This is a genomic window from Acinetobacter sp. ACNIH3, assembly GCF_002918965.1.
Lineage (GTDB): Bacteria > Pseudomonadota > Gammaproteobacteria > Pseudomonadales > Moraxellaceae > Acinetobacter > Acinetobacter schindleri.
In genome coordinates this window covers 1-57,671 of the sequence record NZ_PQLP01000010.1, presented here as the reverse complement: position 1 = coordinate 57,671, position 57,671 = coordinate 1, and the positions used below count along the sequence as shown (strand labels likewise).

General features: G+C 42.5%; 59 protein-coding genes, 3 tRNA genes and 1 pseudogene. 41 read left to right on the top strand and 22 right to left on the bottom strand.

The annotated features are described in order from the left end of the window. Positions 1–30 precede the first annotated feature (30 nt). Together C3420_RS17585 and C3420_RS06685 are read left to right on the top strand one after the other, a co-directional pair. Positions 31–315 (top strand): hypothetical protein, encoded by a 285-nt coding sequence (locus tag C3420_RS17585; RefSeq protein ID WP_228152944.1) that lies wholly within the window; start codon positions 31–33, stop codon positions 313–315. Continuing rightward, on the top strand, positions 312–1,457 hold the full coding sequence (locus tag C3420_RS06685; protein ID WP_228152943.1) for an aldehyde dehydrogenase family protein: 1,146 nt from the start codon (positions 312–314) through the stop codon (positions 1,455–1,457). Before C3420_RS17585 ends, C3420_RS06685 begins: the two co-directional genes overlap by 4 nt. Positions 1,458–1,623: 166 nt before the next feature. Here the strand turns inward: C3420_RS06685 and trmB are convergent, their stop codons facing one another. Both trmB and C3420_RS06675 read right to left on the bottom strand, forming a co-directional pair. Then, positions 1,624–2,340 carry a tRNA (guanosine(46)-N7)-methyltransferase TrmB gene (gene trmB / locus C3420_RS06680; RefSeq protein WP_103800050.1) on the bottom strand — a complete coding sequence of 239 codons (717 nt, stop codon included), beginning with the start codon at positions 2,338–2,340 and terminating at the stop codon, positions 1,624–1,626. A 158-nt stretch (positions 2,341–2,498) separates the two neighbouring features. Beyond that, positions 2,499–3,944 (bottom strand): SulP family inorganic anion transporter, encoded by a 1,446-nt coding sequence (locus tag C3420_RS06675; protein ID WP_103800051.1) that lies wholly within the window; start codon positions 3,942–3,944, stop codon positions 2,499–2,501. A gap of 218 nt (positions 3,945–4,162) precedes the next feature. On the opposite strand from C3420_RS06675, the gene C3420_RS06670 reads away from it, so the two are divergent. Next, positions 4,163–4,774, top strand: coding sequence for a glutathione binding-like protein (locus tag C3420_RS06670; RefSeq protein WP_004812313.1), 612 nt, complete (start codon positions 4,163–4,165; stop codon positions 4,772–4,774). A gap of 72 nt (positions 4,775–4,846) precedes the next feature. Here C3420_RS06670 and C3420_RS06665 read toward each other — a convergent pair whose 3' ends face one another. The 5 genes from C3420_RS06665 to C3420_RS06645 form a co-directional block, all read right to left on the bottom strand. Further along, the gene (locus tag C3420_RS06665) at positions 4,847–5,629 is read right to left on the bottom strand and encodes a thiazole synthase (protein ID WP_103800052.1); all 783 of its coding nucleotides are present in this window, start codon (positions 5,627–5,629) and stop codon (positions 4,847–4,849) included. Between the two features lie 14 nt (positions 5,630–5,643). Then, complete coding sequence (thiS, locus tag C3420_RS06660; protein ID WP_103800053.1) at positions 5,644–5,841, bottom strand: sulfur carrier protein ThiS; 198 nt, start codon at positions 5,839–5,841, stop codon at positions 5,644–5,646. A gap of 28 nt (positions 5,842–5,869) precedes the next feature. Next, positions 5,870–6,235, bottom strand: a complete 366-nt coding sequence (locus tag C3420_RS06655; RefSeq protein ID WP_004894164.1) for a DUF423 domain-containing protein — start codon at positions 6,233–6,235, stop codon at positions 5,870–5,872. A gap of 124 nt (positions 6,236–6,359) precedes the next feature. Continuing rightward, a complete protein-coding gene (gene rpoH / locus C3420_RS06650) occupies positions 6,360–7,229 on the bottom strand; it encodes an RNA polymerase sigma factor RpoH (RefSeq protein ID WP_004894167.1) in 870 nt (289 codons plus the stop codon). A 141-nt stretch (positions 7,230–7,370) separates the two neighbouring features. Then, entirely contained in the window at positions 7,371–7,604 is a 234-nt protein-coding gene (locus tag C3420_RS06645; protein WP_180184269.1) for a sulfurtransferase TusA family protein, read from the bottom strand. A 383-nt stretch (positions 7,605–7,987) separates the two neighbouring features. On the opposite strand from C3420_RS06645, the gene C3420_RS06640 reads away from it, so the two are divergent. Both C3420_RS06640 and rhlB read left to right on the top strand, forming a co-directional pair. Further along, positions 7,988–8,203 carry a cold-shock protein gene (locus C3420_RS06640; protein WP_004280099.1) on the top strand — a complete coding sequence of 72 codons (216 nt, stop codon included), beginning with the start codon at positions 7,988–7,990 and terminating at the stop codon, positions 8,201–8,203. A 98-nt stretch (positions 8,204–8,301) separates the two neighbouring features. Beyond that, positions 8,302–9,453 carry an ATP-dependent RNA helicase RhlB gene (gene rhlB / locus C3420_RS06635; RefSeq protein ID WP_103800055.1) on the top strand — a complete coding sequence of 384 codons (1,152 nt, stop codon included), beginning with the start codon at positions 8,302–8,304 and terminating at the stop codon, positions 9,451–9,453. 58 nt (positions 9,454–9,511) lie between these two features. On the opposite strand, the gene C3420_RS06630 is transcribed toward rhlB, so the two are convergent. After that, complete coding sequence (locus C3420_RS06630) at positions 9,512–9,892, bottom strand: hypothetical protein (RefSeq protein WP_103800056.1); 381 nt, start codon at positions 9,890–9,892, stop codon at positions 9,512–9,514. Between the two features lie 258 nt (positions 9,893–10,150). Here C3420_RS06630 and C3420_RS06625 point away from each other — a divergent pair, with 258 nt between their 5' ends. From C3420_RS06625 to C3420_RS06565, 13 genes are all read left to right on the top strand, one after another. Continuing rightward, a complete protein-coding gene (locus tag C3420_RS06625) occupies positions 10,151–10,732 on the top strand; it encodes a nitroreductase family protein (protein WP_048882061.1) in 582 nt (193 codons plus the stop codon). A 28-nt stretch (positions 10,733–10,760) separates the two neighbouring features. After that, positions 10,761–11,834 (top strand): NAD(P)H-dependent glycerol-3-phosphate dehydrogenase, encoded by a 1,074-nt coding sequence (locus tag C3420_RS06620; protein WP_004812326.1) that lies wholly within the window; start codon positions 10,761–10,763, stop codon positions 11,832–11,834. Between the two features lie 78 nt (positions 11,835–11,912). Continuing rightward, positions 11,913–12,368, top strand: coding sequence for a phosphoglycerate mutase family protein (locus C3420_RS06615; RefSeq protein ID WP_004894181.1), 456 nt, complete (start codon positions 11,913–11,915; stop codon positions 12,366–12,368). Positions 12,369–12,397: 29 nt separating this feature from the next. Beyond that, positions 12,398–13,537: a type II secretion system protein GspL gene (gene gspL / locus C3420_RS06610; protein ID WP_103800057.1), complete on the top strand. Its 1,140-nt coding sequence runs from the start codon at positions 12,398–12,400 to the stop codon at positions 13,535–13,537. Continuing rightward, entirely contained in the window at positions 13,537–14,016 is a 480-nt protein-coding gene (gspM, locus tag C3420_RS06605) for a type II secretion system protein GspM (protein ID WP_103800058.1), read from the top strand. Before gspL ends, gspM begins: the two co-directional genes overlap by 1 nt. Positions 14,017–14,106: 90 nt before the next feature. Next, the gene (locus C3420_RS06600) at positions 14,107–15,108 is read left to right on the top strand and encodes a quinone-dependent dihydroorotate dehydrogenase (protein WP_004812335.1); all 1,002 of its coding nucleotides are present in this window, start codon (positions 14,107–14,109) and stop codon (positions 15,106–15,108) included. Between the two features lie 5 nt (positions 15,109–15,113). After that, positions 15,114–15,695 (top strand): CvpA family protein, encoded by a 582-nt coding sequence (locus C3420_RS06595; protein ID WP_004812336.1) that lies wholly within the window; start codon positions 15,114–15,116, stop codon positions 15,693–15,695. A 24-nt stretch (positions 15,696–15,719) separates the two neighbouring features. After that, positions 15,720–17,255, top strand: a complete 1,536-nt coding sequence (gene purF / locus C3420_RS06590) for an amidophosphoribosyltransferase (RefSeq protein ID WP_004812339.1) — start codon at positions 15,720–15,722, stop codon at positions 17,253–17,255. A gap of 88 nt (positions 17,256–17,343) precedes the next feature. Further along, a complete protein-coding gene (locus C3420_RS06585; protein WP_171294448.1) occupies positions 17,344–19,233 on the top strand; it encodes a M48 family metalloprotease in 1,890 nt (629 codons plus the stop codon). Between the two features lie 200 nt (positions 19,234–19,433). Continuing rightward, positions 19,434–20,084, top strand: a complete 651-nt coding sequence (locus tag C3420_RS06580; protein ID WP_103800060.1) for a hypothetical protein — start codon at positions 19,434–19,436, stop codon at positions 20,082–20,084. Positions 20,085–20,090: 6 nt separating this feature from the next. Next, the gene (locus tag C3420_RS06575) at positions 20,091–21,056 is read left to right on the top strand and encodes a 2-hydroxyacid dehydrogenase (protein ID WP_103800061.1); all 966 of its coding nucleotides are present in this window, start codon (positions 20,091–20,093) and stop codon (positions 21,054–21,056) included. An 89-nt stretch (positions 21,057–21,145) separates the two neighbouring features. Beyond that, entirely contained in the window at positions 21,146–22,588 is a 1,443-nt protein-coding gene (locus C3420_RS06570; protein WP_213064670.1) for a M48 family metalloprotease, read from the top strand. A 114-nt stretch (positions 22,589–22,702) separates the two neighbouring features. Next, entirely contained in the window at positions 22,703–23,059 is a 357-nt protein-coding gene (locus C3420_RS06565) for a hypothetical protein (protein ID WP_004812348.1), read from the top strand. An 89-nt stretch (positions 23,060–23,148) separates the two neighbouring features. Here the strand turns inward: C3420_RS06565 and C3420_RS06560 are convergent, their stop codons facing one another. Both C3420_RS06560 and rpsU read right to left on the bottom strand, forming a co-directional pair. Continuing rightward, on the bottom strand, positions 23,149–23,598 hold the full coding sequence (locus C3420_RS06560; protein WP_103800063.1) for a GatB/YqeY domain-containing protein: 450 nt from the start codon (positions 23,596–23,598) through the stop codon (positions 23,149–23,151). A 30-nt stretch (positions 23,599–23,628) separates the two neighbouring features. Then, the gene (gene rpsU / locus C3420_RS06555; protein ID WP_001136722.1) at positions 23,629–23,844 is read right to left on the bottom strand and encodes a 30S ribosomal protein S21; all 216 of its coding nucleotides are present in this window, start codon (positions 23,842–23,844) and stop codon (positions 23,629–23,631) included. A gap of 146 nt (positions 23,845–23,990) precedes the next feature. Here rpsU and tsaD point away from each other — a divergent pair, with 146 nt between their 5' ends. From tsaD to C3420_RS06540, 3 genes are all read left to right on the top strand, one after another. Further along, the gene (gene tsaD / locus C3420_RS06550) at positions 23,991–25,007 is read left to right on the top strand and encodes a tRNA (adenosine(37)-N6)-threonylcarbamoyltransferase complex transferase subunit TsaD (RefSeq protein ID WP_076753366.1); all 1,017 of its coding nucleotides are present in this window, start codon (positions 23,991–23,993) and stop codon (positions 25,005–25,007) included. Between the two features lie 204 nt (positions 25,008–25,211). Then, complete coding sequence (locus C3420_RS06545; RefSeq protein WP_103800064.1) at positions 25,212–26,171, top strand: sensor domain-containing diguanylate cyclase; 960 nt, start codon at positions 25,212–25,214, stop codon at positions 26,169–26,171. A gap of 488 nt (positions 26,172–26,659) precedes the next feature. Beyond that, on the top strand, positions 26,660–27,706 hold the full coding sequence (locus C3420_RS06540) for a hypothetical protein (RefSeq protein ID WP_103800065.1): 1,047 nt from the start codon (positions 26,660–26,662) through the stop codon (positions 27,704–27,706). A 95-nt stretch (positions 27,707–27,801) separates the two neighbouring features. Here the strand turns inward: C3420_RS06540 and C3420_RS06535 are convergent, their stop codons facing one another. Together C3420_RS06535 and C3420_RS06530 are read right to left on the bottom strand one after the other, a co-directional pair. Then, positions 27,802–28,215 (bottom strand): DUF6176 family protein, encoded by a 414-nt coding sequence (locus C3420_RS06535; RefSeq protein ID WP_081409088.1) that lies wholly within the window; start codon positions 28,213–28,215, stop codon positions 27,802–27,804. Further along, positions 28,205–29,077: an ATP-binding protein gene (locus C3420_RS06530; protein ID WP_103800066.1), complete on the bottom strand. Its 873-nt coding sequence runs from the start codon at positions 29,075–29,077 to the stop codon at positions 28,205–28,207. The genes C3420_RS06535 and C3420_RS06530 overlap by 11 nt, the downstream gene beginning before the upstream one ends. 190 nt (positions 29,078–29,267) lie before the next feature. On the opposite strand from C3420_RS06530, the gene C3420_RS06525 reads away from it, so the two are divergent. The 5 genes from C3420_RS06525 (at position 29,268) to C3420_RS06505 (ending at position 32,003) form a co-directional block, all read left to right on the top strand. Then, positions 29,268–30,785 (top strand): DUF3336 domain-containing protein, encoded by a 1,518-nt coding sequence (locus tag C3420_RS06525; protein WP_076753369.1) that lies wholly within the window; start codon positions 29,268–29,270, stop codon positions 30,783–30,785. Beyond that, positions 30,775–31,578 (top strand): protein kinase domain-containing protein, encoded by an 804-nt coding sequence (locus C3420_RS06520; protein WP_228152942.1) that lies wholly within the window; start codon positions 30,775–30,777, stop codon positions 31,576–31,578. The genes C3420_RS06525 and C3420_RS06520 overlap by 11 nt, the downstream gene beginning before the upstream one ends. A 107-nt stretch (positions 31,579–31,685) precedes the next feature. Continuing rightward, positions 31,686–31,770: transfer RNA gene (locus tag C3420_RS06515), tRNA-Leu, on the top strand. A gap of 35 nt (positions 31,771–31,805) precedes the next feature. Next, positions 31,806–31,879 (top strand) — tRNA-Trp (locus tag C3420_RS06510). Between the two features lie 39 nt (positions 31,880–31,918). After that, positions 31,919–32,003: transfer RNA gene (locus C3420_RS06505), tRNA-Leu, on the top strand. Between the two features lie 137 nt (positions 32,004–32,140). Here C3420_RS06505 and C3420_RS06500 read toward each other — a convergent pair. Beyond that, the gene (locus C3420_RS06500; protein ID WP_004812366.1) at positions 32,141–32,344 is read right to left on the bottom strand and encodes a hypothetical protein; all 204 of its coding nucleotides are present in this window, start codon (positions 32,342–32,344) and stop codon (positions 32,141–32,143) included. A gap of 399 nt (positions 32,345–32,743) precedes the next feature. Between C3420_RS06500 and C3420_RS06495 the strand changes: the two genes are divergently transcribed. After that, entirely contained in the window at positions 32,744–33,016 is a 273-nt protein-coding gene (locus C3420_RS06495; RefSeq protein ID WP_048882074.1) for a hypothetical protein, read from the top strand. A gap of 9 nt (positions 33,017–33,025) precedes the next feature. Here the strand turns inward: C3420_RS06495 and gloB are convergent, their stop codons facing one another. Together gloB and C3420_RS06485 are read right to left on the bottom strand one after the other, a co-directional pair. Further along, positions 33,026–33,760, bottom strand: coding sequence for a hydroxyacylglutathione hydrolase (gene gloB / locus C3420_RS06490; protein ID WP_103800068.1), 735 nt, complete (start codon positions 33,758–33,760; stop codon positions 33,026–33,028). A gap of 121 nt (positions 33,761–33,881) precedes the next feature. After that, entirely contained in the window at positions 33,882–34,466 is a 585-nt protein-coding gene (locus tag C3420_RS06485; RefSeq protein WP_103800069.1) for a flavin reductase family protein, read from the bottom strand. 126 nt (positions 34,467–34,592) lie between these two features. Between C3420_RS06485 and C3420_RS06480 the strand changes: the two genes are divergently transcribed. Then, positions 34,593–35,414 carry a PhzF family phenazine biosynthesis protein gene (locus tag C3420_RS06480; protein ID WP_103800070.1) on the top strand — a complete coding sequence of 274 codons (822 nt, stop codon included), beginning with the start codon at positions 34,593–34,595 and terminating at the stop codon, positions 35,412–35,414. Positions 35,415–35,540: 126 nt separating this feature from the next. Continuing rightward, on the top strand, positions 35,541–38,327 hold the full coding sequence (locus C3420_RS06475; RefSeq protein WP_103800071.1) for a M16 family metallopeptidase: 2,787 nt from the start codon (positions 35,541–35,543) through the stop codon (positions 38,325–38,327). 154 nt (positions 38,328–38,481) lie between these two features. Here the strand turns inward: C3420_RS06475 and C3420_RS06470 are convergent, their stop codons facing one another. Further along, positions 38,482–39,543 carry an amidohydrolase family protein gene (locus tag C3420_RS06470; protein WP_103800072.1) on the bottom strand — a complete coding sequence of 354 codons (1,062 nt, stop codon included), beginning with the start codon at positions 39,541–39,543 and terminating at the stop codon, positions 38,482–38,484. A 122-nt stretch (positions 39,544–39,665) separates the two neighbouring features. After that, on the bottom strand, positions 39,666–40,067 hold the full coding sequence (locus tag C3420_RS06465) for a DUF3144 domain-containing protein (protein ID WP_004812380.1): 402 nt from the start codon (positions 40,065–40,067) through the stop codon (positions 39,666–39,668). 110 nt (positions 40,068–40,177) lie between these two features. On the opposite strand from C3420_RS06465, the gene C3420_RS06460 reads away from it, so the two are divergent. Next, positions 40,178–40,810: a hypothetical protein gene (locus C3420_RS06460; RefSeq protein WP_103800073.1), complete on the top strand. Its 633-nt coding sequence runs from the start codon at positions 40,178–40,180 to the stop codon at positions 40,808–40,810. A gap of 12 nt (positions 40,811–40,822) precedes the next feature. On the opposite strand, the gene C3420_RS06455 is transcribed toward C3420_RS06460, so the two are convergent. Both C3420_RS06455 and C3420_RS06450 read right to left on the bottom strand, forming a co-directional pair. Further along, complete coding sequence (locus C3420_RS06455; RefSeq protein WP_103800074.1) at positions 40,823–42,280, bottom strand: CYTH and CHAD domain-containing protein; 1,458 nt, start codon at positions 42,278–42,280, stop codon at positions 40,823–40,825. Between the two features lie 161 nt (positions 42,281–42,441). Continuing rightward, entirely contained in the window at positions 42,442–43,899 is a 1,458-nt protein-coding gene (locus C3420_RS06450; RefSeq protein ID WP_103800075.1) for an inorganic triphosphatase, read from the bottom strand. A gap of 334 nt (positions 43,900–44,233) precedes the next feature. Here C3420_RS06450 and C3420_RS06445 point away from each other — a divergent pair, with 334 nt between their 5' ends. The 4 genes from C3420_RS06445 (at position 44,234) to C3420_RS06425 (ending at position 47,617) form a co-directional block, all read left to right on the top strand. Next, on the top strand, positions 44,234–44,617 hold the full coding sequence (locus tag C3420_RS06445) for a DUF962 domain-containing protein (protein ID WP_005221671.1): 384 nt from the start codon (positions 44,234–44,236) through the stop codon (positions 44,615–44,617). Positions 44,618–45,108: 491 nt separating this feature from the next. After that, positions 45,109–45,729 (top strand): thiamine phosphate synthase, encoded by a 621-nt coding sequence (gene thiE, locus C3420_RS06435; RefSeq protein ID WP_048882083.1) that lies wholly within the window; start codon positions 45,109–45,111, stop codon positions 45,727–45,729. A 42-nt stretch (positions 45,730–45,771) separates the two neighbouring features. Then, positions 45,772–47,073 (top strand): glutamate-1-semialdehyde 2,1-aminomutase, encoded by a 1,302-nt coding sequence (gene hemL / locus C3420_RS06430; protein WP_103800076.1) that lies wholly within the window; start codon positions 45,772–45,774, stop codon positions 47,071–47,073. A 127-nt stretch (positions 47,074–47,200) separates the two neighbouring features. Further along, complete coding sequence (locus C3420_RS06425) at positions 47,201–47,617, top strand: GlcG/HbpS family heme-binding protein (RefSeq protein ID WP_048882085.1); 417 nt, start codon at positions 47,201–47,203, stop codon at positions 47,615–47,617. Between the two features lie 167 nt (positions 47,618–47,784). On the opposite strand, the gene C3420_RS06420 is transcribed toward C3420_RS06425, so the two are convergent. Beyond that, a complete protein-coding gene (locus tag C3420_RS06420; RefSeq protein ID WP_004812396.1) occupies positions 47,785–47,982 on the bottom strand; it encodes a hypothetical protein in 198 nt (65 codons plus the stop codon). A 280-nt stretch (positions 47,983–48,262) separates the two neighbouring features. Here C3420_RS06420 and C3420_RS06415 point away from each other — a divergent pair. From C3420_RS06415 to C3420_RS06395, 5 genes and pseudogenes are all read left to right on the top strand, one after another. After that, positions 48,263–48,973 (top strand): annotated as a pseudogene (locus tag C3420_RS06415) (phosphopantetheine-binding protein). A 130-nt stretch (positions 48,974–49,103) separates the two neighbouring features. Beyond that, positions 49,104–49,748 (top strand): RluA family pseudouridine synthase, encoded by a 645-nt coding sequence (locus C3420_RS06410; RefSeq protein ID WP_048882086.1) that lies wholly within the window; start codon positions 49,104–49,106, stop codon positions 49,746–49,748. Positions 49,749–49,890: 142 nt separating this feature from the next. Beyond that, the gene (gene rapA, locus C3420_RS06405) at positions 49,891–52,728 is read left to right on the top strand and encodes an RNA polymerase-associated protein RapA (protein ID WP_048882087.1); all 2,838 of its coding nucleotides are present in this window, start codon (positions 49,891–49,893) and stop codon (positions 52,726–52,728) included. Between the two features lie 211 nt (positions 52,729–52,939). Then, positions 52,940–53,206 (top strand): PAAR domain-containing protein, encoded by a 267-nt coding sequence (locus tag C3420_RS06400; RefSeq protein ID WP_048882088.1) that lies wholly within the window; start codon positions 52,940–52,942, stop codon positions 53,204–53,206. A 124-nt stretch (positions 53,207–53,330) separates the two neighbouring features. Beyond that, positions 53,331–54,134, top strand: a complete 804-nt coding sequence (locus C3420_RS06395) for an alpha/beta fold hydrolase (RefSeq protein WP_048882089.1) — start codon at positions 53,331–53,333, stop codon at positions 54,132–54,134. A gap of 57 nt (positions 54,135–54,191) precedes the next feature. Here C3420_RS06395 and fabR read toward each other — a convergent pair whose 3' ends face one another. Beyond that, the gene (gene fabR, locus C3420_RS06390) at positions 54,192–54,872 is read right to left on the bottom strand and encodes an HTH-type transcriptional repressor FabR (protein WP_004894263.1); all 681 of its coding nucleotides are present in this window, start codon (positions 54,870–54,872) and stop codon (positions 54,192–54,194) included. 149 nt (positions 54,873–55,021) lie between these two features. Between fabR and C3420_RS06385 the strand changes: the two genes are divergently transcribed. Both C3420_RS06385 and C3420_RS06380 read left to right on the top strand, forming a co-directional pair. Next, positions 55,022–56,089 (top strand): ferredoxin reductase, encoded by a 1,068-nt coding sequence (locus C3420_RS06385; RefSeq protein WP_171294449.1) that lies wholly within the window; start codon positions 55,022–55,024, stop codon positions 56,087–56,089. A 14-nt stretch (positions 56,090–56,103) separates the two neighbouring features. Continuing rightward, positions 56,104–57,198: a fatty acid desaturase family protein gene (locus C3420_RS06380; RefSeq protein WP_103800953.1), complete on the top strand. Its 1,095-nt coding sequence runs from the start codon at positions 56,104–56,106 to the stop codon at positions 57,196–57,198. A 261-nt stretch (positions 57,199–57,459) separates the two neighbouring features. Here the strand turns inward: C3420_RS06380 and C3420_RS17235 are convergent. After that, on the bottom strand, positions 57,460–57,671 hold a 212-nt coding region (locus tag C3420_RS17235), incomplete at its 5' end, for a transposase (RefSeq protein WP_146048148.1).

The following is a 57,671-nucleotide window of genomic DNA, read 5'->3' as shown; positions in this document are numbered from 1 at the left end:
TTCTTTTTACAGAATAAATAGGGACCGTATATGACGTCATGGGAACAAGGTGCAAATCTGGATAGTGCCAAATACATGCAGGATATTTTCCAGCAACAGCGTCAGGCATGTTTGCAAGCAGCATATCCAGACTATGAGCAGCGTCAACAGCGACTTAAAACATTATACCAAATGGTGGTGGAGCATCAGCATGAAATGGCAGCTGCTATTAGTCGGGATTTCTCGAACCGGAGTCTTGACGAAACCAAGCTGTTTGAAGTGCTGACCAGTTTAAATGGACTGAAACACAGCTTGAAACATCTGAAAAATGGATGAAGCCGAGTAAACGTCAGGTTGGTATTCTGTTTCAGCCAGCTACAGGTTATGTGATGTATCAGCCGGTAGGCGTGGTTGGTATTGTGGTGCCGTGGAATTATCCGCTTTTCCTCGCCATAGGTCCTTTGGGCCAGGCCTTGGCTGCGGGTAACCGGGTCATGCTGAAAATGAGTGAATATACCCCGGAATTTTCCAGTCTGTTTCAACAGCTGATTGCCCGTTATTTCTCTGCTGACCAGATTGCTGTAGTTACGGGGGATGCACAAGTCGCACAGCAATTTACTACTTTGCCATTTGATCATTTGCTCTTTACTGGCGCGACTTCAATTGCACGTCATGTGATGTATGCGGCGGCGGAGAATCTGACCCCAGTCACACTGGAGCTTGGTGGTAAGTCACCTGTTATCGTTGCGAAGGATGCAGATTTACAGGAAAGCGCACGCCGTCTAGCTTTTGGCAAAACCATGAATGCCGGGCAGACCTGTGTAGCACCAGATTATGCATTTGTGCATCAGTCACAAATCCAAGCTTTTATTGAAGCTTACTTCGATGCTATTCGACAATTTTATCCAAATAGTATTTTAAGCAATCCGGATTATACAACCATCATCAATGACCGGCAGCTTGCTCGATTACAGCAATATATTGAGGATGCTCAGGCCAAAGGTGCACAGTTGCATCAGATTGAACAGGGGGTAGATGGGCGCCGTTTGCCGCACCTGGTCTTGACCAATGTCCATGACAATATGCTGATCATGCAGAATGAAATCTTTGGTCCACTTCTGCCCGTCATTGGCTATGAGCAGATGGATGAAGTAATTAACTACATCAACCAGCATGACCGGCCATTGGCACTGTATTACTTTGGTTATAACAAAGCTGAGCAACAAAAAGTCCTGCATACGACACACAGTGGCGGGGTCTGTCTTAATGAAACTTTAATGACGGCTGGTATGGAGGATATGCCCTTTGGTGGGATTGGCCCATCTGGAATGGGGCATTATCACGGACATGAAGGCTTTAAGACCTTTAGTCATGCTAAGTCGGTATTTAGCCGTCCAAAATTCAGTTTGATGAAGCTGATTTATCCACCGTATGGCAGTTCGATTTTGAAACTAATTTATCGTATCTTCTTACGTTAAAGTGAATGATGCCTAGGAAAATTGCCAGGTATAAAGATGAACATCTGTTTTTCTTTCTAAAATTGATTTTAGGTATTCTGATCGCGATCATTCATTAATTCAAAGATAAATTCTTTTTATAAAAAAAGCGCTGAATCATCAGCGCTTTTTGGGGATTCATCTTGGATTAAGAGATTTTCTTAAAGATAAAGTCATTAATCTTATGGCCGGCTTCAATACCACGACGCTCGAATTTGGTTTGAGGACGCCAGTCAGGACGAGGGTAACTGTTGCCTTTACCTGCCAGGTTTTCCAAACGTGGACGCTCTTCAAGCACTTCCAGCATCCATTCAGCATACGGTTCCCAGTCAGTCGCAGCGTGGAATGTACCGCCAATCTCTAACTTTTGTTCAACCAATGGCATACGGTCGTGTGATACGAAACGGCGTTTGAAGTGACGTTTTTTCTGCCATGGATCAGGGAAGTACAACTGCACCGTGTTGATACTGTTATCCGGCATTTCACGCAGGACTTGAATTGCATCGGCATCCAGGACACGCAAGTTGGTTAAGCCTTCCATACCTGCTTCATATACACATTGTGCGATGCCGGGTACGTGCACTTCAATACCGACAAAATTACGTTCAGGATTGGCTTTGGCCATCAATACCAGTGAACGGCCCATACCGAAACCGATTTCTACAGTCAGTGGACGTTCAGGGTGCTCAAAATGCTGACGCAAATCACCCACTGGATATTCCAAAATTAAGTGACCATATTGTTCAAGCGCAGTACGTTGAGAGGTATTTAATGGCGCTGAGCGGCGCATAAACGTCACAATTTCACGGTGCTCGCTTAAATTGTCCAGCTCCACGACTTGCTGGTCTAATTGATCGTTCGACATAACTTTGGCAAATCTAAAAATTCAGAATGCGGTATTTTAAGTCCTGAGCGGAGCAAGTCAAACTTTTCTCAGGAATTCACTACTAAAAACTGGCATTGAGCTTATTCCTCAGAAAAATAAAAGGACCAATTGGCCCTTTTAAATCATATGAATGATGATCAGGTTTGATAACGGTCGACCAAAGTACTGCTGGCTTCATTCAGTCCAGTCACCTGAACATCAATTCCTTGTGCTTTAAATTTCTGTACGACGTTATTAAACATATTCACAGAAGTGACATCCCAAATATGGGCATGGGTCAGATCTAGTTCAACAACTGCCAGGTTTTCCTTAAAGTCAAAGAACTGATAGAAACGGTCTGAACTGCTAAAAAAGATCTGCCCGGAAATCACATAACGACGAGAACGTTCATCTAGCAAATGAGTATATACGTGAACCGTATTTTCCAGTTTGTTGATAAAGAACAGGGCAGACAATACCACGCCGATTAACACGCCTAATGCCAGGTTGTGGGTCACCAAAACTACCAGCACAACAGTAATCATCACCACATTAAAAGCAAGCGGATGCTTGTTAAACTGCTTGATAGCACCCCACTGGAAGGTGGTAAATGATACCATGATCATAATGGCTACCAGTGCTGCCATCGGAATATAAGCCAGCCAATCTTTCAGAAATACCACCAGGCAAAGTAAGAAGATGCCTGCCACAAGCGTAGACAGACGGGTACGTGCACCAGAAGAGACATTGATAATCGACTGTCCAATCATAGCACAACCGGCCATTCCACCCATAAAACCGCTGACGATATTGGCCATACCCTGACCACGGCATTCCTGATGGCGGTCACTTTCAGAATCGGTGACTTCATCGACTACAGTGGTGGTCATCATGGTCTCAAGTAAACCGACAGTGGCCAAAGTCGCTGAATAAGGAAAAATAATTTGTAGTGTTTCGAAATTCAGCGGAATTTCTGGAATCAAGAAAACTGGTAAGGTATCTGGAAAATGCCCTAAGTCACTCACGGTACGCATATCTGATCCGAGGAAAAGAGTCAGTCCGCTGAGGACGATAATACAGATCAGTGGAGAAGGGATGGCTTTACCAATTTTCGGAAGATAAGGAAATAAATAGATAATTGCCAAACTGATCGCAACAAACAGATAACCGGTCGCATCCATTTTTTGCATTTCCGGGATTTGCGCAACAAAAATCAGAATCGCCAAGGCATTCAAGAAGCCATAGACCACTGATTGCGAAACAAAGCGCATCAATTTGGCAACTTTAAATGAACCGGCAATTACCTGAATAATCCCGGTTAATACAGTGGCAGCCAGTAAGTATTGCAGACCATGCTCCTTGACCAAAGTAATCATAAGGAGCGCCATCGCACCAGTTGCTGCCGAGATCATTGCTGGGCGACCACCGAAGAAAGCAATAGATACCGCGATACAGAAAGATGCGTACAGACCAACTTGGGGATCGACGCCAGCAATGGCAGAAAACGCAATCGATTCTGGAATGAGGGCTAATCCGACCACCAGGCCAGCCAGAACATCAGTGCGGATATTGGAAAACCATTCTTCTTTTTTCAGACTTATCACAGAATTTCATCATTTCACTTTTAACCCCGCGTATCTTAATCGTCCTGGTATAAAAATCCACACAAGAATGACTTGAAAATGTCTGGAATATACTCAATATTGAAGAAGTAAATGTCTTTTGGCGGCAGTTACGCTTTTTTGCAATTTACAGGTTTGATCACTTGAAAGTTTGTTAGAAGCGATTTAAAACATTGAGAAGTAGATAACAAGGATCAGAAATGAAGCTTTACTATGCACCTGGTGCATGCTCGTTGGCAGCACATATTATTTTAAATGAAATTAATGTTGATTTTGATTTGGAACGTGTTGATTTAAAAACACATAAAACTGAGAAAGGCACAGATTATTACGAGATCAATCCAAAAGGCTATGTTCCTGCACTGGAAATTAACCCGGGCCTGATTCTGACTGAGAACGTTGCGATTCTTCCATTTCTGGCACAACACGATCCAAAACAAGATTTAATTCCACCATCAGGTATGGGACGTGCCAAAGTCCTGGAATGGTTAGGTTATCTGAACTCAGAACTGCATGATGCATATGCTGTGTTCTTTGGTGCGCCAATGGATGAGGAAGCCAAGAAAAAGGCGTATGCAGAAATTGACCGCTTATTAAGTTACATTGATAAAGCCATTGGTGAATCAGACAATGATTACCTGGTGGATGATAACTTTGGACCAGCAGATGCTTATCTGTTTGTACTTACTAACTGGTCAAATCATATCGAACACGATTTGACACCTTATAAAAATATCATTCACATTCGTAATAAGGTCGCAGAGCGTCAGTCAGTACAGATTGCTATGCGTGATGAAGGATTGATTCCTTAATACACCGCAGCAAATCAATAAAGGACTCGATTGAGTCCTTTATTTTTGCACTTAATTTTCTTATTAACGAATTTATTTAAAGAAATAACCTGTCTCAGGTGAGCTGGCATTGGCCATACGCTTACGTGGCATGCGACCCGCTAAGAATGCTTCACGACCAGCTTCTACTGCTTTACGCATAGCAGATGCCATTAAGACTGGATTTTGTGCTGCTGCAATGGCTGTATTCATCAATACGCCATCACAACCGAGTTCCATCGCAATGGCTGCATCACTGGCTGTGCCGACACCTGCATCGACCAGTACAGGCACTTTGGCATTTTCCTTAATGATAGAAATGGTATGAGGATTCAGAATTCCCAGACCTGAGCCGATCAGACTTCCTAAAGGCATGATCGCAACACAACCCATGCTTTCCAGCTCCTGCGCCACGATTGGATCGTCTGATGTATACACCATAATTTCAAAACCATCATCAATCAGGGTGCGTGCTGCTTTTAAAGTTTCAGTGATATTTGGATATAAGGTTTTTTCATCACCCAGAACTTCCAGTTTTACCAGGTTATGACCATCCAACAGTTCACGTGCCAGCATACAGGTGCGTATAGCACTGTTAGCATCAAAACAGCCAGCGGTGTTAGGCAGAATGGTATATTTTTCGGGTGGAATCACGGATAGTAGATTCGGCTGGTCTGGATGCTGGCCGATATTCACACGACGGATTGCAACCGTAACAATTTCAGCACCACTCGCCTGAATTGCCTGATCTGTTTCCTGTAAGTCTTTATATTTTCCTGTACCAACCAACAGACGTGACTGGAACTGGCGTGAGCCAATTTGAAGTAAATCTTGCATAGTATTTCCGAACCTTAGCCGCCACCGACAGCGTGAATAATTTCGATTTTGTCTGCCTCACAGATTGGCGTTGCTGCCAGTCTACTTTTGGGAACGATCATTTCATTGACTTCAACGGCATAGCGCTTACCTTCAATCGCAAGGTGCTGAACCAGTTCCATTAAGGTGGTGCAGTCAGTCTGTTGTTGTTCGCCATTGATATAGATGTTCATTTTGGCACCCTCTGAATTTGATCAGTTCTTACTTGATATATTTAAATGCATTCCAGGCCAGGGTCAGCCAGCCTGCAATCATCAGTGCGCCTCCGATCGGGGTAATTGCACCCAAACCACGCGGTAAACCAAGTGCCATAATATAAAGTGAACCACTGAACAGTAAAATGCCCAATTGAATCAAAATAAAACTTGGTTTAATCGGCAATTGTGGAATTACTTTTGCCAGAATGCCTAACAGCAACAAGCCGAGCGCATGATAGAAAAAGTAATCGGTTGCAGTCTGCCACCAGCCAAGCTGTGCTTCAGTTGCACGTGCTTTCAAGCCATGCGCACCAAAAGCACCCAGCATTACTGCAAGGGCCAGATTAATCGCTGAAATTGCAATCCACATCTGAACTGATCTTCCTGTAAATTTTGCGCTTAACCTTAGCATAAAAGCACAGACTGAAACACCGTATTGAAAGACAAAAAAAGCCTTCAAATCTGAAGGCTTTTCTATATACAGGACATGAAATCTAGTTGGAAGACATCGCAACTTTAATTTTTTCCATTGCATTCTTTTCAAGCTGACGAATACGTTCTGCAGAAACATTATATTCTGCGGCAAGCTCATGCAGGGTAGATTTTTCATCATCCAGCCAGCGACGCTGCAAGATGTTACGTGAACGGTCATCTAGTTGTTCCATGGCATCGTGCAGGGCAGCTGTACTTTGTTCTTCATAGTCTTCATTTTCAATCAGACGTGCCGGATCATAACGGTTATCTTCCAAATACAGCGCTGGAGCGACATGACCTGAACCTTCATCGTCATCATCACCTGAAGCTTCAAATGCTGCATCATAGGCAGTCAATCGACCTTCCATTTCCAGAACCTGTTCGGGGGTCACATTCAGGTCATTGGCAATTGATCGAGCTTCATCTAAGGTCAGCTTTTTAGATGACTTTTTCAGACTACGCAGGTTAAAGAACAGTTTGCGCTGGGCTTTAGTTGTCGCAATTTTGACAATACGCCAGTTACGGATTACATATTCGTGGATTTCAGCCTTAATCCAGTGCACGGCAAAGGAAACAAGACGAACACCCATATTCGGGTCAAAGCGTTTAACTGCTTTCATTAAGCCAAGGTTACCTTCCTGAATCAGGTCACCTTGAGGCAGGCCATAACCTGCATAACTACGTGCAATATGGACTACAAAACGCAGGTGGGACATCACCAGCATTTTTGCTGCGTCCAGATCCTGGTCATAGAAATATCGGTCTGCCAACTCTTTTTCTTGTTCGGCAGTTAAAATAGGAATCTGATTGACAGTACTAATATAAGCACCGAGATTGACACCTGGCGCCGATAATGACAGGGGCATCAATTGATTGCTGCTGTCACTCATGTGTTCTCCTTGAGGAATAACGGGATCATTCCCAAATCTAAGATTTATGTTAATCCAATCTCCAGTCAAATGATGGATATTTGGGTAGAGATATGTAAACTTTTATACGAATGTGGAGATAAATAGTTTAATTGAAAATTTTTAAGATTCAATTATGTAGTGAAACTCCACGTCGGAAATTTGTTGCATATCATACTTCAGCTGATTTAACTCACAGTAACGCGAAACATCAATCTGGCTGTGTGGATCTGATGATTTCAGCAGAAAGGTTTCGCCGGGATGGCTTTTCAGGGCACGTTTTAACATCAATAGCGGCATAGGACAGGGTTTACCCATGGCATCGACGGTGCGAATCTGATCTGCGTTGTCAATCATTTCCGTAATATTCATTCGACTTTAAAAGGGGTCTAAATATTAGCAAATAGGATGCCAAATCCCAACTTTTTTAAAAAAATATAAACGAAATAATAATTAAAAAAACCTTATGCAAATTTCTGAAAAAAATAGCGAAATCAATTAGAACAAACCTAAAAAAAGGCTATTAATTGTTATAAACCCATGTTAAGCTCGATGAGTTAGTGGGATTTTAGATAAACAAATTGATTGTTTTTCATCCTGCAAATAAATGGATGTAACCGGGATTTTGTTAATAGTTTTACAGAATGATTACAAGCTTAAAAATAATATTTTCAAACTTGTTTGCTCTGCTGTTTGCAACACCGGGTGGTCCTTCTTTTCGGTACAACGAGGATTAACTTATGACAGCTGCTCGCGAACAAGGCGTAGTTAAGTGGTTTAACGATACTAAAGGCTTCGGCTTTATTCAACGCAATGGTGGTGATGACGTATTCGTTCATTTCCGTGCAATCCAAGGTGACGGTCACCGTTCACTTCGTGATGGCCAACGTGTTGAATTCAGTGTTGTAAAAGGCCAAAAAGGCTTCCAGGCTGAAGAAGTTCAACCATTAGACTAATCTTCGGATTAAGCTAATAAAACGCCCCAATATAAATTGGGGCGTTTTTTGTTTATACTGTCTGTATCTTAGTGATTATCTATTTAGAGCACCGCTTTATGTCATCTGGTTTTGAAACCTTAAATTTACATCCTCATCTAAAACAAGCGATTGATGCTTTAGGCTTTTCTTCTATGACGCCTATTCAGGAGAAGGTTTTAAAATTCACATTGGCAGGTCACGATGCAATTGGTCGTGCGCAAACGGGTACGGGCAAAACAGCGGCCTTCCTGGTGAGTATCATCAATGATCTATTAAATAATCCTGTTCAGGAACAGCGTTACCGTGGTGAGCCACGTGCACTGATTCTAGCACCGACTCGTGAACTTGCACTACAAATTGAAAGTGACGCGCATGAGCTGACCAAGTTTACTGACCTGAGTGTCATGACGCTGCTTGGTGGTGTAGATTTTGACAAGCAAAAAGCACAGCTCGATAAGGCACCTGTGGACATCATGGTTGCTACTCCAGGTCGCTTGATTGACTTTGTTGAACAAAAAGAAGTCTGGTTAGATCAGATTGAATTCCTGGTGATTGATGAAGCAGACCGCCTGCTGGATATGGGCTTTATCCCTTCAGTGAAACGTATCGTACGTTTCTCGCCACGCAAGGAACAGCGCCAGACTCTGATGTTCTCGGCAACTTTTAGCTATGACGTATTGAATCTGGCACAACAGTGGTTATTTGAACCCGTAACGGTTGAAATTGAGCCAGAAAAGAAAACCAATGCGGACGTTGAACAACGTGTATATATGGTTGCCAAGGCAGATAAATATAAACTGCTACAAGACATTTTGCGTGATGAACCGATTGAGAAGGTCATGATTTTTGCCAACCGTCGTGATCAGGTGCGTAAACTCTATGATCATCTGAAACGTGACAACTATAAAGTGGTGATGCTGTCTGGTGAAATTGCCCAAGACAAGCGCTTAAAAATGCTGGACCAGTTTAAAAATGGAAAACACAATATCATGATCGCAACTGATGTAGCAGGTCGTGGTATTCATGTGGATGGTGTATCGCATGTAGTAAACTTTACCCTGCCAGAACAATCTGATGATTATGTACACCGTATTGGTCGTACTGGACGGGCCGGGACTCGTGGTGTCAGTATTAGTTTCCTGTCGGAAGATGATGCGTTCTATCTGCCAGAAATTGAAAAAGCGATTGGTCAAAAATTACCATTGACCCGCCTGGAAGGTTATTGCTAATTTCCAGTTTGTAAAAAAACCGCTCATTGGGCGGTTTTTTTAGCTAGCTAAAAAGACTTTAGTTAGACTGGCAACGGAAAGTCAGGGTAGTTTGGTAGTCATCATCTGAATTGATGCTATTGCCTGTACCCGCAATATTACCAAGTACTGTGGCAGCAGCCTGAATAATCTGCCCGGTCTGCTCATCTACCACGCCTTTCAGTGCGCCATCATAAGTGGACTGTTCATCTACAATAATAGCTGTTGATCGTGAACCACATGTTTTAGAAGCGGCGCTTACGGCATTATTTTTGGCAATGACTTGGGTCTTACCTAATCCGGTAACTTCGAATTGATTATTTTCTTTGCGGATTGCAGTTGTGTTAGTTGGATTAGTACTACACGCGGTTAGAGCAAGTGCAGTGACAATAGTTGCACCCATTGTTAATATTTTTGTCATGTCTAAAACTCGTCAAGATCAGATAATCGTATAATTAATCAAATAATAATCTTTAGACTTTGTATGGCATGTATAAGTTTGGAAATTTTCAGTATTAGCCATGTCATTATCATAAATGCTGTTTAATGATTTTTATCAGAAACGAAAACAGTGAGCTAAATATATTTGAGCACGAAGAATAAAAATGAAGGATATAGAGAATCCCAAGATGAATATGCTAATCTTGAATACAGTTTTTAAGTATAGAAATACAAGGCAATGACCGAATCAACGATCGAAATCGTTCATCAGAATATTCATCAACGTCAATCTATTGGTCAGCTGATTGCCCCGGCACCCAATGCTGAACAGCTGGAAATGGCCTTTCAGGCTGCGCTGACTGCGCCAGATCACCACCGTTTAAAACCTACTGAATTTGTAGTTATTCCAGATGATAAGCGTGAAGCTTTTGGTGAGTTATTGTCTCAGGCATTAATCGATCTGGGGCAAACTGAAGCTGCTCAGATTGAGCGGGTAAAACATCATCCTTTCCGTGCACCTTTACTGGTTCTGGCTTTGACCCGTTTAAAGGATCATCCCAAGGTGCCGCATTTTGAGCAGATTCTGAGCTCTGGTGCCGCAATTCAGAATTTCTTATTGTCTCTGCAAGCTCAAGGTTTTTCGACCATGTGGCGTAGTGGTGCTGTAGTAGAATCGTTATACTTTAAACAGGCTTTAGGAATTTCAGGTGATGATCTGGTTTCAGGCATCATTTATATTGGAACGGCGGCAAAAACTATTGCGCCACGTGCAGAAATCCATACAGAAGCATTTGTCAGCCAGTGGAATCCATCACATTAATTTGGCTAGATAAGGATATTAGAAACACATGTCAGAATTAAAATTTTCAGATCTGGTTGAACCTGTAGAAATTGATCGTAAGACTGCGTTGCGAATTACAGTGTTGGGTGGTGGCAGTTTTGGTACAGCAATGGCAAATACTGCAGTACGCAATGGCTGTGACACCATGATCTGGATTCGTGATGAAGCCACGGCTGCGGATATTAATGCCACGCATATGAACAAGCGTTACCTGCCAGATTTTCAGCTCGAGCCTGCATTATTGGCAGTTTCTGATTTAGAAAAAGCAGTACGTGATCGTGACATTATTCTGGTGGCAATTCCAAGCCATTCTTTTCGTGATGTGCTGAAGCAGATTAAGCCTTTTATTAGCTCTCAGGCCGTGATTTCACTGACCAAAGGTATTGAAGCGAAAACCTTTAGTTTTATGAGTGATATCATCCGGGAAGAATTACCTGAAGTGCCTTATGGGGTCCTTTCAGGCCCGAACCTGGCGAAGGAAATTGTGGCGGGCCAGCCAGCAGGGACTGTGATTGCAAGTGATTCTGAACTGGTGCGTTATGCAGTACAGCAAGCTTTGCACAGTGCTTTATTCCGTGTCTTTGCCAGCGATGATGTGCATGGTGTAGAGCTTGGTGGTGCGCTGAAAAATATCTATGCAGTCGCAATGGGTATGGCAGCCGCCTATAACGTCGGTGAAAATACCAAGAGTATGATTCTGACCCGTGCCTTGGCAGAAATGAGCCGTTTTGCGGTGAAGCTTGGTGCGAATCCATTAACCTTCCTGGGGCTGTCGGGTGTAGGTGATTTATTCGCTACCTGTAATAGTCCGTTAAGCCGAAACTATCAGGTTGGTTATGCGCTGGGTAAAGGTAAAACTCTGGAACAGGCAACTACTGAACTGGGTCAGACGGCGGAAGGGATTAATACTATTGTACAGGTAAAAGCACGTTCAGAAGAACTGGATGTATACATGCCAATTACCTGTGCCTTGTATGCTGTGATCTTTGAAGGTGCACCGCCGATGAGTATTGCAGTGTCTTTAATGAAAAATGGTCATCGCAGTGATGTGGAATTTGTCTTGCCACATCATCAGGTCTGATTTATAAGTGATGGAACTGTATGATCAGTCTCATATTATGACCTGATCAGCAGCTTGAATGAACGAATAGGGAAATGTATGCAACTGACACTCGTACGTCATGGCGAAGCAGCTCCACCGGTAAATGGTAACGACACCAAGCGCCCTTTGACCGAACGTGGACATCTACAGGCAGAACAGACTGCTCAATACCTGAAAGACATAGTTAAACCTGAAGTCTTTGTAGTGAGTCCGTTGCTTCGTGCTCAGGAAACTCTGGCACATTTGCAGGCTTTCTATAAAGATGTACCGGTGGTGATCTGTAATGCCATTAAGCCGGATGATGATGCCAAAGTGGCTGTGGAGTGGTTGTCTCAGTTACCGTATGAATCAATTGTCGTGGTTTGCCATATGAATGTGGTGGCACATATTGCTTCCATTCTGACAGCGGAGTCTTTCCATCCTTTTCATTTGTCAGAAGCTCGCATTTATGATCAGGCAGTGATTGCAGCAGGTTTATCGACACAGTTAAAAAGCTTTATTCCAACAGTATAAAAAACTATTAAAACGGCAGAACACAATCGATGTTGTATTTATGGATGCCAGAAGCCAATGGGGTTTGGCAATGGTCAGATGGGGAATTCTGGAAAAGTGCAGATACACTTGAGCAACTAATTCAGGAAATCCAAGGGCAACATGGGGTAGAGGCAACGGTCTTTTTCCCGAGTCGTCATGTGCAGATTTTGCAGCAGAGCATGTCCAAAGCCCAATATAAGAAAATGGGGCAGGAGGCAATCAAGTATCTGCTGGAGGAATATGTCATTCTACCGGTTGATGCGATGAAGGTGCTTCATCATTTTCAGCAGCCCGATCAGCTCAGTGTATTGGGAATTTCCAATTCAACTGTAGAAACCATGCAGCATGTATTGAACCTTCTTCCGGTCAAGGTCACGGCATTATTGCCAGATTTTCTGGTCCTGCCTGTTCCTGAAGAAAATCAACGTGTATTGGCGGAACTTGCTGGGCGACTACTGGTTCGCGAATCGGAATATGTGGGTCATTCGGTCGATGACCTGAGTCTTTATCTGGATTATCAGCCTAAAGATGTAAATTACAAGGTGAGTAACCTGAATGACGCTCAGCTGCGTAGTCTGGAAGCCGTTGTTACCCATGATCAGGTTGAGTCGTTTCAGTACAGCCTTCCCCAGCCGAAAAAAGCCAAACAGCATCCTTTTAATGTCTTGCCTAAAGCCAAGGCAGATACACCGGTTTCCGGTTACTGGAAAGCCTGTGCTGCTGTGTTTTTGGGTATTCTGGTGCTGCAGTTTAGTTATGATGCTGTGCGCTGGTATCAATATAAAAAGATTGCCAATCAAACTGCTTCTCAAGCGATTGATCAGTTCAAATACTGGTTTGGTCAGAACTATCCTGTAAACGAGCAGAATATCAAAAGCCAGTTTGAAGGGCAGATGCGTTTAAGTCAGGTGGCGAATACTCAGGCTTTTGATCTGATTAGTCGGGTGGGGCCGGTATTAATGCAAAACCAGATTATTGCGCAGCGGGTCAGTTATGATACTTCAAGTCTGAATATGGATCTGCAGGCGAACTCTTCTGATGCATTAAGCACTTTGACCCGTCAGCTGACACAGCAGGGTTTTAAAGTTGAACTGGGTAATGTACAGGCCAATGGTGCAGGTGCGATCGGATCGGTGAGAATACAATAATGAAAATGCTCAACAATATTCAAATCCGGCTGGACCAGCGCATTGAACGCATTACAGATTATCTGGATAGCCTGAGTACTCGTGAACGCTATATGGTGATCTTTACCACGATTTTTGTCATCGTGGCTGCAGTCGGTTCGGCACTATTTTATATGCACAGAGCTGCGGATACCCAGCAAAAGCGCCTGAATACCTTAAAAGATACTTTAGTGTGGATGCAGAGTAATGCAGCGACCATGAAGCCAGCAGGCGATCTGCAATTAGATGCCTCAGAAAAAGTGCAGCGTGCTGCCCAGCAGCAGGGGTTGTCGGTTTCATCCCAGCAGCAGGAAGGTAAAATTTTACTCAATGTCAGTCATGAAAATTATTCTGTACTGGCTAATTTTCTGACCCAGCTGGCCCAGAGTGGCTTAACTGTTGAAAAAATGGAACTTATCAGTGATGCCGGACAGATTAAATTAACAGCGACTGTCCTATAAACGGTAAAAATAAAGATTTGCAAAGCATGGTTTTTTTACCGGGCTGTGACTATAATATGCCGACTTAAAAAGCAGTAGACTTTTCTAGATATGTTGTATTCTCTAGCCCGCCCTTTGTTGTTTTCTTTAGCACCAGAGCGTGCACATGAGCTGACACTATCACTGTTGAAATCCTCCCATGCCATGGGGATGATGCGTCAAAACGTTGCTTCTAAACCAGTGACCTGTATGGGAATCGAATTTCCGAATCCGGTAGGTCTGGCGGCAGGGTTGGACAAAAATGGTGCCTATATCGATGCCCTTGCAAGTCAAGGCTTTGGTTTTATTGAAATCGGTACTATTACCCCGCGTCCTCAGCCCGGTAATCCGGAACCCCGACTGTTCCGTCTGCCAAAAGCGAAAGCCATTATTAACCGTATGGGTTTTAATAATGAAGGCGTGGACAAACTGATTGAAAATGTTAAAGCTGCAAAATTCAAAGGTGTTCTGGGGATTAATATCGGCAAGAATGCTGTAACTCCGGTTGAAAATGCAGTTGATGATTATTTAATCTGTCTGGAAAAGGTATATAATTACGCTTCCTACATTACTGTTAATATTTCCTCTCCCAACACAAAAAACCTGCGTAGCCTGCAAAGTGGTGATGCGCTCACTGAGCTGCTGGAAACGCTAAAAAACCGTCAGCTTGAGCTTGCTCAAGAAAACCAGCATTATGTACCTCTGGTCTTGAAAGTTGCACCAGACCTAGAAGCTGAAGATATTGCATTTATTGCTCAGCAATTGCTGCAATTCAAGATTGATGGTTTGATTGTGACCAATACGACCTTGTCTCGTGAAGGTGTTGAAGGTCTGGAGCATGCTGAAGAAGCAGGCGGTTTGTCGGGTGCGCCGGTCTTTGAGAAAAGTACGGCGTGTTTAAAAGCCTTTGCAGATGTGCTGCAAGGACAAATTCCATTGATTGGTGTGGGTGGTATTCTTTCGGGTGCCGATGCCGCTGCCAAAAAGCAAGCTGGTGCCAGCCTTGTACAAGTTTATAGTGGCCTCATATATACAGGTCCGACACTTGTAAAAGACTGTGTTGAAGCATTCTGAATTCTATGACTGCCATTGACATCTTTTTACTGTTTATACTGCTCATTGGAGGGCTAAACGGTTTGCGTCAAGGATTTATTAAAGCCTTTGCGAACTTAGCTGGCTGGATTTTTGCGCTCATTGTAGCAGCGAAATATTCAACACTACTTGCGCCTTCCATGACTGCTCTCAGTACAGATCCAGTGGTACAAAAAATTGCAGCATTTGCTTTCATCGTCCTCATGATTGTGGTTCTGACCTGGATAGTAACCTTCTTGCTCAACCGTGTGATGAAAACCCTGAAACTGGGACCTTTAAACCGTCTTGCAGGTGGGGTGTTTGGTAGCCTGAAAGGGCTGCTGATTGTCCTGATCACCATGCAGGGAATCGGGCCGTGGGTAGAAAGCTCACCACACTGGAAACAGTCCAAAGTAATTCAGACTTTGCTTCCTTATGCGCCATGGGCGACCCAGATGTCCAAAGATGCTGCAAACGAAGCCCTACAACATATCAAGTCGGAAGATTCCAGAAAATCTTCAGATGTATCGGCTGAGCCTGCTGTAAAAAGCAAATCATCGGCTGAGTCTACGAATAATCCTTTTTATTAATCCTAGCTTGTCTGCGAGGTTGCTATGTGTGGAGTGGTTGGTATTGCTGGTAAATCAGCTGTTAACCAAATGTTGTTTGATGCATTAACGATGTTACAACATCGTGGACAGGATGCAGCTGGGATTGTAACTTGTCATGAAGGTCGCCTGTTCCTTCGTAAAGATGTTGGTATGGTGCGTGATGTATTCCATACCCGTCATATGCGTGCATTACAAGGTAATTACGGTATTGGCCATGTGCGTTATCCAACTGCGGGTACCTCAAGTAGTGCTGAAGCGCAGCCGTTTTATGTGAACTCTCCTTACGGGATTACGCTGGCACATAACGGTAACCTGACCAATGCTGAAGAAATTCATGATGACCTGTTCAAGACTGACTTACGTCATATGAACACCGATTCTGATTCAGAAGTTCTGCTCAACGTATTTGCGCACGAATTGCAGAAGCGTGGCAAACTGGTACCGACCTCTGAAGATATCTTCCATGCCGTAACACGCGTGCATGAGCGCTGCAAAGGTGGTTATGCAGTTGTTGCCATGATTACAGGTCAAGGAGTGGTTGGTTTCCGTGATCCTAATGGTATCCGTCCGTTGATTTACGGTTCGCGTGAAACTGAAAACGGGATGGAATATATCATCGCTTCTGAATCTGTAGCGATTACAGCGTTGGGCTTTAAAGTTGAGCGTGATATCGAGCCAGGTGAAGCTGTTTTTATTGACTCTGAAGGGAACTTCTTTACCAAGCAATGTGCTGCAAAGCCAGAATACCGTCCATGTATCTTTGAATATGTGTACTTTGCGCGTCCAGATGCAATCATTGATGGTATTTCAGTGTATAAAGCCCGTCTGAAAATGGGTGAGAAACTGGCCCATAAAATCCTGCGCGAGTGGGGTGATGAACATGATATCGATGTGGTCATTCCAATTCCAGATACATCACGTACTTCTGCGCTTGAACTGGCAAATACGCTGGGCGTGAAATTCCGTGAAGGTTTCATGAAGAACCGTTATATCGGTCGTACCTTCATTATGCCTGGTCAGCAACTGCGTAAAAAATCAGTACGTCAGAAGCTGAACCCGGTTGAGCTGGAATTCCAGGGTAAAAACGTTCTATTGGTCGATGACTCAATTGTTCGTGGTACCACGTGTAATGAAATCATTCAGATGGCGCGTGATTCCGGTGCGAAAAAAGTATTCTTTGCGTCTGCTGCACCAATGGTGAAATATCCGAACGTGTACGGTATCGATATGCCAGCCAAATCTGAACTGATTGCATCTGAACGTAGTGTTGAAGAAATTCGTGAAATTATTGGTGCTGACCGTCTGATTTTCCAGGATCTGGAAGATCTAAAAGATGCAGTACGTACCAAGATTGTACCGAACCTGCGTGAATTCGACTGTTCTGTATTTGACGGCGTATATGTGGCTGGTGGTATTGATGAAGCATACCTTGACCAGTTACAGCAAAAGCGTAATGATGGCGCCAAAAAAGGTGACAAGTTTATTGATGTAAATATCGATGCAGCATCAGTAGACCTGACTGGCGTGCGCGAAGTCTAAGTCTTTAAAATCATGAAAAAAGCGGGAATTTCCCGCTTTTTTCATTTATGATTGGGCAAAGCTAGAACAATGTGATCAGGGTGAAGCATTGAAAAGCGTAGGATATGCGTTTATCAAGAATAAAAATATGCTATGGCCAGCCAGTGTCTGTCTGATTGCTGTGCTATTGACGATAGCAATTATTAATACTGTCGTTGGTTTACTAGTCTATTATTTTGATACTGCTCAATCTATATATTGGCATGTGTTAAGTCCTTATCTGATTGCTCTAGTCGGTTCGATCATGGTGGTGTCAGTACTCTATGAATTTTATGTCTTTCGTGCTGGTGGTTATTCCTTGGCACGACAGATGGGTGCGCGTCGTCTGAGTCTGATTGAAAGCGTACCGGAAGAAAGTGTCGCTCTGAAGATTGCTGAACAGTTGGCAGATACTTTTCTGATTGAGCCTCCTGCGGTGTATGTTTTGCCTGATGAGGTCGGGGTCAATGCACTGACTGCCGGTTTTAACCCGGGAAATACTGCCATTATTCTGACTTGGGGGGCATTGCAAAATCTGGATGAAATTGAACTGTATGGTTTATTAAGCCATGAGTTTAACAAGATTCTTTCTGGTGAAGCGGCAGAAAATACCCGGCTCAAGATTCTCTATAGCAGCCTGACTACTTTTAGTCAGTGGGGCAGTAAGATTGCCAAGCGGGGATTCTATCGGAATGGCATGCCGGCAGAAAACAAGTTTGAGACTCTGTTTGTTGGTATTGGTGCGGTGATCTGGCTGATTGGTAGCTTAGGCGTACTGATTACCCGTTTCATTAAATATATTTCGCTCGGTGGCAGAACTTTCAAGAATGATCAAAAAACCCGTCGCCTGATTCAAAATGATGCCAATGTACAGACTTTGCTGCGGATTTATGTGCATCATTCCGGTTCACAGATTCATAGTGAATATGCAGAGTCGATTTCACATATGTGTTTTGCTAACTCCCTCAGTCAGCAGAACTGGCTGAATATTCATCCCAGTATTGAGCAGCGAATCTATGAAATGAATCCCTCCCTTATTCAGGATCTGCAGCTTGAAAACCTAAAAAAACTACAAAATCAGCCTTTATTTAGTCTGTTTCGGTCACTCGAAGAAATGGCGGTCACAAGTGCAGCTGCTTGGAGTTCGCCACAGCCATTACCTTTACTACGTCTGTCTCCAATCAGTTTTGCAATTAAAGATGCGGTTAAGCCACTGAATCCGGAGAATCGTGCCAATACGCCACGACCAGAACTGATTGAACGCGCATTGCAAACTGCAACTGGGTCACGAGAGGTCATGGTTGCAATTCTGATGATCCGGCAATATCGGGAATTTATTCCCACCGATGCTGAAGTCAGCCGGGCCATTGTAGATTCATTGTTAAATCTGGACGGGCGTGTGCATATCTCGATTTTTCAGCAAGCCTGCAAAAATATTGGTGGCATGCCGACCACGGTAGCACGACAATTCGTGATGAAACTGGCACGGATTATTCAGGAAGATGGTGAAATTGGTCTGCTAGATGCCTTGTTGCTTGAATGTGTGAAATATGAGCTGAATCTACTCCCCCTACATACCCCGACGGCACTGGAAGAAGTTAAACCACAAATCGTACGCCTGATTGATGCATTGCTGCATGTACAGCAGATCAATAGTGATAATCAGCTGGATGTTCGCGAGCGCATTTTAAAACGTATTTTGACTCAAAAAGAACTGGAAATGTATACCGAAATTTCAGATGAGCCGATTGATCTGGCTGAAATTCTGAATGATATTTCTGGCCTGTTGCTGCGTGATCGACTGAGTATATTGGGCATTGCGGAAGTCTGTCTCTGGAATGATCGGATCATCACTCAGGATGAATTTGACGTGATGGAATTACTGTATTGGCGTTTGGGTTTTGAAGTAGATGAAATTGTGGATCAGATGCAGAAAAAGAACAGCATCATGATTATTTAATTCAGACTTGAAAGTATTTATTAACTCACGCATGATCTTTAAATAATGTTTGAACCTGCATGTAAACAACCCGAAGAGAACGACTAAAGTCAGATTCGCTACAAATCAGTTGTAATGTACAGTGAAAAATCCGAAAAAGTTCGGCAAAAGAAGTGGATTCCCGCTAAAATATTCAGCCTGAAATAGGTGATGAAGACAAGATGATAGGGCATCAACGTGACATACTGGCGACACTAGGAATTGATATCTGGATTCCTCGGGCGGAGCCGTGTCAATCGCACCAGCCGGCGCTTTGGCGTGACCAGTCACAACCTGAAGTCCTGAGTGAAATCATCCTTCCTGAGCTTAAAGCTGAAGCCTCAGTGATTGAACGTTCTGTCGTATCTGCACCTGTAGAAGTGCCTGCGCCAGTCGTTATAATGCCAACAATGGAAATACAGCCGCAGCCAGAACCGGAGCATGAACTGCGCGAAATTGTTGAGGTCGCGCCTTTTAGTATGCAGGCATTAGGTCTTGCGCACTGTATTATTGTCATTGATACCACGAGCTTAACTGAAGATCAGCAATTACTGTGGTCGAATATCCAACGTGCAATGTTGGGTGAGTTTGCAGAGCTGAACTGGCCATTTCCTTGGGATAATGTGCAGGATGGACGCGGCGTGGAGTCTTATATCCAGGGTTTTCTGGATGGCATGAGTCACGATAAAAATATTATTTTTCTTGGTACTGTTCCACATCTTTCAAACAGTAAAATTACCCAGTTGGCCTCCCTGCAGGAGATGCTGGATCGGCCAATCCTTAAAAAGCGACTCTGGCAGTTTATGCAAAGTAGGCCTGTCAGCATGGAATAAATAAGCATGAAGCAAAAAGTTGTTGTATTTAGTCAAATTCATCCAGAGATTCAAGCCAAACTCGAACAACAATATAATGTGGTATATATCCAGCCTAAGCTGGGTGATGTCAATCAACAGATTTTGCAGCATGCACAAGATGCAGATGGCATGATTGGCGCAGGACGAATGCTCAATCGAAATAATCTGGAAACTGCGACTAAACTAAAAATCATCTCCAGTGTCAGTGTTGGCTACGATAATTACGATCTTGAATATTTAAATGAAAAGAAAATTTATCTCACTCATACACCACATGTGCTCACTGAAACCACAGCTGATCTTGCATTTACTTTACTCATGGCCGCAGCGCGTAAAGTAACTTATTTAAATCAATGGACCAAGCAAGGGCAGTGGCAGCGTACCGCCAGCGAAGCACAGTTCGGGGTGGATATTTTTGGCAAGACGTTAGGGATTATTGGATTAGGTCATATTGGCGCAGCGATCGCGCGACGTGGCTTTCATGGCTTTAATATGAATGTGCTTTATCATAACCGTCGTGAAAAGCTGGAGCTGACGCAGGGCTTAAATGCAGAATATTGTGATTTAAAATCCTTATTACAGCGTTCTGACTTTGTAGTAGTCGCAGTGGATTTAAATGTGGATTCCAAAGCACTCGTTGGTGCAGAAGAACTGGCATTGATGCAGCGGCATGCGGTCTTTGTGAATATTTCGCGCGGCTCGGTTGTTGATGAGCAGGCACTGATTCAGGCTTTAAAAAATCGTCAGATTTTTGCCGCAGGGCTGGATGTCTATCAAAAAGAGCCATTGCAAGAATCAGAGCTATTTAAACTTGATAATGTGATTACCTTGCCGCACGTAGGTTCGGCAACTGCGCAAACACGTCAGCGTATGGCAGAACTGGCATATCACAACCTGGTGGATGCTTTGCAAGGACGTGTGCCACGCTATGTAGTTAACCGGCATTTCTAATAATATTAAATAACATTTCCTTGCGTTTATGCCCTTTTTTCAATGGTATATTCAAGCAGTTTTCGTAATCAGGCTTAGAGATTTATTCATTGAAACGTTTGGTTTTGGCTTGTGGATTAAGCGCATGTATGGCAATAGGGCATACCGCTTCCAATACTTTTAACACCCAGTCTAGTCAGTTTACTGTTCCAGAAATTGGAGCAGGTGTAGGGCTGATAGATCAGCAAAAAGAGCGCATGATCGGTGAAAAGGTTTATCGTCAAGTACAGAAACAATTACCTGTGGTGCAAAATCCCTGGATGGAAGACCAGTTATTTTCAGTGTTTTCACATATTCTCAGCCAGACTCAATTACAGCAACCAATTGGTCTAATTGTGGTTAATGATCCTCAGATTAATGCTTTTGCTGTGCCTGGTGGCTTATTTGCCTTAAATATGGGATTACTCAATTCAGCGCGTAATATGGATGAAGTGGCCGGTGTGATGGCGCATGAAATTGCACATGTCACACAACGTCATTACAGTCGATCCCAAGAAGCATTTAAAGGACAGGGATTATTGGCACTTGCGGGAATCCTGGTCGGAGCCTTAGTGGCATCGCAAGCAGATGGCGATGCGGGTGCAGCCGTAATGATGGGCTCACAAGCAGCTTTAATGGATCAGCAACTTTCTTATAGTCGTAATCAGGAACGTGAAGCAGATCGGATCGGTATGCAGTATATGTATGCTTCGGGCTACAACCCGCAGAGCATGGCTGATTTCTTTGAGGTGATGCATCGTTCAACCAGCCGTTTAAGCTTTCTGCCAGATTTCTGGTTTACTCATCCCTTAACGACTGAGCGTATGAGTGAGGCGCGTTTACGCGCCAATCAGATGCCGAAAGTTAAACCAAAGCTGATAGACCAGAATTTTGAGATTATTCGTTGGTATAGCAAAGTACTGTCCCGTCAGACGACTGAGCAGCAATTAAAAATTTTAGCAGGACAAAACAGTTTTGCAGGGCAATTGGCACTCACTGCTTACTATCTGCAACAAGGTGATGAGGATAATGCGCAACAGGCATTAGACCAGGCAAAAAAGTATAATCAGATTCATCCTTTGCTGGTACTGTTTCAAACCGATATTTATCTCGGGAAAAATCAGCTGGAGCCAGCTCTGCGTAGTGTACGTTCTGCAGCATCCATCATGCCGGAAAACCGGGCACTCAATTATAAATATGCAGAAGTATTGATCCGTATGAAGCAAACTGATCAAGCCAAGATGATCGTGCAGCGTTTCATGAATGCTAATTCACGTGATTTAAGTGCTTGGCGCTTAATGCTGTCAGCAACCAATGCCGAGCCTGTATCTGAGATTAAAACCATTAATGTACTGCGTTACCGTGCTGAAGTGGAATATTGGACGGGAAATGAGGAGGCAGCTATTAAATCCTTACTACATGCACAGCGAGTCAGTAAGAAGAATCAGTCATTGTCTGCAAGTATTTCACAACGTTTAAAACAGATGCAGCAGGAAAGAAAATACAAGATTTAATCTTCTCATAAAAATTACTTATTAAAGCTGTGATCTACATCAACCTCTGTGCTTTATTTCAAGTTTGCCTTGTACTATGCTGAGTTGCAAATGAAAGCACATGAGAAAGCATGAATGAAAAGAACATTGTTGTGCCTGTTTCTGGTTTGGGGAATATCACATAGTTATGCAGCGAGCACTAAGGATTATGTGCGGGCGGTAGAGCGTATCAGCGATGAATATCATCAGCAGTCACGAGATTTTCTGCGCAGTTTAAATCCACAACAACAGAATTTAACCGCAGCACAACAGGTGGAATTTTGTGGGATCGTCGGGCGTTATGTAGATCAGCTTTATCAGGCAACTGATAAAAATCGTGATGCACTAGACTTTCAGCTGCAAAAATTGACACGGCAAGATATTGTGGATCAGGTGAAATCTTCAAAAATGATGCAATTGCTGCAAAGCAAAAATGTAAATTGTAATTTTTGATTTATTAAAATTAAAAAAGAAATTTGGATTGCTAAGAACTGGCTAGCAATTAAGTCAGTTCAACGCAAATAGAGATTTAAAGCGGGGGATTATGCCAGTTTAGCTTTGATTTTAGCTGAAACTTGTGCAGGATCGGCGCGCCCGGCTATGAGCGGACGCAGAGAATTCATCACCTTACCCATATCTTTCATGCTAGTAGCTTCTTGCGCTGTAATCGCTTGCGCAATGATGGAATCAAGTTCTTCCTCAGTCATAGCTTCTGGTAGAAATTGAGATAGAACCTCAACTTCGGCTTGTTCCTTACTAGCTAAATCTTCTCGACCAGCACCTTCAAAGGCTTTGATCGATTCTTTACGTTGTTTAATTTGCTTTTCAATGACCGCAAGAACCTGAGCGTCGTCAAGTTCTTTGCGCTCATCGACTTCGATTTGCTTAATTGCCGCCTGAAGACTACGAATTACCGTTAACTTAGCCATTTCTTTAGCACGCATTGTTGCTTTCAAAACTTCAGTTATTTGGTTTTTAAAGTAGTCATTTATTTAGTCCAGGCAGTCAATCACAAATTAATCTTAGTAAAGGCGAGTAGTACGTACTGATTCGCGAGCCAGTTTCTTCTGGTAGCGTTTAACAGCAGCAGCTTTTTTGCGCTTACGTTCTTGAGTTGGTTTTTCGTAGAATTCGCGCTTACGTACGTCAGCAAGAACGCCCGCTTTTTCGCATGAACGTTTGAAACGACGGATAGCTACGTCTACTGGTTCGCCTTCTTTCAATTTAACTTGTGGCATGAAGAATCCTCATTAAGTTATGGATAAGATCAGGGCCGAATTGCCCTTGATCACAAGTGAAGGTCAGTATTTTACTCATTTACATCTCATATCACAAGTCTATAATAGTTGTCGCAATTGATTTGATACAGGTTATAGGCAGTTTAATGATCGTTTTAGGCTTAGAAACATCGTGTGATGAAACAGGACTCGCGCTTTATGACAGCGAACTGGGTTTGCGCGGCCAGGTTCTGTACAGCCAGATTAAACTGCATGCCGAGTATGGTGGTGTAGTTCCCGAACTGGCTTCGCGTGACCATGTGCGTAAGTTAATTCCGCTCATGAATCAGCTGCTTGAACAAAGTGGCGTGAAAAAATCTGAAATTGATGCAGTGGCATATACCCGTGGACCGGGCCTGATGGGTGCGTTAATGACCGGTGCATTGTTTGGTCGTACCTTAGCCTTTGCATTGAATAAGCCAGCGATTGGTGTACATCATATGGAAGGTCATATGCTGGCACCATTACTTTCGGCAACGCCACCGGAATTTCCGTTCGTGGCTCTTTTGGTGTCAGGCGGCCACTCGCAGTTGATGGCGGCTTATAGCATTGGTCAATATGAGCTCCTTGGCGAGTCGATTGATGATGCGGCTGGTGAAGCTTTTGATAAAGTCGCGAAAATGATGGGCTTGCCATATCCAGGTGGTCCGAATATTTCCAAACTGGCGGAGCAGGGCGATCCAAATGCATTTGCATTCCCACGTCCAATGCTGCATCAAGGCTTGGAATTTTCATTCAGTGGTCTAAAAACAGCTGTTTCTGTACAGATGAAAAAACTCGGTAATGAAAACCGCGATGCCGATATCGCTGCCAGTTTTCAGGAAGCCATTGTTGATACTTTGGTGAAAAAGTCGGTAAAAGCACTGAAGCAAACTGGGCTTAAACGTCTGGTGATTGCGGGCGGTGTCAGTGCCAACAAGCGTTTACGTGAGCGTTTAGAAGCAGATTTAGCCAAGATCCGTGCATCTGTTTATTATGCGGAACCTGCACTCTGTACAGACAATGGTGCCATGATTGCTTTTGCGGGCTATCAGCGTCTCAAAGCAGGGCAGCATGATGGCTTGGCGGTGACCACCACACCACGCTGGCCAATGACGGAACTGACTAATCCGACAGAGGCATAGGTTTCAGGCTTGAAGAAAAGAGGCTTAGGCCTCTTTTTTATTGTGAATTTTTAAATGAAAAATTATAGCAACGGTATGTTGTAAATATATAGTTTTATAGCTGTATTTAGAGCTCGTATATTCTATTGAAACCGGAAAAATAGTTTAATAGCTTAAGTTGATATCATGCATATTTTTACAGGTTTGCAGCAGAGGCAATCTCGGATGGAAAATATAAATTTCAAAAGTTTTCAGGATGCTGGAGAGGCAGTATTAAAGTTTCTGCATCAGCATTTTGGCTTTGATTTATGGATGATTACCCGGGTAGAAGGCCAAGACTGGATTGTGCTGCAAAGTGAAGACCATGGTTATGATATACGACCCGGCCAAGTGTTTCAGTGGGCTGATTCTTTTTGTTCTCATATGGTCGCAGGTAAGGCCCCGAGAATTGCACCTCGCTCTGAAGAAATTCCTTTATATGCCACAGCGCCGATTAATCAGCAGGTCTGTATAAAATCTTATATTGGTCAGCCACTCCTTAAAGAAGATGGCAGTTTGTTTGGAACGCTCTGTGCGATTGATCCGGAAACCAAATCGGAAGCTATTGTGCAAGATATGCAACTGGTCGAGTTATTGGGACAATTGCTCAGTTCGATCTTGCAGGCAGAATTACGTCAGAGTGAGCAGATAAGACAACATGAATTATTGCAGGAAGAACCCAGTAAAGATGAGTTGACCGGGCTCTATAATCGCCGTGCCTGGGAAAAACTGCTGCGAGCAGAAGAAGAGCGTTGTAAACAATATGGTCATCCCGCCGCTGTATTATTTATTGACCTGAATGACCTAAAAAAGGTGAATGATAGTTTGGGTCATGATGAAGGTGATAAGCTGATTCAAAATGCAGCACAAGTATTGCGAGACAATGTACGGATCAACGATATTGTTGCCCGTTTAGGTGGCGATGAGTTTGTGATTCTTAGTGTGGAAAATGACGAAACCGGTACTGAAAGTTTAGTTGAACGTTTAATTAATGCCTTTGCAGCAACAAACATTGGCGCAGCGATTGGTATGGCGATGCGTCATCCGAGTCAGGGTCTATTTGCAGCGCTCGCACAAGCGGATCAGAACATGTTTGAATATAAACGTCGGAAAAAATCCAGTGAATCCATGACCAATCTAAAATAATTGACGCTTTAAATTTTCTGTAAATAATTAAGTATTTCATATCACAGAAATGATTATTTTCTATGCTCTAAAATCATCCTATCTTTCAATATTCTCCTTCATGCCTATATGTAAAAGTTGAGCATGACTCTCCATAAAAAGAAAATTCAATCCATCTTTAACTTAACCATTACAAATTTTATAAACTTTGTTGCAAAGTAAATTGATCTAATTAAATGCGCTTTAAGTGTGTTAAAAAGTGACTCTGATAAGGAACAAGATTTAAATAAGCACTTCATTTCTTATGATAATTGTTGTTTGAAATATACATTAAAATTACAGAACCTAAAAATTCTTTGTTTAAAGATAAAGCGCTATCGAAGGATAAAGCTGGCTGCCAAGAAAAAACATTACCGGCAGAAATAGCATTTGAGCTATTCAGTTTCGAGATGGCCAACCTTTAGTGATCACCAAATAAAAATGCAAAGAAATTTTAGGGAATAAATTTTATGAAAAAGCAGATTTCTATCTTTGGACTCGCTTTTGTCTCGGGTTTAATGAGTGCCTGTGGCGGTGGTGGGGGAAGCAGCTCAGACAGTCCTATAGTGACTACGCCTCCAAATGTTCCAAAGGAAAGTATTTCCCCTGAGCTTTCAGAGGAATTTGTTCCGTTTGAAGATCAGGACATTGTAAAGAAAATTCGCGATAAAATTTCCGGAAATACCAGTAATGATACCGACTATAATGTTGCTCTAGGTCACATGATTGGTGAGGTATTTGCAGATTATCCTTATGGACGTACTGCACGTATCATCAAAATTTATAATCTGGGCATCAATAGTATTAAATATCCAAATCTGATCTGTTCAGAAGTAACTACCAATGGTGCAGTTAAAACGCTGAAATTAAAAACGGATAAAGATAACTGTATTATCCTGGATAAAACTTATCGTAAAGGCTCAACCATTACTCAGACGGTGAATGGTGACACGACGACTTTAAACTTTAGGAATGTCCGTTATGGTTCAAATGTAGATTTTAATCTCAAGGAAGACTACCTGATTTCTGGCACGATTGTGCATCGTAAAACTAAAAATGAAATGGGGCAATCCGAATCTTATCAAATCGATCAGTTGGAATTCCAGCGTATAGCCGAGACCGATCAGGCGGGTACTTCTGGAGCCGCGTTTGATACAAAGAGCAAAGAATATCTGCAAGTACGTAATTATAATTATAGCCTGGTCGATGATTATGGCAGTGGTAGCAATGGGATTCGTACCTTAACCAGTCGCGGTACAATTATCGGTCAGCCTGATCTGGCAGATTATCGTTACAGTTTTGATTTTAATACCACGACACCATTTAAAATGGATGAAACCGTATTAAATAACTATAAGCATTTACCAAAAGAGGGTGTGCTTAGAATTGATGACAGTTATGATCAGGTGATTGAAGTCAAACAGAACCAGCCTGAATCATTGAAGGCTACTGTTTATTTCAATGGCAGTGAAATTGATGAACTGCTGTGGTCTACCATTATTGGGGATAAACAATAATTCGAGATGTCAAAAAAGCCCCGTATTGTCGGGGCTTTTTATTATTGATTGGGGGGTGTTTATTATAAAACTCCTTAAATAGCCAGGGTAATAAATCAGGTCGCTGTAGTATCCAATAACAATTCAGCGGGATAAACCGCCTGCCATGAAGTTTTAAACTGTTTATGCACTTGGTCAATTGGGAAAGTACTGAGTTTTGCAATATTTTGCGCTTTTTGAATGTTGTCGGCGCGCATATATGCAATTAAATAGTCCTGACCATGAAGTTGCAGATAAAACCAGGACTCGACATGAACCTGTTCAGCCTTAAGCGTTTCAATTACTTCGTCTTGACGTGCTTTTAAAGTGCGCTGCCAGTCATGGACTTGCTGCATGTGTAAGGGCTTAAGTTGAATGAGAACTGCGCCGACATCCATAATTTTTATTTTCTTTTGAGTGTCATTATTATATAAATGATTTATATGAAAAAAGCGACCTAAACCGGTCGCTTTCAAGCTGTTAAGAGGCATTTAGTCGGGTTGAACCAATCCAGTGCTTGGAAAACTGATAGGCAGCACGTCCTGAACGTTGACCGCGTGCCTGACACCAGCGTAGGGCTTCAGCACGAGTTTCTGTAGTAAGTTCCATATCTGCTTGTATTAAATAATGTTCCACAATTTCCAGATAAAGATTTTGATCCATCGGGTAAAAAGATAGCCACATACCAAAACGGTCTGATAAAGAAATTTTCTCTTCGATCGCTTCTTGAGGATGTAATTCGGTATATTGCGGAACATCTACTTTAGTAACGGGCGTATTTTCATGCATAAATTCTGGCAGTAAATGACGACGGTTACTGGTTGCATAAATCACAAAATTACTGGAACCGGATTGCAATGAACCATCTAATACACTTTTTAAACTACGGTAATTTTCATCTTCGGCATTAAAAGCCAGGTCATCACAATAGACAATGAACTTTTCCGGACGGTCAGCGATGAGTTTCTGGATTTCGGGCAGATCTGATAAATCATCACGTTCAATTTCAATCAGACGTAAGCCATGATCAGCATATTCAGTGAGCAGGGCACGAACAATAGAGGACTTACCTGTACCACGCGAACCGGTGAGCAGTACATCATTGGCAGGCAGGTTATTTAGAAACTGTAAGGTATTCTGAATCACTTTCTCTTTTTGCTTTTCAATTCCTTTCAAATCAGCCAGTTGAATCGATCTCAGCTTATGAATTGGTTTGAGTTGGCCATCTTGCCATTTGTAGGCATAAGCAGAGAAATCCGGTACGGTTTTAACTTCCGGCAGGCTTTGCTGAAGCTGCTGAAGGACAGTGGAAAGGGTATTTAGAATATGGTCGGGTAAATCAATTGTAGCCATGATCTCGGATTACGCATTTAAATTATGCTCATGATACTACCACTGCAAAAAAAGCAGTCAAAGCTAGAAAAATGTTATAATTTGCCCAAGAAAGGAGATTTTTCGCTATTGTCCCGCACATATGATCTGCTTAATTTAAGTATGTGACAGATCTTGTAGCAGCAAAATAAACATAAGGATCACGCATAGCATGTTGTTAACAGATTTTACTCATCAGATTAATCCTCATCAGGCTTATCGCATCAAGAAATTAAAGCAACAATTGCAAACTGCGGAAACTTATGAGGAGTGGAAATGCATTGCGTTAAAATTGGATGAAGAATCAGGTGCGCAGGAATGGAAGCTTGATAACTCTTCCGATTATTTTGATGCAGAAGTGATCTCTCATCGTCTGGGCAAACTTCGACGATACCGCCTGCAAAAGCGTACTCGTGATTTGATGCATATCTTGCGAGAAGGGCTCAGTTATGACATTGCCAATATCGCGCATCCTCTATTATTTATAGAAACGTATGTTGGCACTAAAAAAATTATTGAAGATTATGTTGAAGAAGTAAGTAAAGGACTGGCTTATATCGCTTCGCAAGAATGTGAATGTCTGACGCTCGAAGAAAAAATAGAATATTTCGAACGTTGCCAGCGTGCTTATGGTCAGCCAGCGCTGATGTTTTCTGGCGGTTCAACGCTGGGACTATTTCATACTGGTGTGTGTAAGGCGTTAATGGAACAGGATTTGATGCCGAAAGTGGTATCGGGTTCGAGTGCTGGTGCCATCATGACAGCCATGTTGGGGGTATCCAAGCCATCTGAATATCCAGATATTCTTCAGGGACACAATTTCTTTAATGAGGCCTTTCATTTTCGGAATTTCCGTGAGTTGATGAAGGGTAATGGCGGTCTGGCAGATGTGAAATACCTAAAAAAATTCCTGATTGAAAATTTAGGTAATCTCACTTTTGATGAAGCCCTTAAAAAATCAGGCTTACATATTAATGTCGCCGTTGCACCTTATGATGCGACTCAAGATGCACGGATTATGAATGCTTATACTGCACCGGATTTATTGGTCTGGAGCGCGGTACTCGCATCCTGTGCTGTACCGATTCTATTTCCACCTGTGCGTCTGACCAGTAAGCGCGATGATGGCAAATTTACACCCTATATGTCCTCGACACGTTGGGTCGATGGTAGTGTACGCAGTGATTTTCCACAGGAGAAAATGGCACGGCTGTACAATATTAACTATACCATCGCCAGTCAGGTAAACCCGCACATTGTGCCTTTCATGCAGGACGATGCAGCCCGATTCCGTAAGGATATGCTGAGCTGGCCACAACGAATTGCACGACGCCAAGGCAAGGTGTTTGCCAAAGGCATGATGGACTTTACTCGTGAGCGGGTGGGAAGTGTACCGCCTGTACGCCGTTTGCTGGATCATGGTTATGGTGTAGTCGATCAGCGTTATTATGGTGATGTGAATATTGTCGGCAAATATGGTCTGCGTCATTATACTTATATGTTGCAAAACCCGCGGCCACACCTGTTTAAAATCCTGCAACGTGAAGGCGAACGTGCCACCTGGCCGAAAATTTCCATGATTGAAACCCAGGAGCGGGTAGGGAAAACCATACAGCATTGTCTGGAACTTTTAACCTATCAACATGCACCTGAACAGCAGAAAGAAGAATATATTCCAGTTGATATCTAGTCATGACCTAAACCAGATAAAATTTGAACTCAACACAAAGCCGCGAAGTCTGGCTTTTGGCCGTCGGCTCTATAAAGGTAGCTTAGGTGAAGAAATTTACTGGCTTAAGGTGCAAGCGAAAAACTCAACTGTATATAGTCAGCGTAGTTTTGAAAATGAATTCGGTTTTTATCAGGCGCTTTCTACTAACTCAAAAGCTAAATTTCTGGCGCCGCATTTACTGATTAATTCAGAGATCACTATTGGGGGTGAAATTTTTCAACAGGGCATCTTGCTACAGGATTGTCCTTCTCATTTTGCGATTGATCCGGCTGATTTAAGCGTGTCTGAGATTCAGAAACATTTGCTCGCAGCCTTAGGTGCTGTGATGCAACTATATCAATGCGGCTATCTACATCATGATTTAAAAGCAGAACATTTTGTCCAGTGCAACGGGCGGGTCTGTCTGATTGATTTTGAACACGCATATCGAATCTCGGATGAATCACCTCCAACATTAGATGCAACACCACGTTATATGGCGCCAGAATTATTTCACGCCGAAGCAAAAACGATTCAATCGGATATTTATGCATTAGGAATCATCTGGCTGGAATGGTTGAGTCAGAGACGACTTGGTGCTGGAAATTATGAGGACTGGGCTTATCTACACTGTCAGCGATTGGAAATTAATCTTCCAGAAAAATTTAGGTCTTTTCAAACTGTGTTAAAAGGCATGCTTGCTCGGCATAAGTCGGCTAGGGTTGCTGATTTTGAAGAGATTAAAGCTGCTTTGTTAATTGTAATCGACTGATAAAAATACAAAAATCAATACTTTGTTTTTTATTTAATCAAATGATAAGCGTTTTATGAAAAAGTTCTTGTCAGGCTAAAATGATCTCTATAATATACACAGCCATCGGGGACGTGGCGAAATTGGTAGACGCACTGGATTTAGGTTCCAGCGCCGCGAGGTGTGAGAGTTCGAGTCTCTCCGTCCCCACCAAATTTACTTATGAGAATGAGTAGAGATGGTCGAGTAGAGGATTGGTGTAATGGTAGCATGACGGTCTCCAAAACCGTTCGTCAAGGTTCGAATCCTTGATCCTCTGCCATTAAAGTTTGAGAAATCCAGCGATAAGTTGGTACCCGATGGGGACGTGGCGAAATTGGTAGACGCACTGGATTTAGGTTCCAGCGCCGCGAGGTGTGAGAGTTCGAGTCTCTCCGTCCCCACCATTTAAAAGAGACAAGGTTGATGCCTTGTTTTTTTTCGCCTGAAATTTTATAGCTATAAAAAAAGCCCATCGAAATGGGCTAGCTTGGCGTTAACTTAAGATGTTTGAATTGATCTTTCGCGTTAAAAGTGACGCAAATTAAGCTTTCAAATGGTCTTCGAATTCTTCACCCAATTGCATCGCAAGGGTATTGCCAGAGAGATCACAGGTCACCAGACCATATTCTTTTTTAAAACTAAATGTAAAACCACGGTTGTCTGCCAAGGTACGTACGGAATACCCCAATTTTTCAAGCCATAGACGGAATGCCAGAAGATTTTTTGCTTTCACCACTTTTTTCACGAGATAACTCCTTCATCACTGTTCCTTAATAAATTAGGGTGAATAAAAAATTTTTAAAGGGGAAAATTTTAAAAATTCTTTAAATTTCCTAAAAATGCTTTTTTTATAGACAAATAATTGGATGAAGTTTCACTAATAAATAGCTAAATTTATGATTTATGAATGCTTTTAGATGTTGTAACTAAATATTAGAAATCGTACTCTGATTGACTAAAATTTAAGCATAATAAAGTTTTGAGTATGTGGCAGCTAGGGGGCATCTACAACTGGTCGAATTGTTATTCATTTCAATTTGGGCAGAGATTGCAGCAATCATCTGGTTGAGCATTTTTTGCAATAAGTGGTCCTCGATCAATGTGTAGAATAATTTATACTTGCAAAAAAATAGTGAGTCTGAATATGACACAAGTAAATATTGAACAGTATGTAAAGGATTGCATTGAACGTATGCAGCAAGAGGATCAGACACCGGTTGCTGTCATGTTGGGACATGAGGACTGGATTGAATTTACCGTACAGTCTCAAGTGGCATATACGCCATTCGGGAGTGCAAGACGTTATCAGCCAGCACTGGGCGGTTTATTACTGGTTCGGGTGGATGAAATGCATGCTTTACGCGTTGTGACCCAAGCAGAGCTGGATGCCTACGCGCAAAGCAATCAGATTCTATAAAAACCCTAATTAGAAATTGTCTTTCAAGGTTCTTAAACGGGCAAATTCTTCAACGCTGTCTGCACGCAAGAAAGGATTGGTTTTAAGTTCAATTTCAATCGTGCTGGGTAAGGTGCATTGGCCTAACATTCTCAGACGTTCGACCTGTTCATGGCGCTCCTGAATTTCCAGATTATCCGGTTCTGCATGCACGGCAAACTGGGCATTGGAAAGTGTATATTCATGTGTACAGTACACCTTGGTGCGCGGGGGTAATGCAGCCAGACGAGATAGAGAGTGGTACATCTGTTCAAAAGTACCTTCAAACACCCGGCCACAGCCCATTGCAAACAGGGTATCACCGCAGAACAGCACATCTAGCGCATCAATAAAGTAGACAATGTGGCCTAAAGTGTGTCCCGGTACACTGATGATGCTGACATCGATACCATGAAAAGCGAATTCATCTTCATGCTCTAGAGGATGGCTGATGAATGGAATTTTACTCAATTCCTCACGAGGACCATATACCGGAATGTTTTTATCCTGAATCAGTTCAGGAACACCGCCAATATGGTCTTTATGCCAATGGGTTAACCAGATCTGCGCCAGTTCCAGTCTATACTGCTGGCAATATTCCTGTACCAGACCAGCTTCCGTGGGATCAACAGCCACGACCTGTTTGGAGTCTGTATGTTCCAGCAGCCAGATATAATTCTGTAAGTTATTTTTGACGTCTATACAGTGAATTTTGAAAGGCATCATTTCAGTTAAACCGTTTGAAGTTATTTAGTAAATTAGCATAATTACCCGGCATATGCAGATGCTGGGTCAATGTTTGTTGATGATTCATGTATCTGATTTTAAGAGTGTATAGGTTGGGTGATCAGTCTATATCATCCGCTGAAACAGGATCACCAATGCTATAAAAATGACCGCCTGCAATATGGTGAATACTGCGCCATTCACGCTCCACGTCCTGATAATACCAGTGTCCATCACGGAACACGCGCTCGTCAGCATAAGCCGCAATGACCTTGCCAATAAACAGGTCATGAGTTTGCTGATTATGGGGTTCAGGAATCAGTTCACACAGCAGCCAGGCTGCACAACCACTTACAGCCGGAATGTCTGACTGATCAAACTGAAACAGTTCCACACCACATTGTTCTAACTTATCGGGTTGATCATGCATGCTGATCGTTCCAACAGCTTGCACCATGTTCAGCTGTTTAAGCGTGGGAACTTGCAAAGCAAAGTAACCAGAATTTTCAATAATTTTGCGGGTTTTGGTACTTTTATCTAAAACTACAGTGACTTTGGCTGGCTGGAAGTCTAGCGCACAGGCCCAGGCTGCGGCCATAACATCCGTATTTTCCTGATCCTGGGCAGAAACCAGCACCGTTGGACCATGATTGAGCAAACGATAGGATTTTTCCAGGGGTACAGCTTTCAGATGGGGATTAGACATTGCAAACCTTAAAATAAACAAATGTACGTGCTAAAAATTATGCACTTATTGGCTTATTAACATATATAAATTTTTTTGGCGAAAAAAGCTTTTAAACTAAAGCGCTAAACAAAAGGAGTTTAAGCAATGAAAATGTATCAAGTGGATGCGTTCACTACGGAGCTGTTCAAGGGCAATCCCGCTGCGGTGATTGTGCAGGATGAGTGGCTGGATGAGAGCCTGATGCAAAACATTGCGCTGGAAAATAATTTATCTGAAACGGCCTTTGTAAAGACCATTGATGCAGAAAACTATGAAATTCGCTGGTTTACGCCAACGAAAGAAGTTGATTTCTGTGGGCATGCGACTCTAGCCAGCAGCTTTGTATTATTTCTGGATTATACCTCGCATAAAACCATTCGATTTCATGTAAAAAATCTCGGTATTTTTACAGTTAGCCAAGATCAAGATGGCAAAATCCGTATGAACTTCCCGATCCGTCGGGCAGTTTTGGTCGATGAATATCCTGCTATGTTGCGTGGAGCTTTGACCAAATCTTTTAAAAATGTCTATTTAAATGAACAGGCCTATATTATCGAATATGAGTCGGTACAGGATGTGCTGGATGAGACTCCGGATTTTGAATTACTAAAACAGGTCAATGATCGCCGTACCGCGATTACTGCGACTGGCGCATTGCTGGATGTCGCCTTAATGGCGGGTGCAGAACAGTATGACTGTGTATCGCGTTACTTCGCGCCAAGTAATGGTATTAATGAAGATCCGGTGACCGGTTCAATTCATACCGGAATCGTGCCGATCTGGGCAGAAAAACTCGGAAAACAGCAGCTGGTTGCTTATCAGGGCCCAAGCCGGGGGGGGGTGCTGTATTGCGAGATGCAGGATAATGACCGGATTGAAATTTCAGGTTACGGCAAGCTGTATATGAAAGCTGAAATTCTGCTTTAATCAGATAGAATATCTAAAAGCTGTTGTGAACAGCAGCTTTTATAAAAATACAACTCACAACAAGAGAGTCATTCTCTATGATGTTCACTGAATAAAAAGTTCATGTTTAAATTTGCTGGATCCAGAATGTCACTACGTTTTAAAAAATTAACACTTTCCATGTTTTTAATGGGCGCAGCGACGCTCAGTTTTGCTCAACCGGTATTGGTAAAAACAGAACAAAATATTGAAGAATATAAACTGGATAATGGTTTAAGAATTGTCCTTGCACCAAATGACAAAGAAAATAAGACTTTTATGAATACGGTCTATTTCACCGGTTCATTGAACGATCCGCAGGGGAAGGGTGGTCTGGCACATCTATTAGAACATTTAGCCTTTAAAGGGACTGAAAATATTAAAGGCGATGAATTTCAGCGTCGTCTGGATCAGTACACACTCTCATCGAATGCCAGTACGGATTATTATTCTACCAAATATACCAATCTGGTTCGCCCTGAAAGCACTGCACTGGCTGCGGTAATTCAGCTTGAAGCAGAACGGATGGATAAGCTGGTACTACAAGAAAAATATGTGCCAACTGAAATTGATATTGTTAAACGTGAACGTGAAATCCGTCTGGATCAGCCATTTTCAGTATTGATGGATCAAATCTTTAAATCGGCTTATGGCAACCAGCATCTCGGTCGTCTGCCAATTGGCGATTTAAATGAGCTGCAATCGATCAATATGCAGGAATTGAATCAATTCTACCGGACCTGGTATGCACCAAATAATGCCTATATGGTAATTTCAGGCAAGTTCGACAAGAAACAGGTACTGAAATATATTGATCAGCATTTTAGTCCAATCAAGGCACGTTCTGTACCAGAACAGCCGAAAGTACCAGAGTTAAGTCCTGAAAAGATTAAACAGCGTGAGTTTACTGTGGCCAAAGGCAGTGATTTTGCCAAATTCAATATCTATCTGAACCGTTCAGAAGTAGCTAAGCAGAACGCATTATCGGTAACACCAACGCTATACACCTTGCAGCCGAGCGGGCATCTGTATCAGGGGGTTGTCGAGCAGGGAACAGCGACAGCTGTACAGTCTGCTACCTGGCTAGATAAGGACTTCAATATGGTCTTCATGGGGGCAGTCTATGCGCCAAATCATGATGCGAAAAAGGTCGAACAGGCGTTGCAGAATGGTGTCGAGCAGGGTAAAGGTTTTAATGAAACTGAGCTGAACCGGGTTAAAAATATGAGCCGCAATGCTGCTGAGAACATTAAAAATAACGCAGCAGCCCTAGGTTCACGCCTGAGTGATTATATTGCATCTTCGAATGGAGACTGGAGCAAATATTTTAGGGATCTGAATGCAATTCAAAACCTGACTGTGGCTGATGCTAACGCTATCTATAAAGATTTTTTTAAGGCGGAATACCGCATTCAGGGCAATATTGTACCTACGCCTGAAGATCAGAAAACAGCCAAACAGCAAGAGCAGTTTGCAGCAGCTAAACCAACCCTGGATCAACAGCCTGTCACTGAAGAACCTTTAAAAGATGTTTCGGTTTACCAGGCTGAAGTAAAGCAGTATGTGAAGGAGTCTAAAAAGCTACTGACCAGCAAAGAAAAGCAGATCCAGCGTGGCAAACTGCAAAATGGCATTCAGTATGCTTTGTTCCCCACCCAGACCCGCGATGACAAAGTCTACTCGACGATTGCCCTTGATTTTGGTACAGCTGAAACACTCAAGCATAAAGGGGAATTGCTGGATCTGATGGCTTACTTGATCATGCGAGCTTCTGAGACTCAGAGCCTGCAACAGATTTCAGACAAAACTATTGAAGTGGGTGGCTCGGCCAATGTCAGTGCATCAGGCAATGGCCTGAATATTTCGATTTCAGCCAAGAAAGAATATTTTGAAGAATATTTTAAATACATTCTAAATGTATTGAAAAATCCGACTTTTGAGCAGAGCCAGTTTGACCTGATCAAGTCTCAGTCTTTGTCCAGCTTAGACCGTCCTTATACAGAACCGGATACGGTGACCAGTCTGACCTTTGCACGTCTGCTTGAGCGTTATGAGCCGGGAGATTTACGTTATCATTTTGAGCCTGACTTGGCTAAACAGCAGATCAACGCAGCGACGCGTGAACAGGTCCAGCAGTTGTATCAACGTTTCTTTAAAACCCATCATGCCCGCGTTGCGGTCACGGGTGAATTTAAGCCTCAAGCGATGCAAACATTAATCAAGCAGGAATTTGAGGGCTGGAAAAGCAATGAGCCTTATACTCGCCTCAAGTCTGAATATGTCGCGCGTACTGCTGAAAGGGTACATGCATTATCGGAACAGCGCGAGTTTGGCAGCTATGTCGCCGCCATTTCAATTCCGGTGGGTTCAGATCATCCAGATGTACCTGCATTACTGGTATTAAGACACATTTTGGGTGATTCACAACTGTCTTCTCGTCTGGCACAGGAATTACGTGAAAAGAATGCCCTGGTCTATGGCTTTAGTGCCAATGTGGATTTCGCTGAATGGGACAATGCCGGTGCCTTGGCCTTTGGCGCAAACTATACCGCAGGACGCTCTGGCCAAGTATCGGATTCAATACGTAAGGTGATTGCTGAGCTACGTAGCAAAGGTGTCACTGCACAAGAAGTCGAAGCTGCAAAAGCCAGTATTCTGAAAAAACGTGTCACAGCACTGGAAGATGATCGCCGTATTCATAGCATGCTGGTGCCTCAGCTGGAACGGAACCGCGACCTGAACTATCGTCAGAAACGTGACCGCGCGGTGGCAGCCTTAACCAAAGCAGATATCGATGCAGTGATTCAGAAGTATCTGAATACTGATCAGCTGGTAGAAGTGATGTCGGATCAATATGGGCAGCCAGTAAATCAGACCACGCTTACGAAACGTTAAATCTGCCTAATTCTGATAAAATTGACTAAAAACCTCCTCAATACAGGAGGTTTTTTTATAAGGAAGGGAAATGTTTATTCTTTAATAATAGTAAATATCTTCCATAGGTGAGAGGTAATAGATATTCCATAATTTCTGGCTTTTTTCTCAACCTTTAAAGCCGGTAAAAACCTTTAGCATTGTCATAAAAAACAGATTTTAAAGCATTTTCATCATAGTTATGTACGATATCGCTAAAGGCATCAATGATATCAACTAGATTTGCACTGACCCGATCCATCGGAAAATTGGAGGCAAACATGGCACGATCCGTTCCAAAGCATTTTAGGGCATGCTGAATTAGAGGTGTCGCAAGTTCAATGAGCTGTGCTTTGGAAGCTAATTGTCGCTGCTGATGAAAATGATGACCCAGCACTGGCATAAATAGCGCAGAGATTTTGGTCATGACATTCGGACACTCTGCCAGTTTGGCCAGATCTGTTTGCCAGTTTTTTAGAATCCGTTGCCTTTCCTGTGCAGTTTTTCCGGTACCTTTACCCACTGTGCCAAATAGTCCAACAGGCGTGCCGAGATGATCCAGAACAATCGGTGTTTCAGGGAAAGTCTTGGCAAGATGAATCACATCAGAAATCTGGGTGGAATAGACCCAGGCATCAAAACTCAGCCTGGCTTTGGCCAGATGTTCAAACCCTTTCAGGAATTTTTTATTAAGGTACAAATGGGGTTCATCAGCCCAGGCATGCACGCCTTTATCCGGATGCACGGAAGCCATTTTACGGATCCCACGAAACTTGGGCGAAACTTCCTGATGGAGTTGCAGTAATTTTTTAAAGTCTTTCCTGCGTGGATCCGCCGTAGCCACAATTGCACCTAATGCCAGGTTGTGTGCCTGAAAAGGCAGACCGGCTACAAATCGGGTTTCATTCACGACACCTGTGCCTTTGTGTTCATGCCAGCCAGCTTCAATATGTACCACCTGTTCAACCTGATAACGACCAATATCCTGTTTATAATGGGCAGGTAAATAAGGTGCGGTAATGTGTTCAGTCAGGCCTATCGTTTCAATAATTGGTTTGGGATTCAGGAGGCGCACCATACGGTCCAGCAGGCGAGGATGCTTACCAAACAGTTTGACTGCCAGTGCTGCCGCATGAGGGGTGTGATAGGGATCCCACTGATGGATATGTGGGTCGATGATGGGGAAGCTAAGCTGCATGACTTTCCTTGTTGTTATTGGAATTATTCTTATTGCTATATAGAAGTAAAATAATACGGGCGTCAATGCAAAAAGTTGATCTAAAAATGCCAAGTATAAAAAAAGCCCCGAAGGGCTGAACATTAATGATCGTGGTCATGATCATGTTTATGCTTGTTAGCATGGAATTCTTCGTTATGACGGAAGCGCAAATAGTTTTCGAACTGCTCGCAGTATTCATCATAATTGTCTTCCAGCATCATCTGGAACTGCTGAAGAATGTAAGACATCACCTGATCTTTGGCATCACGCATTTCATTGCCGTCTTTGAAATTGTTGGCTGCCACCCAGGTATTAAAACGGGCAGTCGCAAACAGCATCGAAGCGCTGACTTGACCACGCTTTTCTGCAGGATTGTCCTGAGAGCCTTTTTCTACGCGGCTAAACTCATTGGCTTGCTTGATAAATTCATCAGCACGTTCAAAGAATGCAGCATTTAACGCTTCTTCTTCGGTTACATCGGTCGCTTCAATCTTTTGAACCATGAATTTTTCCTGACACTAAAATCTTAATCGACTTATTATAGGCAAAGCCTTGCAGAAACTAAACCTTTGCCTTAATCTAAAAATAGCCTAAGCATAAAAATGTGATTCCCATGCAAGATGCAATCGCTGTACAAAGCCTAAAAAGTGACATTGCCTTATTACGTCAAAATATCTGGCCACCGGTCAATCTGGCCAATGTCGAAGGGCTGCCAATTTACTATGGCAGCAAGTCGCAGGTGGAAGAATATTATCGTCAGTGGACGGGTTTGATTGAAAGGGCGCAGGATCTGTTTCAGCCTTTTATGGAAGATGAAGTGCTGGATGCAGTTCATCTGCCTAGCCATTTAAATCTGCCATTATTCTATTTTCATGTCGATCGTATCCGGATCAATAAAACCCGCGCCAAAGAATCAAAAACTTTTCGTGGTATTGCCAGTCTGGTTGAAAAATGCGGTCAATTCGAGCCGGCACAGATTCAGGCGATGCAACGCTGGCTAGACAGTGATGAGACAGCAGCGCTGGTGGCACATCGGGAATTTGTCGATTTACGCACTTATGTGTTCCAGCATGGGCAAAGTGAATATACCCGGACTCGATTCTATGTGAATGGTATTGTTCTGAGCGTAGAGCAGAATTTCGAACTGGTAGATGCACGAGATAAGCCACGTAAACAGCGCAGTGACAGTTATAACGATCCGCTTGCCGATAACAATATCTGGAAAGTTTACGGTAAATATCGTTGAGTATTTACTGATCTATTTCTTCCAGAAAGGCTGTACCTGGGCAAATTGCTGTAACTCTGCCTGAATTTCCTTTTGCAGGCGCTGTTGCTCCGCATGTAACCAGCCCAGCACAAACCATGCTTTAGGCTTTCGTTTCACATAAGGTTGATATAGGCTTTCTGCAACATGCAGGTCATTATATTGACCCAGGCTTTCCTGTAGCGGTTTTAACGCTTTAAGATAATTTTTCACCTGTTTGGCTGGAAACAGGTTTTGCAGAAATTCGATGTTATAGCGTAAACGCTTGACCCGCTTACGGGTACGATGCTGATCTTCAATTGCCAGCTCACAAAACTGTTCAGCATCGGCACAGATCTGCTGATGTAATTTGCCTAGACGCTTATACAGCATACGAATATCTGTAGCGACCTGTTTAGGTTCAGCCTCACTATAACGCAGTAAGTCCAGTATCAGATAATTGGTTTCTGGTTCCCGGAATAACTGTTCTACATGGACATTTTCTTCTGTTGCCGGTGGTAAGCTCAGAATCGGTGATCCGGCAGCTTCAAGTTGTGGCAATAAGCTTTCTGCCAAGGCATCGCGATCACGTGCTGCACCGAGTTGCTGAAAAAGCTCAGTCAGTTGTTCCACCCAAATTGGAGGAATTTCTAGCTCATCGACATTAAAAAAGCGTAAGGCACTGCGCAGACGACGGATAGCGACCCGAGCTTGATGAATATGTTCACTGTCATAATGTTCAGTAGACAGCGCCGTCGCATTAGGAAGTAGGTGTTGCAAGGTATTTCTAATAATTTTCTGCAACATGCCATGTAGGTTATCATCCTTGCTTAATACCAGCGGCAGTTGATGTTGAGCAGGTGTAATGCTGCTGCCTTCAATCAAAGCATAGCCACGATCTGACTTGCTACGGCTGTCTAGCCATAAGTCATAACGTTGGATCCAGGGTTGTACAAATTCGATCAGTTCACTCAGCTGTCCTTGTTTGAGTTCAAATTCCAGCTCATAAATGGCAATAAATTCTGAACCATGCCGGATTTCACCTTGATCAAAAGCAATTTCAATCACACTGTTTTTATAGTTTTCTACATGAATAGAACGTTGCACTTCAGTTTCAAATTGCAGATTTAAGGGAATTTTTAGTGATCCTAATGCTTCTTTGAGCAGTTCACTGACTTCAGGATAATTTTTATAGTGTTTAAGGTCACATTGTTCAGGCTGTTCTTTTCCTAACTCAAATTCCACTTCCAGACGCTCAAAAGGCTGTTTCCCAGGAGCTTTAATGGTCTGTAGCCAGATTTCATTTTCCAGGCGCTGCCGTAAAGCAATCCCATGTTCACGCAGCTGTAACTCAGTCGTATCAAAATAACGAGCCCAGAGATGATTACGCACTAGCATTAAACTGACGAAGTCCTGTTGTAGCTGTGCGTGCATGTGGGAGGGAACTTGAAATTTGAGTTCGATTTCTGCCATCGGGTGCTCCTCCTCGATACGGCATTTAATAGTTATAATAGTGAATATAGCCCAAAGCGTTTGGAAAAGGTAAGCTGCAAATGCAACAAAAAAGCACCTCTGCGACTGAAGTGCTCTAGGATGGATTTTCTACAACTGCAATAAAACTTGATAAAGCGACTTTATTTTAAAAACTTGCGGCTCACCATAAACTGTTCTGTGGCCTCTAGCAGTTTTTGTGCATAAACTTCCTGCTTTGCAGTCAGCCAGCCCAGGACAAACCAGTCACTGGTTTCAAGCTCAGTCTGCTGAATATAGACTGCTGAGGAGGCGAGAGTCTGGTATTCAGCTGCTGCCAGTTGCGCATCATTCAGCGCCTTGCTGTATTTCTGTAGATTTTTCACATCATAAATTGAAGTCAGAATTGGAAAGCTGAACTTCAGTTCCTGAATACGCACCGCAAGTAGATCTAGTTGTTCAAAATCATGAATTTCAGTCTGGTTCATCTGCTCTTGTAAAGCTTTATATTGCTGTTGCAAAGTTACCTGTGCTACGGTTTTTAAATCCTGTGTGCTTTTGACATCTTCTTTCAGGCTAAAAATCAGCAGTTCCAGATAGTGATGCACATTCTGTGTCGACTTCACCAGATTACCCAGTTTTTCCTTGGCATATAGAATATCTTTACTCAGGTTTTCTGCAGTAGTCGGATTCTGTAAAAAGGCGGCTAATGTGCTTTGCATATGCTGTAAATGCTGCAAGTGTTCAAACTGCTTCTTAAAAGCTTCCAGCTGATGTACCCATTTGTCTGAAATGCCAGAATGCCAGTTTTTAAATAACAGAACACTTAGATACAAATGCTCTAGCGCTTGCTGAGCCTGATCGATATGATCCTGCTCTGCGACCTGCGCTGAAATTGCTGCGATATTAGGCAGTAAATGCTGCATCTGCTGGGCGATCAGACTACATAAAGCTTTGGCTGCACTATCTTTTTTGCTGAGCTGGAATTCTTTAGCTGGTACCGCTGGGCTAACTTTTTGCTGCGTTGCAAGCAGGTTACCGATTTCTGCTTTGCTGCGCACATCGAGCCATAGCTGATATTTCTTAACCCATTCAAAGCTAAATGCCAGCAATTGTTCAACTGAACCACTTTTTAGTTCGAATTCGACTTCATGGACTTCCTGTTCGGCATCTAGAGTACGGATCGCACCGATATCGAGGGCAACTTCAATTCCAGTGCCTTCATATTCAATCACGCGCAGGGTACGGGTGATATCCGTTTCAAACTGTAGCTTGAGCTGGCTGATCTGATCACCCAGTGCATTATTTAAAATTTGTTGCGCTTCTGGTGCAGCGGCATAAATATTCAGATCCAGTTCAGGTGCCCGTTCCAGTTCACCCAAGTCATGATTATGTTCAAAACGTTCAATATGGCTTTTACCGGCTGCTTTTAAGGTTTGTACCCAACGAGTGCCTTCCAGACGCTGACGCAGGGCTACGCCACTTTTTGAAAGCAGACGGTCTTCGGTGTCATAGTATTTGGCTTGCAGTTGAATCTGTTCGGACTTCTTCGGATCAAGTGCCTTTAACAGCGCAGTGCGGCGTGCTGCAGGAATCTGAAATTTAAGTTCAACTTCAACCATGATAAATATCCTGTTTGTACTGTCTATAAAGGTGATAGACAGAGCTGATGATGCTTTATATATGCTGTGGATGTGAGCACATACACGCTGCAATCATGTTTTTAATTTTTAAGTCGAAGATTGTAACTAAAATCATTTTTTTAGTAAGACTTGACCGGGCCAAATAAATCATGAACCTGTTTAAATTGATAGAATTTATTCGTACCTAAGCAGTTGAAAGCATGTTAGATTCAAGGAAAATTAAACATAGCTGAGAAATCTCGCTGCATGAGATCGCACTTTTAAATGTTTAAATAATGCGCTAATGTGAAATTAAAAATATCAGGATGATGCCATGAATGCACAAGTAGAACCTAAAGCGGATCTGATGCCAGCAGTTAGCCAGCCAATGCCGATCCGTGATTATCATGAATTTTATCGATTTTATCTGACTGAACACCGCAATATCATGAGTCGCCGTCTGCATGTAGCAGGAAGCAGTATTGGGCTGTATTTCTTTGGCAAGGCGATCATACAGCGTAAACCAAAATATTTTCTTTATGGACTGGCATCGGGTTATGCCTGTGCCTGGATCGGACATTTTATTTTTGAGAAAAACAAGCCCGCTAGCTTTAAGCAGCCACTATATAGTTTTGTCTCGGATTGGCGTATGTTTGCTGATGTATTGCGTGGCAATATCAGCCTGATTAGTCGTGATCAGGACAAGATTCCAAGTTAGAACTGATTAAAAAAAAAATGTATTGATGGGTCATCAGAATTACAGGAAAACGCTTGCAAGCTTAGAGTTAATGTTCTAATAATTAAGGCGTTGTCTAAAGGTAATATTTTACCAAAAGATACAGCGCAAGAATTACACAGTTTTCCATGCCTGGAGTGACCTTCTCCGGGCTTTTTTTATGTCCAAAATCCGGCAGGGTAAAATTATTACCTGACATTCTGCAATGTTCCTACAAGTTGGGGGCATAAAAATCAGGGTATCAAATGAGTGATTCATAACTGATGATTATTTTTATGTGATTTATATAAGTCAAATAGCAGATATGAATTATCCCTGAAATTATTAATTTTCCACATTAAATGAACTGGTTATTTTGATACTGCATTCCTTGTATTTATTTACTGAAAATATGTCGTTATATAAGTTTGCATGGTGTCATCATGCTCTTGGTTATGCCTATAATAGCTGATGTATTTTGAATGGCGGCAGTCATGCGCGGTTTGTATTTAATTACCAATGATGATCCAATTGAACTTCTTCTCGCGAAACTTGAAGGTGCGATGGCAACTTATGAAGTTGCAGTACTTCAGTATCGTCGTAAAAAAGTGGCGAAAGAAAATCAGGCTTATGAAATCGAATATATGAAACAAATGTGTGAACAATATAAAGTTCCATTTGTGATTAATGATGATTTAGAAACTGCGGTAAAATATGGCGTAGGTGTGCATTTGGGGCAGGGTGATGGTTCCATTCAGGAAGCTGTTGAACGGTTACCTAAAAATGTTTTGATTGGTCGTAGTTGCAACAACTCACTTGAGCTGGCTGAGCAAGCCATTGCAGATGGTGCAAATTATGTGGCATTTGGCGCGATCTATGCCACTGATAGCAAACCTGAAGCGGGCAATATTGGATTGGAAACCTTAAAACTGGCCAAGCAAAAATTAAATGTACCCATCTGTGCAATTGGTGGCTTAACTGTTGAAAACTCGAAAGAGGTGATTGGGGCAGGTGCGGATCTTTGTGCGGTTATTAGCGATGTTTTAGGTCGTTCAATGTCTACTGTCGGTCAACGTGTGTATGACTGGTCAGAACTATTTGCTGAACAAGCTTAATTTTTTATTTCTTATCTTATTTTTTTGAGTTGAGTGATTTTCATGAGTTTATCTCCAAAGCAAGAACAACTATTTAAACAAGCCAATAAACATATTCCAGGTGGCGTAAACTCACCTGTACGTGCTTTTAACGGCGTAGGCGGTACGCCAGTCTTTATTGAGAAAGCACAAGGTGCTTATCTATACGATGTCGATGGTAAACGTTATGTGGACTATGTCGGTTCATGGGGCCCGATGATTTTGGGTCATGCGCATCCAGCGATTATTAAAGCTGTTCAGGATGCTGCGGTAGATGGCTTAAGCTTTGGTGCACCGACGGTTCATGAAACGACTTTGGCGGATATCATTTGCGATATCATGCCATCGATTGAACTGGTGCGTATGACCAACTCAGGTACTGAAGCAACGATGACTGCGATCCGTCTGGCACGTGGTTATACTGGCCGTGATAAGATCGTGAAGTTTGAAGGCTGTTACCACGGTCACTCTGATTCCTTACTGGTAAAAGCAGGTTCAGGCCTGTTGACCAAAGGCGAGGGCGAGGCGACTTCTGCGGGCGTACCAGCGGACTTTGCCAAACATACTTTAACCCTTCCTTATAACGACATCGCTACCTTAAAAGAATGCTTTGCCAAGTTCGGTTCTGAAATTGCGGGTGTGATTGTTGAACCTGTGGCAGGTAACATGAACCTTGTAAAACCGATTGACGGTTTTCTGCAAGCGATACGTGATGTCTGTGATGAGCATGGTTCAGTTTTCATTATTGATGAAGTGATGACAGGTTTCCGTATCGGTCTTGGCGGTGCTCAGGCACATTACGGCGTAACTCCTGATTTGACCACTTTAGGTAAAATCATCGGTGCAGGTCTGCCAGTGGGTGCATTCGGTGGTAAACGTGAAGTGATGGAATGCATCGCACCGCTTGGTAAGGTGTATCAAGCAGGTACTTTATCAGGTAACCCACTGGCAATGCGTGCTGGCATTGAGATGTTTAAACATCTGCGTCAAGAAGGTTTCTATGAGAAATTAACTGCGCAACTTGAGAAACTGCTGGTTGGTTTACAAGCTGCTGCGGATGAAGCTGATATTCCATTCAAGACCCAACAAGTCGGTGGTATGTTTGGTCTATACTTTACTGATCAAGAAGACATCACCAGCTTTGATTCAATGCTGAAGTGTGATGTTGAAGCCTTCAAAAAATTCTTTCATGGCATGTTAAGTCGTGGTGTGAACCTGGCTCCATCTGCATTTGAAGCAGGATTTATTTCAGCTGCGCATAGTGATGAAGATATTGAGTTTACAATCCAAGCGGCTAAAGAAACTTTTGCTGAAATGAAAGGGTAATACAACCTCTCCCTAACCCTCTCCTAAAAGGAGAGGGAACATAAGCCCGAATTCCTTCGGGCTTATTTTATTCTTTTAATTAGATCGCAAAGATTTGAAATTGATAAATTAGAAATTGGATAGTTGAATGAAAACCAAACATTATCTGACCTTAAGCGATGCTGAGTTTTTGTTAAATCAGGCCTATGAATATGCACTAGAAAATGGCTTTAATGTCAGTATTGCTGTCGTTGATGAAACTGGCAATTTGCTGGCAATGAAGCGTATGGATGGTGCATCACCTATGACAGCAAACCTGTGTCTGGAAAAAGCACGTTGTTCTGCAATCAGTCGCCGTCCGTCCAAGCTGTTTGAAGATATTATCAAAGGTGGGCAAATGGGCTTTCTGACCATGGATACTTTCTCAGGTATGCTGGAAGGTGGTGAGCCGATTCTGTATCAAGGGCAGTTAGTGGGTGCAATCGGTGTATCTGGTGTGAAGTCGTTTGAAGATGCGGAGATTGCTCAGGTAGCAATTGAGAAGTTTTTAGCACAGCTGAGTTAATTCAAAATAGAAATTGATTAACTCAATTCAATAAATTGTTCCAAAATGAAGCGTGAAATATCAAATAAAAGCCCAATCGGTAATGAGGGGGCTTTTCTATATAAAATAAAAATCGTATTTCATGTCACGTTTATTATATTTTCTCCAATTTTAGAAAAAGTTTAAATTTACCTTTCGAATATTTGGCCTATTTCTAGTCTAGTGTAACCACGTTCTTTAAAGATCAAAACAATAGCTTGTCTATAATCTTCAGAAGTAGAAGTTCTATATTTATTAATTAATTGCTGCTCAGAATTAAGCTGGAGGTCATTTTTTATCGTCAATACTTCTGTAGAGACTTTATTAAAAATCTTGAAATTCAACATACAGGCGCTCTTTATCATTATTGTAGCGGCCCGACTACAACACACACCTGCCTTAGCTTAGTTAGACACCCTTAGTGACAAGGATTACAAATTAAAAAAGAATCTGCAAGTTTTTCTAAAGATGGAGCATGAATAATTTACTAAATTTATGTCTATTTAATATAAGGGTATTATATGAAATTAGTTCAATAAATGTTTGTGCAATCAAAAAATTTTCAAATTGAGACTAGACTAAAATATCATGAATCCTCATGCCATTTTGTATTTATAAGAGTCTACTATGCTGTACCCAATGCCTAAAAAAATCCAGTTTGCACCTTCCCAAGCCAAATGGCAGCTGTCCTCAACACAATCTGTTCTAGTTCTTGTAGGCTTACAAAATCTACGCATGATGCAGGGGATTCAAGACAGTGTGCTTATGCAAAACCTGATTCAAATCAGTAACAAAGCCAAAGCACTCGATATTCCCATTGTTGACCTGTACGGTGATGATCTGATTCAAGGTATGCAGCAACTCGGTGAATATGCCTCAACCCATCCACAGTTAATCTTTGCAGGCACAATCACCTCAATGTTGAAACAAATCCTGCCACATTTACAAAGTGTGACTGAGCAAATTTGCGTGATTGATGATGCGATCCTATTGTCAAATCAAGAACAGCACATTCAGTGGATCGATAATATTTCTGCACAAGGCTTGCATCATATGAATAGTTATAGCTTGACCCGATTATGGAATCTGAGTGCGCCAGCAGAATATGTGTTGTCGAGCAAAGGTATTATGTTAGCAGTAGCAGAACAGCTGGATATGGATGTACTAGATATTGATCCACATGTAGATTTAAGACAATGCGGACTGGACTCGATCGCTGTGGTAAGCCTGGTTGGTGTGTAGCGCGCTAATGGTGCAAATGTCCGTTATGAAGATGTTTATGAATATCCTTCACTAGAAGAACTGGTGAGTTTTGTTCTGCAATCAGCACGCAGATAAGCACGAATTGGGCAATTTTCTTAATATAATCGGAAATTTCATCGGCAATTACAGAAAACGACATTGTAATTCTGTGCCAAGCTTTCTATCATTGCCGCCTTGTTTTGCGCGATCAGCCAGGGATTGAACTTTGAGCAATTTTCTAACCGAACATCTGATTCATCGTGATGACGATTTTATGGTCATTCATAAACCAGCAGGTTTACTCACAGTACCCGGTAAAACAGAAGATTTGCAAGATTGCCTGATTAACAGATTAGTAGAATTAGAACCAAAAACACTGCTTATTCATCGTCTCGATCGGGACACTTCAGGAATTCTGGTCTTTGCCTTAAGCCGTGAAGGACAAAAATCTATTTCGCGCCAGTTTCAGGAACGCCAAACCGATAAAACCTATCAAGCTATTGTAGCCGGAACATTAGACGGTGAAGGTACTGTCGATGTACCGGTGATCTATGATCCAAGCCGTCCACCATTACATATTGCTGAACCAAATCATAACAAGCCCGCATTGACCCACTGGCAGGCAGTCGAGCATTTTGAAATTCAGGGACAGCCCGTTACTCGCGTCAAACTGACACCCATTACCGGTCGTTCACACCAGCTCCGTGTACACATGCAGTATCTCGGTCATCCAATTATTGGCGATACCTTATATGCTACAGTGCAACAGCAAAAGTTGATGCCACGCCTGTGTCTGCATGCAGAACAGCTCAGTTTTATTCATCCTAAAAATGCAGAAAAAGTCGAGTTTCATTGCCCTGCACCATTCTAGGAAATACTTGTTTAATCGTCGTTATTGATGCCCACTTTTGGTGGGCTTTGTGTCAAAATATATTGCTTGAAGGTGTGAAATTTTGCTCAAATGATGTGTTATTTTTGAGCATAATCTTTACAGTCTTGTACTTAAGATAAAGGTGGAAAAATTGCAGCAGTTTGCTATTGGTCAACGTTGGTTATCAGATACTGAAACAGAACTCGGTCTGGGGGTTCTCATTGATGTTGATGAGCGATCGGTCAGCATTTTATTCCCGAAAAGCGACGAAACCCGTGTCTATGCACGTAGCAATGCGCCTTTGTCTCGTATCATTTTTAATGTAAATGATGAACTGCAAGACCAGGAAGGCAATACCTGGACGGTTGAATCTTTTGAAGATCGCAACGGCGTGGTGCGTTATCAGGTTGTACGTACTTTAAGTGATGGTACTGAAGAACGTAAAGCTCTGAATGAAACCCGTATTGGTGCAACCATTCAGTTGTCTAAGCCATTAGACCGTTTGTTGGCTAGCCAGATCGATTATAAAGAATGGTATGATCTACGCATTGAAGCCATGCTCATGCAAGCCAATATGCAAAGCAGCCCGTTACGTGGTCTGGTTGGCTCACGTGTAGGACTGATTCCGCATCAGCTGTATATCGCACACGAAGTCGGTAAACGTTTTGCACCACGTGTATTGCTGGCGGATGAAGTAGGTCTGGGTAAAACCATTGAAGCCGGTTTGATCATTCACCAACAGCTAAAAACCGGCCGTTCTGAACGTATTCTGATTCTGGTACCAGATTCACTGCAATATCAGTGGATGATTGAAATGCGCCGTCGTTTCAATCTGGAATTCTCACTATTTGATTTAACTCGTACTGCATCGATCAAAGAACACGATCCTGATCTGAACCCATTTCTGACTGAACAGCGCATTATTGCTTCTATTGACCTGATGATTGACCACGAAGACCTGCGTGAGCAGGCGCTTGAAGCTGGTTTCGATCTGCTGGTTGTCGATGAAGCGCATCATTTGATGTGGAGTGAAGAAGAGGGAGGTAACGACCGTTACGATCTGGTTGAAGAACTATCTGAAAAAACACCAGGTGTATTATTGTTAACGGCAACACCTGAACAGCTGGGTGTGGAATCGCACTTTGCGCGTTTACGTTTGCTGGATCCACAACGTTTCAGTTCATTAGACCGTTTCCTGGATGAGGAAGCACAATATCAGCAGACTGCAAAAATTGCTGAAGTGCTAATGTCAGATATGCCACTTGAAGAAGGGCATCTGGCAGCACTTGAAGGTCTGCTTGGTCATCGTATTGAAGATAACCCTGAGCAACGTTTCCGTGCGATTCACGAACTGCTAGACCGCCATGGAACAGGTCGTATCCTGTTCCGTAATACCCGTGAAGCCATTCAGGGCTTCCCGGGGCGGGACTGCCAGCCAGCACCATTACCAGCACCTGAAAACTGGTCTAAAGATGGCAAGCTACGTGAGCAAATGTGGCCAGAAGAATCACAGCCTGATGGTTCCTGGATGGAATCAGATCCACGAGTAATGTGGTTGATGGAAAAACTCCGCACTGATCTCAAACACAAAAAAGTGCTTTTGATTGCGCGTAGTGGTCCAGTAGTAGAAGCACTGGAAAATGTGCTACGTCTTCATGCTGGTATCCGTACTGCGATGTTCCATGAAGGCATGAGCCTGCTGGAACGTGACCAGGCAGCAGCTTATTTCGCTGAAGAGTCTTATGGCGCACAGATTTTGCTGTGTTCAGAAATTGGTTCTGAAGGCCGTAACTTCCAGTTTGCTTCTGACCTGATTCTATTTGACTTGCCAGCAAATCCAGATGTGCTTGAGCAGCGTATCGGTCGTCTGGATCGTATCGGTCAGGAAAATCGTATCCAGATCCATGTACCTTATCTGGTCGGCACTGCACAAGAGCGTATGTTCCGCTGGTATAACGAAGCACTGAATATTTTCAGTAATATTTCGCCAACTGCGCAAACACTGCAAGAAAACTTCATTATTGAATTAAAAGATTGTTTATTGGCAGATAAAGGTCAGGCTTTTGAAGACCTGCTAGAAGAAGTGACTGTACAACGTCAGGCGCTGGAAGCAGAACTGCAAGAAGGCCGTGACCGTCTGTTGGAATACAACTCTTGCCGTCCAATGGTGGCACAGGAAATCGTCACTGCCCTAGAAGATTATGACGATAATACGACTTTGCCAATGTTCATGAAGCGCTTTATGGCATCGACCAACATTGATTTTGATGAGCAAAGTAATGGTACTGTGATCATCAAGCCAACCGATCAAATGCAGGTGCAAGGTCTGACTCTGGATGAAGAGGGCATGACTGCAACCTTCTATCGTGATCAGGCACAAATCCGTGAAGATGCTCAATACTTGACGCTTGAACATCCATTCACTGAAAGTGTGATGGAAATGATCAATACACAAGGTTTTGGTAGTACTAACGTTGCGGTGTTGAAGTCTGCTGCATTGCCACAAGGTTCAGTATTGCTTGAAGTCTGGTTTAAAGTGGATGTCGTGGCACCGAAAGCACTGAACTTACCATCAAGCTTGCCACAACAATTGGTTCGGGTATTGCTGAGCGAAAAAGGTCAGGATCTGTCGCAAAAAATTGCACCAGAAATCCTGAAGCCATACTTGCATCATCTTGATGGCAATAGCTGCCGTCAGGTCGTGAAAGCGCGTCGTGAAGTAATTGAAGCACGTTATCAACAGGCACTGGAACTGGCTCGTGCTGCTTTGCCACAATTCAAGCAACAAGCCAAAGAAGTCTATGGCAGTAAATGGCAATATGAAATTGACCGTCTGACTTACCTGAAACAGTTCAACCCAAGTATCCGTGAAGATGAAATTTCTCGTCTGCAAAAACTGCAGAAAGAAGGTTTAAGCTTACTGGATGGTCTGTCTGTAACCCCAGAAGCGATTCAGGTGATGGTGGTGGTTAAACCATAACAATCATCTAAGAAAAGGCAGCCTTCGGGCTGTTTTTTTATGGCTATTTTTCTACAATAAATTTGGATGGCTATCATCAGGACTTATATGATTAAAACTATTTCATTTAGATAAGAATATTTATTTGAAGATATAAGCTGTCAGTAAATGGTTGTTGTTAAAAATCATCTTCGGTTAAAATGGTAAAAAACCATAACAAGAAGTCAAAATAATGTCTCAGGCGTTTATTACTTTAGGCTCGCAAACTTCACATGGTGGTGTAGTTGCCGAAGCGGAAAATTCTATATTAATTCACGGAATCGCGGTGCATTTACAAGGCATGAAGCATTACTGTCCCAAGTGCAATAGCGTGGTGACCGCCATTGCCAAAAATCAATCCATTACTGTTTTAGGGCGGGCTGTGATTGTCGCAGGTGATAAAGCCAGTTGTGGCGCCCAGTTTCTGGCAAATCAGTATCTGACAGTTTCGCAAAAATAATCCAGCTGCTTTTATCCTTCATTCGGTGACTTCAAGGTCATGCTTAGGAAGAATATGTGCTCATTTTTAGTCATCTTTAAGGTTAAGCTTGCAGACATCATGGATTGAAAAACTATATAACCGCATGAAGCCAGCCTTACATTTTACCCATGCCAATGGCATTCCATCAGCGACCTATCGGAAGTTCCTGAACGGTTTTCAGGATGAATATACGGTTAAAAGTATTCCTTTGATCGGCATGAATCCAGATTATCCAATTACCACAGACTGGCGTTATTTGGTGGATGAGGTGATTGCCGATATTGAACAGCAATTTTCAGGAAAATCAGTGATTGGACTTGGACACTCTTTTGGTGGTTTAGTTACGATGATGGCGGCTTATAAAAAGCCAGCTTTATTTTCTAAGCTCATCATTATGGATCCGCCTTTTGTGATTGGGAAAAACAGTGCGTTATTTGAACTGGTAAAAAAGCTCAATTTAAAAAGTATTGATCGCTTTACTCCGGCAGGTATTACTTTAAAGCGTAAAGACCACTGGTCATCTCAGCTGGACGCGGTAGAGGCGCTGAGATCGAATCGTCTGTTTAAGCATTTTGATGAACAGTGTTTTCAGGACTATATCGACAGTGGAATTGTTGAAGATCAACAGCGCGGTGGTGTAACTTTAAAAATTCCAAAACAGGTTGAAGCAGAAATCTTTCGGACAGTTCCGGCCTGGTGGTGGCGTACCCCGCGTAAAGCACCGCAAGTTCCCATTCACCTCATCACTGCAGAACAGAGCCAGTTCTATCAACAGGGTCTACCGCAAGGCTTAAAGAAAATTTATCAAATTGATTATTCAGTCTTGCCAGGTGGACATATGTTTCCACTGGAACAGCCAAAACAGGTAGCTGAATATGTAAAAGCCAAACTGAAAACTTTGGGATAATATCGAATAAAAAGAGATAACCGGCATCTCTTTCTATTTAGCTTGCATTCATTAGGATTAACGGATTTGAGACTGATCGAGATGTCGAGCACCTTCCAAAATCATACGGATCATGATCATAGTCTGTTCGGCAATTTCCTGACGTTCATCAGCTGGCATATCTATCACTTTGGCACCCATGTTAAATACCAGCTGGGTAATCGCTTTGGCAGCGATATCCGGATAGAGCAGACGGCTTTTATTTAGTCTTTCCAGACGTACCAGGTCTTCCTGTAATTCCTGCTGAAAATACTGGAGTTGACGTTCTACCGCCTGTTTATATGATTGTGAACCAGTATAGCCTTCACGGAGTAACAAACTCAGGTTGCCTTCATCAGCATCTAACTGGGCAATAAATACTTCTACTGAACTACGAATAATACTGTTCTGTTTCGATGCCTTTAAACGCGATTCATTCAGAATCTTACGCAATACCAGACCGGCACGGTCAATCAGTTCAATTGCCAGTTCATCGATATCTTTAAAGTGACGATAAAAGCTGTTCGGTGCAATACCGGCTTCGCGTGCTACTTCACGCAGGCTTAAAGAGGCAATACTTTTTTGTGGGCCAATCAGATTTAAGGCTGCCTGAAACAGTTCTTCTTTGGTAATCGTCGCCTTACGCCCCACGCTGCGTACAATGATCGGTTCATCAATGTTCTTTGTTTTGAGTAGGGAAGCGTCACTGCTTATTTTCATTGAAGACTCGTCATGTATTGGATATGAGGCATTCCAGTATTATAGCGAAGCGCAGCAAACTTGTGAAATGAATAGAAACAATACAGGTGTATATACAAATATATATACATGTGTATAATAATTCAAAACCCAACAAGATTGCTATGAAGATGCAGGTACTCGCAAAACGTAAATCGCCGATCGATTTCTTTAAAGAAAGCGTGATTGATCAGCATGCGATTAATTTCTGGATGCAGAAATTTAACCCACTCTGGTCGCTGAACCAGCCATTGGGCAAGATTGTGCATAAAGAAAATGCTGCCCAGGATATGGTCAGCCTGAAAATTCAGGTCAATCGCTTGTTCAAATTTGGCGAAGCAGGCCAGCATCATCCAGTTTACGTTGTGGTAAATGGTATTCGTTACGAGCGTAGCTATAGTTTGACGCAGTTAGACCAGCAACACGTGTTACTGACCATCAAGAAAGTTGAAGATGGTAAGGTAAGTCATTGGGCGGCAAATATCGCTCAAGTTGGTGACATTATTGAATTCGGTTTGCCATTTGGCGATATGACTTTAGCTGTTGAAGCAACACCAATGCTGTTGTTGGCGGCGGGTAGTGGTATTACACCTATGCTGAGTTTGCTCGAAGCATTGAGCAAGACTGGCAAGCTGAGTCGACAGCCAGTACAGCTTCTGTACTGGGTAAAGCATTATCAAGATGTCGCATTCAAATCACGTTTTGAAGAATTTGCTGCGCAGTATCCAAACTTTAGCTTTAAAGTATTCGCGACTCAGGAACAACTGGCTGCGGAACGCTTGAATCAAAGTCATCTGACCAATCTTCAAAATATTGATCAGACAACAGTCTATGCTTGCGGTCCATCAGGTTTTGTCGCTCAGGCAGAAATACTGTTTGCTCATGCCAAAGTATTTAAGTCTGAAGCTTTCAGCATGAGTTTGGACGATAACACTGAAACAGGCTTTGTGAATGTCACACTGACGCAATCTAATAAAGTTGTTAGCATTCCAAAAGGTCAGTCTATTCTGGCGAGTCTGGAACAGCAAAATATTAAACCGAACCACGGCTGTCGTATGGGTATTTGTAATAAATGCGCTTGTAATAAAGTTGAAGGTTCTACCAAAAATTTAGTCAATGGCGCACAAAATAAAGAACCAGGAAATCTCCTGAAAATTTGTGTGAATTCAGCGCAGACTGACCTTGTCATCGACCTATAAGCGAGTTGATCACTATGAATATGCCAGTAAAATTTCAGTATTTTAAAAATCCAAAAAACCGTGAACTGACACAGACAGAATTGGACGAACTTGCGCGTGAACTTGATGCGATCAAGCAGGAAGTGCTAGATGACTTGGGCGAGAAAGACACGAAATACATCCGTTGTGTCTATTCTGCAGTTCGTTACTCTTCTATCGCGGGTCGTGCGTTATTGTTCGCAGGCTGGTTCCCACCAGCATGGATTTTAGGTACAGGTCTGCTTGGTTTTGCCAAAATCATGGAAAATATGGAGTTGGGTCATAATGTCATGCACGGTCAGTACGACTGGATGAATGATCCTAAGATGAATGGCCAGACCTATGAATGGGACATTGTGGGTACTTCTGATAACTGGCGTCAAACCCATAACTTTAAACATCATACCTATACCAATATTAAAGGTATGGATGATGATATCGGCTATGGTCTGGTTCGTCTGTTCCCTGAACAACGCTGGAAACCATCTTATTTATTGCAACCGATTTACAGCATTCCATTCTGCCTATTGTTCCAATGGGGCGTAGCGATTCAAAACCTTGAACTAGGTAAATACTTCAAGGGTCGTAAAACCAAGGAACAGACCAAAGAAGAATGGAAACCAATGCAGCGTAAAATTACCAAGCAGCTGTTTAAGGACTATGTCTTCTTCCCATTAATTGCAGGTCCTGCTGCATTGCCGGTGTTTGCTGGTAATATGGTGGCAAATGGTATCCGTAACGTTTGGACATTTAGTATTATTTTCTGTGGTCACTTTACCAAGGATGTTGAAGTATTTCCGAAATCAGTACTGGAAAATGAAAGCCGTGGTCACTGGTATATGCGCCAGATTCGTGGTTCATCGAATCTGACAGGCTCTGAAGCATTTCATATTCTGACTGGTCACTTGAGCCATCAGATTGAGCATCATTTATACCCTGATGTACCTGCACGTCGTTATCGTCAAATGGCGCCAAAAGTTCAGGCGGTTTGTGAAAAATATGGTCTGAACTATAACAATGCCAGTCTGGTGAAACAGTACGGCAGCGTGATCAAGCGTATTGTGAAATATGCTTTTCCGTTTAAAAAATAAGTTTCTATAATTTAATAGACAACCACTTCAATTGAAGTGGTTTTTTTTTAATTCCTTTAATTATATTTTCAGTCTTGAACATGGCTACGTAAAATCCGAATGAGATTGATATAGTTTCCTTTCTTTGCGGCTGAAATGACACGATCGATTTCTTCTTTTTTCCATTTATGCCGACGTGCAGCATAAATAAATTTTGATAGCAAAATAAAAGGATTTTCACCGTATTGGATATATAGATTTCTTATAGACCTCTTTCATAAATCATTTTTTGCTCAGCTCCAAGTTGTAGATTCCAGCGATTAAATTGAATCTCAAACCAAGCCTTTTACCTCTATTCCGATAACGCTCAGCAAGGATTTTGAAGGTTTTCAGGCTGCCAAATACATGCTCAATTCCGATTCTTCTTTTATTGATTTCTTGATTATAGATTTTCAATTCAGGATCCAATTTACAGTGTCTTTTGGCTTTTAATG

Coding starts and splice junctions, on each gene's coding strand:
- C3420_RS06525 (WP_076753369.1), top strand. CDS start 29,268: ATGTTGTTAACAGATTTTACTCATCAGATTAATCCTCATCAGGCTTAT.
- thiE (WP_048882083.1), top strand. CDS start 45,109: ATGCGCGGTTTGTATTTAATTACCAATGATGATCCAATTGAACTTCTT.
- C3420_RS06470 (WP_103800072.1), bottom strand. CDS start 39,543: ATGCAGCTTAGCTTCCCCATCATCGACCCACATATCCATCAGTGGGAT.
- rhlB (WP_103800055.1), top strand. CDS start 8,302: ATGTCATCTGGTTTTGAAACCTTAAATTTACATCCTCATCTAAAACAA.
- C3420_RS06495 (WP_048882074.1), top strand. CDS start 32,744: ATGACACAAGTAAATATTGAACAGTATGTAAAGGATTGCATTGAACGT.
- C3420_RS06400 (WP_048882088.1), top strand. CDS start 52,940: ATGTCTCAGGCGTTTATTACTTTAGGCTCGCAAACTTCACATGGTGGT.
- C3420_RS06655 (WP_004894164.1), bottom strand. CDS start 6,235: ATGTGGATTGCAATTTCAGCGATTAATCTGGCCCTTGCAGTAATGCTG.
- C3420_RS06450 (WP_103800075.1), bottom strand. CDS start 43,899: ATGGTTGAAGTTGAACTTAAATTTCAGATTCCTGCAGCACGCCGCACT.
- C3420_RS06475 (WP_103800071.1), top strand. CDS start 35,541: ATGTCACTACGTTTTAAAAAATTAACACTTTCCATGTTTTTAATGGGC.
- fabR (WP_004894263.1), bottom strand. CDS start 54,872: ATGAAAATAAGCAGTGACGCTTCCCTACTCAAAACAAAGAACATTGAT.
- C3420_RS06565 (WP_004812348.1), top strand. CDS start 22,703: ATGAAAAGAACATTGTTGTGCCTGTTTCTGGTTTGGGGAATATCACAT.
- C3420_RS06545 (WP_103800064.1), top strand. CDS start 25,212: ATGGAAAATATAAATTTCAAAAGTTTTCAGGATGCTGGAGAGGCAGTA.
- thiS (WP_103800053.1), bottom strand. CDS start 5,841: ATGAACATCTATATCAATGGCGAACAACAACAGACTGACTGCACCACC.
- C3420_RS17585 (WP_228152944.1), top strand. CDS start 31: ATGACGTCATGGGAACAAGGTGCAAATCTGGATAGTGCCAAATACATG.
- C3420_RS06535 (WP_081409088.1), bottom strand. CDS start 28,215: ATGCCTCTTAACAGCTTGAAAGCGACCGGTTTAGGTCGCTTTTTTCAT.
- C3420_RS06580 (WP_103800060.1), top strand. CDS start 19,434: ATGATAGGGCATCAACGTGACATACTGGCGACACTAGGAATTGATATC.
- C3420_RS06465 (WP_004812380.1), bottom strand. CDS start 40,067: ATGGTTCAAAAGATTGAAGCGACCGATGTAACCGAAGAAGAAGCGTTA.
- C3420_RS06455 (WP_103800074.1), bottom strand. CDS start 42,280: ATGGCAGAAATCGAACTCAAATTTCAAGTTCCCTCCCACATGCACGCA.
- C3420_RS06685 (WP_228152943.1), top strand. CDS start 312: ATGAAGCCGAGTAAACGTCAGGTTGGTATTCTGTTTCAGCCAGCTACA.
- C3420_RS06665 (WP_103800052.1), bottom strand. CDS start 5,629: ATGCAAGATTTACTTCAAATTGGCTCACGCCAGTTCCAGTCACGTCTG.
- C3420_RS06645 (WP_180184269.1), bottom strand. CDS start 7,604: ATGATTGACAACGCAGATCAGATTCGCACCGTCGATGCCATGGGTAAA.
- gloB (WP_103800068.1), bottom strand. CDS start 33,760: ATGATGCCTTTCAAAATTCACTGTATAGACGTCAAAAATAACTTACAG.
- C3420_RS06615 (WP_004894181.1), top strand. CDS start 11,913: ATGCAACTGACACTCGTACGTCATGGCGAAGCAGCTCCACCGGTAAAT.
- rpsU (WP_001136722.1), bottom strand. CDS start 23,844: ATGCCACAAGTTAAATTGAAAGAAGGCGAACCAGTAGACGTAGCTATC.
- C3420_RS06420 (WP_004812396.1), bottom strand. CDS start 47,982: ATGTTGAATTTCAAGATTTTTAATAAAGTCTCTACAGAAGTATTGACG.
- tsaD (WP_076753366.1), top strand. CDS start 23,991: ATGATCGTTTTAGGCTTAGAAACATCGTGTGATGAAACAGGACTCGCG.
- C3420_RS06485 (WP_103800069.1), bottom strand. CDS start 34,466: ATGTCTAATCCCCATCTGAAAGCTGTACCCCTGGAAAAATCCTATCGT.
- C3420_RS06380 (WP_103800953.1), top strand. CDS start 56,104: ATGAATATGCCAGTAAAATTTCAGTATTTTAAAAATCCAAAAAACCGT.
- purF (WP_004812339.1), top strand. CDS start 15,720: ATGTGTGGAGTGGTTGGTATTGCTGGTAAATCAGCTGTTAACCAAATG.
- C3420_RS06640 (WP_004280099.1), top strand. CDS start 7,988: ATGACAGCTGCTCGCGAACAAGGCGTAGTTAAGTGGTTTAACGATACT.
- C3420_RS06540 (WP_103800065.1), top strand. CDS start 26,660: ATGAAAAAGCAGATTTCTATCTTTGGACTCGCTTTTGTCTCGGGTTTA.
- rpoH (WP_004894167.1), bottom strand. CDS start 7,229: ATGAGTGACAGCAGCAATCAATTGATGCCCCTGTCATTATCGGCGCCA.
- gspL (WP_103800057.1), top strand. CDS start 12,398: ATGTTGTATTTATGGATGCCAGAAGCCAATGGGGTTTGGCAATGGTCA.
- C3420_RS06575 (WP_103800061.1), top strand. CDS start 20,091: ATGAAGCAAAAAGTTGTTGTATTTAGTCAAATTCATCCAGAGATTCAA.
- C3420_RS06595 (WP_004812336.1), top strand. CDS start 15,114: ATGACTGCCATTGACATCTTTTTACTGTTTATACTGCTCATTGGAGGG.
- C3420_RS06530 (WP_103800066.1), bottom strand. CDS start 29,077: ATGGCTACAATTGATTTACCCGACCATATTCTAAATACCCTTTCCACT.
- C3420_RS06480 (WP_103800070.1), top strand. CDS start 34,593: ATGAAAATGTATCAAGTGGATGCGTTCACTACGGAGCTGTTCAAGGGC.
- C3420_RS06445 (WP_005221671.1), top strand. CDS start 44,234: ATGAATGCACAAGTAGAACCTAAAGCGGATCTGATGCCAGCAGTTAGC.
- C3420_RS06425 (WP_048882085.1), top strand. CDS start 47,201: ATGAAAACCAAACATTATCTGACCTTAAGCGATGCTGAGTTTTTGTTA.
- C3420_RS06395 (WP_048882089.1), top strand. CDS start 53,331: ATGAAGCCAGCCTTACATTTTACCCATGCCAATGGCATTCCATCAGCG.
- gspM (WP_103800058.1), top strand. CDS start 13,537: ATGAAAATGCTCAACAATATTCAAATCCGGCTGGACCAGCGCATTGAA.
- C3420_RS06460 (WP_103800073.1), top strand. CDS start 40,178: ATGCAAGATGCAATCGCTGTACAAAGCCTAAAAAGTGACATTGCCTTA.
- C3420_RS06625 (WP_048882061.1), top strand. CDS start 10,151: ATGACCGAATCAACGATCGAAATCGTTCATCAGAATATTCATCAACGT.
- C3420_RS06385 (WP_171294449.1), top strand. CDS start 55,022: ATGCAGGTACTCGCAAAACGTAAATCGCCGATCGATTTCTTTAAAGAA.
- C3420_RS06670 (WP_004812313.1), top strand. CDS start 4,163: ATGAAGCTTTACTATGCACCTGGTGCATGCTCGTTGGCAGCACATATT.
- C3420_RS06630 (WP_103800056.1), bottom strand. CDS start 9,892: ATGACAAAAATATTAACAATGGGTGCAACTATTGTCACTGCACTTGCT.
- hemL (WP_103800076.1), top strand. CDS start 45,772: ATGAGTTTATCTCCAAAGCAAGAACAACTATTTAAACAAGCCAATAAA.
- trmB (WP_103800050.1), bottom strand. CDS start 2,340: ATGTCGAACGATCAATTAGACCAGCAAGTCGTGGAGCTGGACAATTTA.
- C3420_RS06600 (WP_004812335.1), top strand. CDS start 14,107: ATGTTGTATTCTCTAGCCCGCCCTTTGTTGTTTTCTTTAGCACCAGAG.
- C3420_RS06620 (WP_004812326.1), top strand. CDS start 10,761: ATGTCAGAATTAAAATTTTCAGATCTGGTTGAACCTGTAGAAATTGAT.